Source organism: Acinetobacter sp. SK-43 (assembly GCF_015351505.1).
Lineage (GTDB): Bacteria > Pseudomonadota > Gammaproteobacteria > Pseudomonadales > Moraxellaceae > Acinetobacter > Acinetobacter junii.
In genome coordinates, this window is sequence record NZ_JADKPY010000032.1 from 1 (window position 1) to 57,671 (window position 57,671).

50 protein-coding genes and 2 pseudogenes (1 of these 52 running past the window's edge) are annotated in these 57,671 nt (G+C 38.4%); 29 read left to right on the plus strand and 23 right to left on the minus strand.

Features of this window, described 5'->3' with window-relative positions; genetic code table 11:
* Positions 1–202: 202 nt before the first annotated feature.
* The 3 genes from IRT38_RS07600 (at position 203) to rimI (ending at position 2,734) form a co-directional block, all read left to right on the plus strand.
* Positions 203–1,084: a metal-dependent hydrolase gene (locus IRT38_RS07600; RefSeq protein ID WP_004952673.1), complete on the plus strand. Its 882-nt coding sequence runs from the start codon at positions 203–205 to the stop codon at positions 1,082–1,084.
* A 205-nt stretch (positions 1,085–1,289) separates the two neighbouring features.
* A complete protein-coding gene (locus IRT38_RS07605) occupies positions 1,290–2,174 on the plus strand; it encodes a metal-dependent hydrolase (protein WP_194597356.1) in 885 nt (294 codons plus the stop codon).
* Between the two features lie 98 nt (positions 2,175–2,272).
* Positions 2,273–2,734 carry a ribosomal protein S18-alanine N-acetyltransferase gene (rimI, locus tag IRT38_RS07610; RefSeq protein WP_004913946.1) on the plus strand — a complete coding sequence of 154 codons (462 nt, stop codon included), beginning with the start codon at positions 2,273–2,275 and terminating at the stop codon, positions 2,732–2,734.
* A gap of 1 nt (position 2,735) precedes the next feature.
* Here the strand turns inward: rimI and IRT38_RS07615 are convergent, their stop codons facing one another.
* From IRT38_RS07615 to trxB, 4 genes are all read right to left on the minus strand, one after another.
* Positions 2,736–3,551, minus strand: a complete 816-nt coding sequence (locus tag IRT38_RS07615; RefSeq protein WP_194597357.1) for an arginyltransferase — start codon at positions 3,549–3,551, stop codon at positions 2,736–2,738.
* Positions 3,552–3,579: 28 nt separating this feature from the next.
* Complete coding sequence (gene aat, locus IRT38_RS07620; protein ID WP_004952680.1) at positions 3,580–4,311, minus strand: leucyl/phenylalanyl-tRNA--protein transferase; 732 nt, start codon at positions 4,309–4,311, stop codon at positions 3,580–3,582.
* Positions 4,312–4,401: 90 nt separating this feature from the next.
* Positions 4,402–5,958: a class I SAM-dependent methyltransferase gene (locus IRT38_RS07625; RefSeq protein ID WP_194597358.1), complete on the minus strand. Its 1,557-nt coding sequence runs from the start codon at positions 5,956–5,958 to the stop codon at positions 4,402–4,404.
* A 111-nt stretch (positions 5,959–6,069) separates the two neighbouring features.
* Positions 6,070–7,020 (minus strand): thioredoxin-disulfide reductase, encoded by a 951-nt coding sequence (gene trxB / locus IRT38_RS07630; RefSeq protein WP_004952686.1) that lies wholly within the window; start codon positions 7,018–7,020, stop codon positions 6,070–6,072.
* A 255-nt stretch (positions 7,021–7,275) separates the two neighbouring features.
* On the opposite strand from trxB, the gene IRT38_RS07635 reads away from it, so the two are divergent.
* On the plus strand, positions 7,276–10,362 hold the full coding sequence (locus tag IRT38_RS07635) for a DNA translocase FtsK 4TM domain-containing protein (protein WP_194597359.1): 3,087 nt from the start codon (positions 7,276–7,278) through the stop codon (positions 10,360–10,362).
* Between the two features lie 127 nt (positions 10,363–10,489).
* A complete protein-coding gene (rhtC, locus tag IRT38_RS07640) occupies positions 10,490–11,107 on the plus strand; it encodes a threonine export protein RhtC (RefSeq protein WP_194597360.1) in 618 nt (205 codons plus the stop codon).
* Positions 11,108–11,144: 37 nt separating this feature from the next.
* Here the strand turns inward: rhtC and IRT38_RS07645 are convergent, their stop codons facing one another.
* The 6 genes from IRT38_RS07645 to IRT38_RS07670 form a co-directional block, all read right to left on the minus strand.
* Complete coding sequence (locus IRT38_RS07645; RefSeq protein WP_004952694.1) at positions 11,145–11,432, minus strand: PA4642 family protein; 288 nt, start codon at positions 11,430–11,432, stop codon at positions 11,145–11,147.
* 181 nt (positions 11,433–11,613) lie between these two features.
* Positions 11,614–11,886, minus strand: a complete 273-nt coding sequence (gene minE / locus IRT38_RS07650; protein ID WP_004663449.1) for a cell division topological specificity factor MinE — start codon at positions 11,884–11,886, stop codon at positions 11,614–11,616.
* Between the two features lie 2 nt (positions 11,887–11,888).
* The gene (gene minD, locus IRT38_RS07655) at positions 11,889–12,701 is read right to left on the minus strand and encodes a septum site-determining protein MinD (protein WP_004913932.1); all 813 of its coding nucleotides are present in this window, start codon (positions 12,699–12,701) and stop codon (positions 11,889–11,891) included.
* A 65-nt stretch (positions 12,702–12,766) separates the two neighbouring features.
* A complete protein-coding gene (minC, locus tag IRT38_RS07660) occupies positions 12,767–13,486 on the minus strand; it encodes a septum site-determining protein MinC (RefSeq protein ID WP_004913931.1) in 720 nt (239 codons plus the stop codon).
* 117 nt (positions 13,487–13,603) lie between these two features.
* On the minus strand, positions 13,604–14,662 hold the full coding sequence (locus IRT38_RS07665; RefSeq protein WP_129262133.1) for a preprotein translocase subunit SecA: 1,059 nt from the start codon (positions 14,660–14,662) through the stop codon (positions 13,604–13,606).
* A gap of 24 nt (positions 14,663–14,686) precedes the next feature.
* Positions 14,687–15,604 carry an acyltransferase gene (locus IRT38_RS07670; protein WP_194597361.1) on the minus strand — a complete coding sequence of 306 codons (918 nt, stop codon included), beginning with the start codon at positions 15,602–15,604 and terminating at the stop codon, positions 14,687–14,689.
* A gap of 387 nt (positions 15,605–15,991) precedes the next feature.
* Here IRT38_RS07670 and IRT38_RS07675 point away from each other — a divergent pair, with 387 nt between their 5' ends.
* The 10 genes from IRT38_RS07675 to IRT38_RS07720 all read left to right on the plus strand — a co-directional run bounded on the left by IRT38_RS07675 (position 15,992) and on the right by IRT38_RS07720 (position 26,188).
* Positions 15,992–16,654 carry an OmpA family protein gene (locus IRT38_RS07675; protein ID WP_194597362.1) on the plus strand — a complete coding sequence of 221 codons (663 nt, stop codon included), beginning with the start codon at positions 15,992–15,994 and terminating at the stop codon, positions 16,652–16,654.
* A 183-nt stretch (positions 16,655–16,837) separates the two neighbouring features.
* Complete coding sequence (rep, locus tag IRT38_RS07680) at positions 16,838–18,877, plus strand: DNA helicase Rep (protein WP_004960037.1); 2,040 nt, start codon at positions 16,838–16,840, stop codon at positions 18,875–18,877.
* A gap of 22 nt (positions 18,878–18,899) precedes the next feature.
* A complete protein-coding gene (gene dut / locus IRT38_RS07685) occupies positions 18,900–19,352 on the plus strand; it encodes a dUTP diphosphatase (RefSeq protein WP_004913924.1) in 453 nt (150 codons plus the stop codon).
* A gap of 193 nt (positions 19,353–19,545) precedes the next feature.
* Positions 19,546–20,967 carry a phosphomannomutase/phosphoglucomutase gene (locus IRT38_RS07690; protein ID WP_194597363.1) on the plus strand — a complete coding sequence of 474 codons (1,422 nt, stop codon included), beginning with the start codon at positions 19,546–19,548 and terminating at the stop codon, positions 20,965–20,967.
* A 12-nt stretch (positions 20,968–20,979) separates the two neighbouring features.
* Positions 20,980–21,879 carry an acetylglutamate kinase gene (argB, locus tag IRT38_RS07695; protein ID WP_004913920.1) on the plus strand — a complete coding sequence of 300 codons (900 nt, stop codon included), beginning with the start codon at positions 20,980–20,982 and terminating at the stop codon, positions 21,877–21,879.
* A 203-nt stretch (positions 21,880–22,082) separates the two neighbouring features.
* A complete protein-coding gene (locus IRT38_RS07700) occupies positions 22,083–22,859 on the plus strand; it encodes a GNAT family N-acetyltransferase (RefSeq protein ID WP_004952716.1) in 777 nt (258 codons plus the stop codon).
* 101 nt (positions 22,860–22,960) lie between these two features.
* Complete coding sequence (locus IRT38_RS07705) at positions 22,961–23,809, plus strand: class II glutamine amidotransferase (RefSeq protein ID WP_194597364.1); 849 nt, start codon at positions 22,961–22,963, stop codon at positions 23,807–23,809.
* A 282-nt stretch (positions 23,810–24,091) separates the two neighbouring features.
* Positions 24,092–24,547: a bacteriohemerythrin gene (locus tag IRT38_RS07710; protein ID WP_004913914.1), complete on the plus strand. Its 456-nt coding sequence runs from the start codon at positions 24,092–24,094 to the stop codon at positions 24,545–24,547.
* A 238-nt stretch (positions 24,548–24,785) separates the two neighbouring features.
* Positions 24,786–25,865 carry a hypothetical protein gene (locus tag IRT38_RS07715; RefSeq protein ID WP_194597365.1) on the plus strand — a complete coding sequence of 360 codons (1,080 nt, stop codon included), beginning with the start codon at positions 24,786–24,788 and terminating at the stop codon, positions 25,863–25,865.
* Positions 25,865–26,188 carry an RnfH family protein gene (locus IRT38_RS07720; protein ID WP_126131884.1) on the plus strand — a complete coding sequence of 108 codons (324 nt, stop codon included), beginning with the start codon at positions 25,865–25,867 and terminating at the stop codon, positions 26,186–26,188. The genes IRT38_RS07715 and IRT38_RS07720 overlap by 1 nt, the downstream gene beginning before the upstream one ends.
* 55 nt (positions 26,189–26,243) lie before the next feature.
* On the opposite strand, the gene IRT38_RS07725 is transcribed toward IRT38_RS07720, so the two are convergent.
* Entirely contained in the window at positions 26,244–26,642 is a 399-nt protein-coding gene (locus IRT38_RS07725; RefSeq protein ID WP_004913908.1) for an outer membrane protein assembly factor BamE, read from the minus strand.
* A gap of 111 nt (positions 26,643–26,753) precedes the next feature.
* On the opposite strand from IRT38_RS07725, the gene fur reads away from it, so the two are divergent.
* The gene (gene fur, locus IRT38_RS07730) at positions 26,754–27,191 is read left to right on the plus strand and encodes a ferric iron uptake transcriptional regulator (protein WP_004952725.1); all 438 of its coding nucleotides are present in this window, start codon (positions 26,754–26,756) and stop codon (positions 27,189–27,191) included.
* Positions 27,192–27,287: 96 nt separating this feature from the next.
* Here the strand turns inward: fur and IRT38_RS07735 are convergent, their stop codons facing one another.
* Positions 27,288–28,406, minus strand: coding sequence for a PilT/PilU family type 4a pilus ATPase (locus IRT38_RS07735; protein WP_194597366.1), 1,119 nt, complete (start codon positions 28,404–28,406; stop codon positions 27,288–27,290).
* A 25-nt stretch (positions 28,407–28,431) separates the two neighbouring features.
* Positions 28,432–29,469: a type IV pilus twitching motility protein PilT gene (locus tag IRT38_RS07740; protein WP_004960020.1), complete on the minus strand. Its 1,038-nt coding sequence runs from the start codon at positions 29,467–29,469 to the stop codon at positions 28,432–28,434.
* A gap of 127 nt (positions 29,470–29,596) precedes the next feature.
* Here IRT38_RS07740 and IRT38_RS07745 point away from each other — a divergent pair, with 127 nt between their 5' ends.
* Positions 29,597–30,283: a YggS family pyridoxal phosphate-dependent enzyme gene (locus tag IRT38_RS07745; protein WP_194597367.1), complete on the plus strand. Its 687-nt coding sequence runs from the start codon at positions 29,597–29,599 to the stop codon at positions 30,281–30,283.
* Here the strand turns inward: IRT38_RS07745 and IRT38_RS07750 are convergent.
* A complete protein-coding gene (locus IRT38_RS07750) occupies positions 30,280–33,876 on the minus strand; it encodes an AAA family ATPase (protein WP_194597368.1) in 3,597 nt (1,198 codons plus the stop codon). The genes IRT38_RS07745 and IRT38_RS07750 overlap by 4 nt on opposite strands.
* Positions 33,877–33,885: 9 nt before the next feature.
* Positions 33,886–35,136 (minus strand): exonuclease SbcCD subunit D, encoded by a 1,251-nt coding sequence (locus IRT38_RS07755; protein ID WP_004960013.1) that lies wholly within the window; start codon positions 35,134–35,136, stop codon positions 33,886–33,888.
* 144 nt (positions 35,137–35,280) lie between these two features.
* Here IRT38_RS07755 and IRT38_RS07760 point away from each other — a divergent pair.
* The 6 genes and pseudogenes from IRT38_RS07760 (at position 35,281) to IRT38_RS07785 (ending at position 44,102) form a co-directional block, all read left to right on the plus strand.
* Positions 35,281–36,309, plus strand: a pseudogene (locus tag IRT38_RS07760) (transposase).
* Positions 36,310–36,453: 144 nt separating this feature from the next.
* Positions 36,454–37,920, plus strand: a complete 1,467-nt coding sequence (locus IRT38_RS07765) for a DUF3375 domain-containing protein (RefSeq protein ID WP_151814641.1) — start codon at positions 36,454–36,456, stop codon at positions 37,918–37,920.
* A 12-nt stretch (positions 37,921–37,932) separates the two neighbouring features.
* The gene (locus tag IRT38_RS07770) at positions 37,933–38,724 is read left to right on the plus strand and encodes a DUF4194 domain-containing protein (protein ID WP_004960007.1); all 792 of its coding nucleotides are present in this window, start codon (positions 37,933–37,935) and stop codon (positions 38,722–38,724) included.
* On the plus strand, positions 38,724–42,101 hold the full coding sequence (locus tag IRT38_RS07775) for an ATP-binding protein (protein ID WP_004960005.1): 3,378 nt from the start codon (positions 38,724–38,726) through the stop codon (positions 42,099–42,101). Before IRT38_RS07770 ends, IRT38_RS07775 begins: the two co-directional genes overlap by 1 nt.
* Entirely contained in the window at positions 42,094–43,308 is a 1,215-nt protein-coding gene (locus IRT38_RS07780; RefSeq protein ID WP_004799659.1) for a Wadjet anti-phage system protein JetD domain-containing protein, read from the plus strand. Before IRT38_RS07775 ends, IRT38_RS07780 begins: the two co-directional genes overlap by 8 nt.
* Before the next feature lie 11 nt (positions 43,309–43,319).
* A complete protein-coding gene (locus IRT38_RS07785; RefSeq protein WP_194597369.1) occupies positions 43,320–44,102 on the plus strand; it encodes a crotonase/enoyl-CoA hydratase family protein in 783 nt (260 codons plus the stop codon).
* 67 nt (positions 44,103–44,169) lie between these two features.
* On the opposite strand, the gene IRT38_RS07790 is transcribed toward IRT38_RS07785, so the two are convergent.
* From IRT38_RS07790 to IRT38_RS07800, 3 genes are read right to left on the minus strand one after another with little or no spacing between them, the layout of a single operon-like run.
* Positions 44,170–44,565 (minus strand): SMI1/KNR4 family protein, encoded by a 396-nt coding sequence (locus IRT38_RS07790; protein WP_194597370.1) that lies wholly within the window; start codon positions 44,563–44,565, stop codon positions 44,170–44,172.
* 3 nt (positions 44,566–44,568) lie between these two features.
* Positions 44,569–45,225 (minus strand): hypothetical protein, encoded by a 657-nt coding sequence (locus tag IRT38_RS07795; protein ID WP_004913876.1) that lies wholly within the window; start codon positions 45,223–45,225, stop codon positions 44,569–44,571.
* Between the two features lie 49 nt (positions 45,226–45,274).
* Positions 45,275–45,652: a VOC family protein gene (locus IRT38_RS07800; protein WP_042891303.1), complete on the minus strand. Its 378-nt coding sequence runs from the start codon at positions 45,650–45,652 to the stop codon at positions 45,275–45,277.
* A 307-nt stretch (positions 45,653–45,959) separates the two neighbouring features.
* Here IRT38_RS07800 and IRT38_RS07805 point away from each other — a divergent pair, with 307 nt between their 5' ends.
* Together IRT38_RS07805 and IRT38_RS07810 are read left to right on the plus strand one after the other, a co-directional pair.
* A complete protein-coding gene (locus IRT38_RS07805; protein ID WP_004913870.1) occupies positions 45,960–46,406 on the plus strand; it encodes an ABZJ_00895 family protein in 447 nt (148 codons plus the stop codon).
* A 76-nt stretch (positions 46,407–46,482) separates the two neighbouring features.
* Positions 46,483–47,391: pseudogene (locus IRT38_RS07810) on the plus strand (TIGR01777 family oxidoreductase).
* Here the strand turns inward: IRT38_RS07810 and IRT38_RS07815 are convergent.
* Positions 47,377–48,498: an NAD(P)/FAD-dependent oxidoreductase gene (locus IRT38_RS07815; protein WP_194597371.1), complete on the minus strand. Its 1,122-nt coding sequence runs from the start codon at positions 48,496–48,498 to the stop codon at positions 47,377–47,379. The pseudogene IRT38_RS07810 and the gene IRT38_RS07815 sit on opposite strands and share 15 nt — an antisense overlap.
* 72 nt (positions 48,499–48,570) lie before the next feature.
* The gene (gene hemB, locus IRT38_RS07820) at positions 48,571–49,584 is read right to left on the minus strand and encodes a porphobilinogen synthase (RefSeq protein WP_004913864.1); all 1,014 of its coding nucleotides are present in this window, start codon (positions 49,582–49,584) and stop codon (positions 48,571–48,573) included.
* Between the two features lie 257 nt (positions 49,585–49,841).
* Here hemB and IRT38_RS07825 point away from each other — a divergent pair, with 257 nt between their 5' ends.
* The 4 genes from IRT38_RS07825 (at position 49,842) to IRT38_RS07840 (ending at position 53,647) form a co-directional block, all read left to right on the plus strand.
* Positions 49,842–50,339 carry a thioesterase family protein gene (locus IRT38_RS07825; protein ID WP_112986371.1) on the plus strand — a complete coding sequence of 166 codons (498 nt, stop codon included), beginning with the start codon at positions 49,842–49,844 and terminating at the stop codon, positions 50,337–50,339.
* A 265-nt stretch (positions 50,340–50,604) separates the two neighbouring features.
* Entirely contained in the window at positions 50,605–51,753 is a 1,149-nt protein-coding gene (locus IRT38_RS07830; protein WP_194597372.1) for an HlyD family efflux transporter periplasmic adaptor subunit, read from the plus strand.
* A 6-nt stretch (positions 51,754–51,759) separates the two neighbouring features.
* Complete coding sequence (locus tag IRT38_RS07835; protein ID WP_194597373.1) at positions 51,760–53,286, plus strand: DHA2 family efflux MFS transporter permease subunit; 1,527 nt, start codon at positions 51,760–51,762, stop codon at positions 53,284–53,286.
* Between the two features lie 172 nt (positions 53,287–53,458).
* Positions 53,459–53,647 (plus strand): heavy-metal-associated domain-containing protein, encoded by a 189-nt coding sequence (locus IRT38_RS07840; RefSeq protein WP_039047325.1) that lies wholly within the window; start codon positions 53,459–53,461, stop codon positions 53,645–53,647.
* A 52-nt stretch (positions 53,648–53,699) separates the two neighbouring features.
* On the opposite strand, the gene cueR is transcribed toward IRT38_RS07840, so the two are convergent.
* From cueR to IRT38_RS07855, 3 genes are all read right to left on the minus strand, one after another.
* Complete coding sequence (gene cueR / locus IRT38_RS07845; protein WP_194597374.1) at positions 53,700–54,158, minus strand: Cu(I)-responsive transcriptional regulator; 459 nt, start codon at positions 54,156–54,158, stop codon at positions 53,700–53,702.
* Between the two features lie 10 nt (positions 54,159–54,168).
* Positions 54,169–56,640, minus strand: a complete 2,472-nt coding sequence (locus IRT38_RS07850; RefSeq protein ID WP_194597375.1) for a heavy metal translocating P-type ATPase — start codon at positions 56,638–56,640, stop codon at positions 54,169–54,171.
* Positions 56,641–57,607: 967 nt separating this feature from the next.
* Positions 57,608–57,671 carry the final stretch of a hypothetical protein gene (locus tag IRT38_RS07855; RefSeq protein WP_194597376.1) on the minus strand. Its footprint extends 431 nt past the window's final position, so only the last 64 of its 495 coding nucleotides appear in the window; its start codon lies beyond the right edge, outside the window — the gene reads right to left on this strand; it ends in the stop codon at positions 57,608–57,610.

Sequence of the window (57,671 nt, forward strand, 5' to 3'; positions counted from 1 at the left end):
TCGCCTAGAGTGATAAAAAAACACCCCTCAAGGGGTGTTTTTTTATATCAATTGTTTGACAATTTTATTGAATAGTGTCCCAAACTGATACTTTGCTGTCCCAAACTGCACTTAATTGATCCATATAAAAACGTAATATAAAACTCAAGAAAACGAACAAAAGTGCTCAGTGAAAAAAGTTCACTGAAAAGGAGTAGGCGGTATGAATGCTAAAGTAAATATTTCAAATCGTGCAGGTGCAAGTTTCCCAGTACGTCGTATGAATTTTGATTTTGATCAAGTACCTGAATACTGGATGAGTGGCTCAGCAGGTCTTACACATTTTATGACTGCATTATCTGCTTTATTTCCAGATGGTGAGAAATTATTTATTGATTCAGTTCGTGCTGTGCGTTATCACCCAGCGATTAAAGAGAATGAAGAGCTGCAAAAAGAGATTAGTGCGTTTATTGGTCAAGAAGCAATGCATACTCAAGAGCATGTTAATTTCAATGCTTCTGCTCAAAAATACGGTCATGATGTAAGAGCCTTAGAACAAATTACAGGTCGTTACATTCAATTTGCTTTAAATAATTTTTCGAAAATCGTAAAACCTTTTGGTATGACACGTGAGATGGTTGATCTCACCGCTACGACTGCCCTAGAGCATTTTACAGCGACGATTGCATCTGAATTATTGCGTAATAAGCATATCCAAGATTTGATGACAGATGACACAATGTCTTATATGTGGTTCTGGCATGCGGTTGAGGAGAATGAGCATAAAGCAGTTGCATATGATGTATATGAGTCTGTTTTTGGCACAGGAATTAAAGCATACGGCTTACGTACAACAGCGCTCGTATTTGCCATGACTTTAATTTTTATTCTTCAGTCATACTTCACTTTACGTTTGCTTAAGCAAGATAAAAAGCTAAATCTTAAAGAGTTGGGAATGATTTATAAGTATGGTTATAGTCCATCAAAAGGGATCATCGCAGGAATGGCAGGAGAAATGCTGGCGTACTTTAAACCACGGTTCCATCCGAATGATTTAGATACAGTTCAATTATTAAAAGATTGGAAAGCGAAATTAGGTTTGTAAGCCTTATTTTCTTCAATACTGTTTGTTTTTAAAGGGCATGAATTTGCCCTTTTTCTATTTTTAATATTTTCATAAAAACTTGAAGACATGTCCTAAGATGATGCTTTTATGACCTTATCTGCACTTAATTAAAGCATGATAAACAGCGTATAAAATAAGAATGGATAAAAACAAAGAATGGATTCATCATTAAGGAGAATAAGGTATGAATGCTAAAGTCAATATTTCAAATCGTGCTGGCGCTAGTTTCCCTGTACGTCGAATGGATTTTGAGTTTGGTGATGTGCCTCGATATTGGGCAAATGGTGATGCTGCACTCACGCATTTTATGACTGCTTTATCAGCGCTATTTCCTGAAGGTGAACAATTTTTTGTAAACAGTACTCGTGCGGTTAGAAACGATCCTAAATTAGCTGACCCTCGTTTGCAGAAAGAAATTAGTGCTTTTATTGGTCAAGAGGCGATGCATTCTAAAGAGCATTTAGCGTTCAATGCATCTGCTCAAGCCTATGGTTATGATGTTCGTAAGATGGAAGAGCAAACAGGCAAAGTGATCAATTATGGTGTTAATGTAATTACTACATTACTTAAACCTTTTGGTTTCAACAAAGAAATGATTGGATTAACTGGAACATGTGCTTTAGAGCATTTTACCTCTACAATTGCTGAGGAATTATTAAGTAATCCAGATATCCAATCGATGTTCATGGATGAGACCATGTATCATTTGTGGATGTGGCATGCTGTTGAAGAAAATGAACATAAAGCTGTTGTCTTTGATGTGTACGAGGCTATGTATGGTCAAGGTGCTAAAGCTTATTTTATGAGATCACTAGCACTTGTGATTGCAATGGGTCTGATTTTTATTACCCAATCTTATTTCACTGCAAAACTACTCAAAACTGATGGAAAACTAACATGGCGTGACACGAAATATATGCTGAAGTTTATGTATGGTTATAAAGGTTTTATGACCCGTCAAATACCAACTTTACTAGCGTTCTTAAGACCTAAATTCCATCCAAATGACTACGACACCACTGAATTATTAAATAAATGGCGTGCCGAGTTAGGTTTTAATCCTCACTAAATAAAATGGGCAATCAATCAGATTGCCCATTTTTTTTATTTAAATTTGGTTTTAAATTGTCGATAATCTGCCAATTAGGTTTTTGACAAGGTATTCACGTGATTCGATTGATGCAAGAAAAGGATTTGGATAAAGTTGCTGAGATTGAATGTTTAGTTCAAACACATCCGTGGTCTAAAAAACAATTTCAGGAGTCTTTGCTTTCTTACCAATGCACAGTCTATGAAACTAAAAATCAAATAGTAGGATTCTGTATTTTACAGCCTGTGTTAGATGAAGCTAATTTGTTACTGATGGCGATCCATCCAAGCCAGCAGGGCAAAGGCCTTGGATACGAGTTATTAGATTATTCAATTCAACTTTTAAAAAATAATCCTATCCAAATTTTTTTAGAAGTACGTCAAAGCAATCATGCTGCAATTCGTTTGTATGAAAAAATGGATTTTCATCAAATAGATTTACGCAAAAATTATTATCCCAATTTGGATGGTACAAAAGAGCATGCTGTGATTATGGTCAAAACATGCACTGATGATTTCGCGTCTTTATTTAAATCCTAAATTATTTAATGATTAGATCATTCCACTCTGAAGGTAGTGTACTCATGAGTGAGTTTCCGAGTTGATGAATTTCTTTCTCAGATAATGGGCGATTGAGTCTACGCCATTGACCATCTAGTAATAGTTCAAGTGGTGTGTATTGTGACTTGTAGTTCATTTTCGCTGAGTGTGGCACCCAATAACCAAGATACAAATAATCAAGATTTAGAGTTTTTACATATTCAATTTGTTTAAGAATGGCATAAACGCCCAAGGAGCGACGTTGTTCATCTGGGTCAAAGAATGTGTAAACCGCAGATAAACCATCATCCATCAAATCACAAGTAGAGACCGCAATTAGTTTTTGGTCTTTCCATAATTCGATAAAAAAACTTTCTGTGCAACTGTGTACGAGAAACTTCTCAAACTGATCATAATTGGCTGGATACATATCACCATCTGAATGTCGCTCGTTAATATATCTCTCATAAAGCTGATAATGTTGTTCTGTCGCTTGCGAGGTAGGCAAGATATTCATGCTTAAATCTTGATTGCGTTTCCATGCCTTTTTTTGGCTGCTATTCATTTGAAATTCTTGAATAGGGACTCTACACGACAAACATTGACGACATAAATGACATTCTGGGCGATAAACAAAGTCACCACTGCGACGAAAACCAACACGTGACAGTTCAGATAATGTCACCACATCAATGCGATGAATTGGATCTAAGAACACCATCCGAGCTGATTTGTTATCGAGGTAACTACAGTCATGTGGTGGAGTAATGTAATACTGTAAGTCATTTAAAAGGGACTTGGGTTGGTATGATTTCATTAATCTGTCCCTCCAAGGTGTTAATCCGTTAACCGTCTAATTTTGAAAAAAGAGCTATTGTTTTACTTGAAAATACACGTTCTTGATAACTTTTCCAATTGATAGAGGGGGTAATAATTACATCTTGTAACGATTTTAAATAGGCTTGGCGAGAAAGTGTACGTGCTCCAAGACTTAAAAGGTGATCGTTGACCAATTGGCAATCGATCCAAGGCAGTTGATTTTCCTGTCCAATTAACATCAGTGTATAAAATGCCATTTTAGAGACATCTGTTTCGGTGCTAAACATCGACTCACCAAAACATCCTTTACCAATAGTGACACCATACAAACCGCCTACAAGCTGTTCACTATTCCAGACTTCGACACTATAGGCATATCCTGCTTTAAATAGAGCTGAATATCCTTCAATTATATCTTCACTAATCCATGTCTCATTTGCATAACTTCGTGGTAACGAACAGGCACGAATGACTTGTTCAAATGCATGATTAATCGTAATTCGATAATCATGTTTTTTCATATTTCGTAGTAAGGATTTGCTAGGTTTATATGCCTGTGGTTCGATAATGCAACGTGGTTCAGGACTCCACCAACAGATAGGTTCATCTTCGTTGAACCATGGAAATAATCCATGTGTATAGGCTTCAAATAATGTAGACGGTGAAAGATCTGCACCAATACAGATGAAACCATGTCCCTCGGGATCTGCTTCAATAGGATCAGGAAAAATATATTGAGAGGGTGGAAGTTGATGCATAATAAAATGAATATGGAAAGGATTCAGATTAAACTAATCTAAGAAAGGTCGAATGGCAAATATAGTACTTCGCCATTTGATCATCAGTATTTAATTAAATAAACGCAATTGTTTCGCGATTTCCAACTTCTTACTTTCTAAAAATATTTGGGCTTTAGATTGGATAATTTCAATGCTTTTAACTTGATCTGAAACCGTTTGACCATCTTTATCTAAAACTAACCACCCAAGCTGTTGGATGACATCTTGCACATAGTAAGCAAAATCTGTTGCAGTCGTTAAACCCTCTATAAAATGAGCGCGATAAAATAATTGATGAAAATGTTCAGTCGGTATACCAATGCCTGTGATTGGACTAATTAAAACGCCATAGTTTTGATGAAAACTCGCTTGTTTTAAAATGTAGTGATTTAGATTGTGGCAATGCTCGAACATTTTTTGAGATGGTTCATTATTTTGACATGGTTGGGCTAGTCCAAGATGGCACAGGATAACGAGCGCATTTAAGATTTTTGCATAGTGAAGCTCGGGAAAACTAGCCTCTAAATCTGCAATAGTGAGCGGTTGATAATTAACTTCAGCAAATCGATTGCCAATAGGTTGATAAATTTCCTCTATCAAATTGAATGTCCCCAATAGGCCTGTAATGCTATTCGGTAATTGTTCTTTGGCTATTAGAAGTACAAATGCTGTTTTTCGGAGTTTTGCTTGGACTTGTAATGGGGTTAAATTATTTTTGCCTCGAATAAATAAATCTCGTCTAAATTGCGTGTTGGCAAAATAATCTCGGCACTGTTCTTTGAAAATCGGGTGTTCAATCGCATTTAGAAATTGCTGATGTTCTTCTGAAAAATTAATGTTATCTAAATGCGTTCCTAAGTCTGTAGACCCAGCATAAGATAATTTAATTTCATCTAGGATTCTGACTACTTGCTGAAATGAAAAGCATTGCCAATCTTGATTCAAATATTCATGAATTAAGTAATTTGGATTTTGTTGTTTGAGATCGATTACTTTTTGCAAAGCATTGGGATTTCTTTGAGCAAAGATTGGATTTTGTTTAAGTAGTTCTTCGCTAAAATTTAATGCTTCATTTACTTTTTGCAGTGGGTTTGTACTTTTGCTATTAAATTTAAAATGGCTATGAAATAACTCGCGTATAGGCATATTGGCAGCCCAACCTGTCACGCAGTTATAACTGATATAGACAATACCATTGGGTTTTAAATATTTACGAATGAATTTCAAAATGATGTGTTGGTTTTCATAGCTTATCCAGCTCCATATTCCATGTAGGCTAATTGAATCAAACATGGGTAAATCATTTCGATTTAATAATTCTTCAAAGCTATCATCAAAAAAATACGGCTTAGTTTGGCTATGTTGTGCTAATTGGTTGGCATGAGCTGCATGTGCAGGGTTAAAGTCAGTACCGTAGAAATTGGCATCAGTACTTGCTGCATGTATGTTGATGCTGACACCTTGCCCAAAGCCAAGTTCACAATGTGTTTGATTTGTCTGAATATCTGGACTATCTATCCCATTTAAAAGTAAGCAGAATTTTTGGAAGTTAGGGCTAAGATCACGATAATACCCATAGGTGTAATTGACTTCAGTTTGGTAGCCATTGGTCCATGTTGTTGTCATGCATTCATCCAAAATATAATTGTTGTTAAATAAAGCCATGTTTTTGATTGTATGTATCATTTAACAAAAAAAGCCACCATAAAAATGGTGGCTTTTTAAACTTAATGTAAATTAGTTTAAATTATCAAGATACTTCTCAGCATCTAATGCTGCCATACAGCCTGAACCTGCTGAGGTAATCGCTTGACGATAGATACTATCAGCTACGTCACCAGCAGCAAAGACGCCTTCAATTGATGCTGCTGTTGCATTACCAGAAGTGCCACTTTGAACTTGAATATAACCATCACGTAAGTTCAATTGACCTTCAAACATATCTGTATTTGGTTTGTGTCCAATCGCAACAAATAGACCTTGTACTTGAACATCTTGTGTACTTGAATCTTGGGTAGATTTGATACGTACAGATGTTACACCAGTATTATCACCCAATACTTCATCGACTTGATGGTTCCAAATGATGCTGATCTTACCTTCTTTTTCTTTCGCAAAAAGATGATCTTGTAGGATCTTTTCAGAGCGCAAGCTGTCACGACGGTGAACTAATGTGACATGAGCTGCGATATTTGAAAGATAAAGTGCTTCTTCAACTGCAGTGTTACCACCACCCACAACCATGACATTTTGGTTCTTATAGAAGAAACCATCACATGTAGCACAAGCGCTTACACCTTGTCCCATGAATGCTGCTTCTGATTCAAGACCTAAATACTGAGCGGTCGCACCAGTTGCAATAATGAGAGCATCACAGGTGTATTCTTCCATATCGCCTTTTAAAACAAACGGGCGTGTTTTTAAATCAACTTCATTGATATGGTCATATACGATTTCTGTACCAAAACGTTCAGCATGGGCTTGCATACGCTCCATAAGTACAGGACCAGTTAATCCTTCAGGGTCACCAGGCCAGTTATCAACTTCAGTCGTCGTTGTTAATTGACCGCCGAGTTGTAAGCCAGCAATGAGTGTTGGTTTAAGGTTTGCACGCGCTGCATAAACTGCTGCACTGTAACCCGCAGGACCAGAACCCAAAATAATTAACCGTGAGTGACGAGCGCTCATTAAAGAACATCCTTTTTATATTGAAAATGCTAAAATTATACGTGAATCCGTAGGGGAGTGGGCTAAATCGATGATGATAATATTGATTAACTCAATCGAATTGCGCTATATCCGATCAGGATGTTAACAACAACAGTAAACAATCGTGCATCTTTTTTGTAAGAACACGTGCATAATATTAGACTTATTGATTAGGGTTGTTCAGACCTTAAATAATAGACAAACAAATAACGAAATTGGGTTACAGGACTGTATATGACTGCGGTGTCAAGTGTTTATGCACAACGCTTTTTAATGACATTATTTTTGATTTCTTTTGGCATTTATCTATTTCTTGCCACAGTAACCTATACTCCATTTGACCCAGGTTGGATGCATATATCTAGTGATACCCAACAGGTTTCCAATGCGAGCGGTGTTGCAGGTGCTTGGATCGCAGATTTGTTATTTGGATTCTTAGGATGGGCGAGTTTGCTGCTCCCGATTTTTTTGTTTATTGAAGCAATCCAAGTATGGTGGCCAAGAAGTTTCCTTAATCGTCCGTTTCGTTATGCGGCACAATTCTTTCTCGTGTTATCTGTGGCGAGTTTGTTCTATCTGCACTGGAATACTCCTGCGGACACTCTAGATAATGCAGCTGGTGGAATTATTGGTTATGAGTTGGGACAAAGTCTGACTGGCTTGCTGACAATATATGGTGCAACGTTATTTTTACTTGCATTCAGTATTTTATTATTAACTTTAGCCTTTGGAATCCAGTGGGATAAAACATGGATTACTCTAAAGAAAACACCCGCATATTTGCAGGATCTATTTTATAAGAATGTACCTCAACAAGAGTCAGCGTATGATCGTACTGAACAAATTACGATGACTGAAACGCCGTTAAAAACCAATGCTCAGACTTCTGCTACTGTAGGTGCAGAACCAGTACTAGCCAATCATTCTACTCACGATATTATAAACCAAGAGACTCAAACTAAATTTGATGATTCTCATCATCAGGTATTGGCTGAGCGATTATTTGCCGATGTGGCCGCAAAAGAACAACAACGCATGAATGCCCAAGAATCAAAACCAGAGGACGATTTCGAGCAAACATTAAAACGTGCGCACCAATTCGAGGCTGAAAGTCAAAGACTCATACAAACTGGTGAGGTTTGGCGTGCACTGCAACATGATGAACAAAGCCATAAACAAGAAATAGATGCTTTACTGAAAGCTGCAGATGATCGTAACGAGCTTGATGATCATCAGATGTTAAATACATCATCACATTCTAATGTTGTTCAGAAAACTAATCATCGTGATTTAGATTGGAATGATGATGAAATTTTTGATGAATTACTCGCTGCTGTTCCAAATAGCAAAACAGCGACAGATGTTCATACACCATTCAATCAAGAGTTGCAGACTTCTTCATTGCAACAAAAACAACAGTTTGAGGTGGATGAAGATATTGATGAATTTGAATTCGCTGTAAAGCCAGAGAATACTGTAGTCGTTGAAGAAAATATTCATTCCCCGATCAGTGCTCATGATGAGGTGAAACAAACTCAGAAATCTGAATTTGATGACTTCGATGATTTATTGATAGACGAAGATGAGTTTAAGACACCTTCGACAAGCACAAGTTATGCCCAGTCATCTGCTTTCGTAAAAGCACCAATTGAAGTTGAAGTACCAAAAGAAAAATTATCTAAGGAAGCATTCATCGAGGCATGGCAGGAAACAGCTGGTAAAGCAGAACCAGAATTAGAAATCGATTTGGATGATGATTTTGATCTAGATGCTCCTTTAACTGATGCTTTCGGACGACCAATGTCACGAGCAATGCAAGTTGCCCAAAAGCGACGCGACTTACCTACCTTGCCTGGTTTGGAGTTATTAGATCGTGTTGATCCAAATAAGAAAGTGAATTTTACAGCTGATCAATTGGCTAGATTATCTGAATTGCTTGAGATCAAACTGCAAGAATTTAATGTCAAAGCACAAGTGGTGGAAGCACAGCCTGGACCAGTAGTGACACGTTTTGAACTTGATCTTGCACCAGGTGTTAAAGCATCAAAAGTTACTAATATTTCACGCGATCTAGCGCGCTCAATGTCGATGGCTTCCGTACGTGTTGTTGAGGTTATTCCTGGTAAACCATATATCGGGATTGAAGTACCTAATAGTTCTCGTGAAATGGTGCGCTTGATCGAATTATTGGAAACCCCAACTTATCGTGATCCAAATAACTTGATCAGTATGGCGATGGGTAAAGATATTTCAGGCAATCCCGTACTGACTGATTTAGCCAAAGCACCACATATGCTAGTAGCGGGAACAACAGGCTCAGGTAAATCGGTTGCAGTAAACTCGATGATTCTATCGATGTTATTAAAGTATACCCCTGATCAATTGCGCTTAATTTTGATCGATCCAAAACAACTTGAGTTGGCAAACTATAGTGATATTCCTCACTTATTGACACCTGTAGTAACAGACATGAAGGACGCTGTTAGTGCCTTAAATTGGTGTGTAAATGAGATGGAGCGTCGTTATAAGTTGATGTCATTCTTGAAGATTCGTAAATTAAGTGACTATAACCGTAAAGTTGAAGAAGCGATTGCAAATGGTGAGGATTTGATTGATCCGACGTGGAAACCTAGTGATTCAGCGACTCAAGAAAGAGCACCTCGATTAACACCATTACCTTCGATTGTTATTGTTGCCGATGAATTTGCAGACATGATCATGCAGGTGGGTAAAAAAGCTGAAGAAATGATTACGCGTTTAGCGCAGAAATCACGTGCCGCTGGGATTCATCTTTTACTTGCGACACAACGTCCATCTGTCGATGTTATTACAGGTCTCATCAAAGCCAATATTCCAACGCGTGTGGCTTTACGTGTGAACAGTAAGATCGATTCACGTACCATTCTTGATGCGGGTGGTGCAGAGGACTTACTTGGACATGGTGATATGTTATTCCTTGGACCGGGTAAAATCGAGCCTGAGCGTGTTCACGGTGCATTTATCAGTGATGATGAAGTGAACCGTATATGTGATGCTTGGCGTGAACGTGGTGAGCCAAATTATGTGGATGAAATCTTGACGCCGTTCGATGAAGAACCTACATCACGTGGTTTTGAAGATGGCGATGGTGATCCTAGTCGGGATGCTCTATATGACCAATGTGTTTCTTTTGTTTTGGAAACCCGAAAAGCTTCAACTTCATCACTTCAACGTAAATTTAGTTTAGGTTATAACCGAGCTGCACGAATTATCGATCAGATGGAAGAGAATGGAATTGTGAGCTCAATGGGGGCAAACGGGAAACGAGATATTTTGGTTTAAACTAAATGATCATTTAAAAAGCCTCAATTTCGAGGCTTTTTTATTTTCATTTTTATAGATTAAATATGGTAAAAATCACGTTTTTTAATTAAGCTGATAGACCATCGTCTCAGCATCGAGATCAGTTATGTTCATCGCTTTAAGTACACTCATTTTCATTCATTTTTGTGCATTGATTACACCTGGTCCAGATTTTTTCCTTGTGTCGCAAACAGCAGTAAGTCGTTCACGTAAAGATGCTGTATTAGTTGCAGTTGGAATATGCATGGGCGCGATGCTGTGGTCTTTGTTGGCATTAATGGGACTGAATATCATTTTTGAGAAAATGGCTTGGCTTAAACAAGGACTTTTGATTGCTGGTGGTTTATATCTGTGTTGGCTCGGTTATCAGATGCTGCGTTCAGCATTTTCTAAACAAAAGCAGGAAATCAAACAAATTACCTTACCTCAATCAGCATGGTTGTTTTTTATAAAAGGTTTGCTCACTAATTTATCCAATCCTAAAGCAGTCATTTATTTTGGTAGTGTGTTCTCGCTCTTTCTTGCTAATCCACTTTTTGATCAACATCATTTCTTATTGTTTATCATAATAGCTGTTGAAACATTGGTATGGTTTTTACTTGTGGCTTTTGTATTTTCGCTACCTACATTCAGAAATGCTTACCCGAACTTTGCTAAATGGATTGATGGTATTTCTGGAGGGCTCTTTACTTTGCTCGGTGTTTATTTGATTGGTAGCCGATAACAGAGAAATCAAAGCCTGCTTGAAGCAGGCTTTTTTATTATGCAAATTTCGCTAGGACTTCTAAGAATCCATCTTTTTGACGAGGAAATTGTGCAATTACATCGTGAATGCGTTGCCCTTCAGGGTTGGTTGCATTTAAGTCACGACCATCTGCTAAAAATTTAGTAATTAATCGTTCGTAATCATTTGGGCGCATATGTTTAAACGCATGATATAGAACGTGAAAGTCAGCGTTTACGCCTGCTGGAGGAAGTTGGTTGAGGTAGGCAAAAACACGCTCATCTGACCATTCTTCATTGAAAGTTGCTGGCTGTGATAATGCCATGACAATCTCCTGAATTTAAAAATAATAAAGGCAAAATACGATGCAGGATCAGAAAAGCGTTAATTCTCTCAATTTATTCGAAAAAAGTATTTCAAAACAATTGTGAAAATAAAACTCAAACTTTTCAAATTCTGTTGTGTATTTTGCCTTTATTTACAAAAAATCGCTAATTGAAAAACTTCTATCGATCTTCAGGTAAATTGATATTCATTTCCAACATTTCGATGTTAGCTTCTGAACGAACTTGCATTTGGATATGTTGTTCGTCTACACCACGAACATAACGACTTACCACTTGCATGATCTCTTTTTTCATTTGATCAATTTTGTCTTGGCTTAAACGACGACCAAGACCTTGTTCAGACGCAACAATAACTTTTAAGCGATCTTTGGCAGTTTGTGCACTTGATGGTTTTTCATCACTGCTAAAAAGTTTACTCCAGAATCCTGCCATAATTACGCTCCAAATAGTCTAGCTAACCAACCTTTTGGCTGTACTGTGATGTGTCGATATGGACGATCCTCACCAAGGAAACGAGCAACTAAATCATCATACGCTTGTCCTGCTTTTGCTTCAGAGTACAAAATAACAGGTTTACCTTCGTTTGATGCTTGAAGTACGCTTGGACATTCAGGTACAACACCTAGTGTTGGTACACGTAAAATGTCTTTTGAAATATCGTCAATCGTGAGCATTTCTTGTTTATCCGCTCGTTCAGGATTGAAGCGAGTAATACAAAGATGCTTACGAATACGTCCTTCGTTTTGCTCAACTTTTTTAGTTTTGCTGTCTAACATTCCGATGATACGGTCAGAGTCACGAACAGATGAAATTTCAGGGTTTGTTACGATGATTGCTTCATCAGCATGATACATCGCAAGGATAGCGCCACGCTCAATACCTGCTGGAGAATCACAAATGATGTAGTCAAACTCTTGAGAAAGTTCATCAATAACTCGTGCAACACCTTCATCACTCAATGCATCTTTATCACGTGTTTGTGATGCAGGAAGAATATATAAGTTTTCAATATCTTTATCACGGATCAGTGCTTGCTGTAAGCGAGCTTCATTATTAATGACATTTACAAAGTCATAGACTACACGGCGTTCACAACCCATAATCAAGTCAAGATTACGCAAACCCACATCGAAATCAATCACAACAGTTTTATGACCACGTAGGGCTAAACCTGTTGCAAAAGATGCACTTGTTGTAGTTTTACCTACACCACCTTTGCCTGACGTTACGACAACAATTTTGGCCACCGAATCCACTCCTATTTATGGTCATACGCCCCTAAAAGGGCTTTTTTGGTGTTTAATGTGATAACTTAAAACTGCAAGGCTTCAAATTCAAGCTCTTGCTTGTTATTTAAATAAATATGTACAGGCTTTTTGATCATATCTTTAGGAATATCATCTGCTACACAATAAGTGCCCGCAATAGAAATTAATTCTGCTTCAAGCGAATTGCAAAAAATTCGTGCGGACATATGTCCACCCACACCAGCAATGACTCTACCACGAGCATTCCCGTAGATGTGAATATTTCCAGATGCAATTACTTCAGAACCACTATTCATGCCAGCATTCAAGATAATATCACCCTGATCTTGCACTAAACATTGTCCAGTTCGCAAAATTTCATCATGATATGAGGTGATATGCGGACTTGATGTAGCTTTTTGTGGTATTTCTTTTGCAGCCTGATCTGCTGGTTTTTCGACAACATGTTCGATGACTTGTTCTTTAGATGCTTTGATCCGCTGTAAAGGTTGATCTGCGGGCAATACAGGGAATTGGATTGCACGTGCTTCATCACCTAAGATTCCATCGATTACAGCCATAGGTTGTAAACCAATATCGATCAGTAGCTGTATAAGAGCAATCAATTCTTGTTCAACGGTACTGTCTAGAATGACTAAAGTTCCTAAATAGGAACCTTCGTTTAGTGTGCTAGTAAGTTGCTGTCGGATTGCATCGTGGTCATTTGTGTCGAACGTGAGTCGACTAAAATTCACCATTCTGCCCGTAATCCGTATGTCAGCCATAATTTATCCTTCAGGGCTTTTTAAGCACTCTATTGTGTTTAAGCATGTTGTAAATAAAAGCAAATGCTAGAACAAATTACACGAATTCTCTAGCTTGATTAGTAAATTTTCTTGTAATCACACTGCTTTTTTATCCAATTGATCATATTCATTTAATGTTTGTTGCCATTGTTTAACTTTGACTTGTTTTCGAATCGCTTCGAGGCTTTCATAGACTACTGATTCTACGAGTTCTTCTAAGTATTGGTTATCAATATTTAACTGACTGACTTTTTCTGCGATCAGCAAATAGTTTTCATTTGGACGTTCAAATGAGCCAGCAGTGAACGGTTCAATCAAACCCGCGGTAATGTTTTCACCCAAACGTTGTCCGATACTTTGAATTTGTTGTTCTATGCGACTGCCAACAATAGGAATCAGACGTAATAGTTGAGTGAGTTCAGGTGTATCTTCGATTGCCTGATTAACAATATGACCTACTTTTTGAGTAATGATTGGTTGTTGCTGTTGTAAAGCTTTAGCGAGCGATTCTTGCAACATTGAAGATAGTGTCACAGTAAATAATTGACGATGATGATCGACTAGATCATGAATAATTTTTTTATGACTTGAGCTAGTATCCAGTTCGTGTTTAATGCCATCGATTACAGTGATCACAACCCGATCAGAAAGTTCTTCCATGACAACACGATAATAAAAAATTGCTTTTAAGCGGATGCTATCGGGTACAACTTTATATCCAAGCTCATGTAAACGATACGCGATAATCCCCGCACGGAATAAACGCAGAAAGCGAAAGTGGGGGATAATTGCAACAATTTCATACCAGTGAATAAATGGAAAGAACCACCAACGCGCGTGATGCTTTTGTATGATTGATAGTAGCCAACGAATCGCAAGCTCCACAATCAGGAAGATAATAAACCAAGCTTCGGTTGTGATAACCCATGGATGTAGATAGCTACGATAAAACTCTAAAACGCTATAGAGGTGAATGGTGTTAAAAAACCATTCACCAATATTACTCATCAGGAAAAAGTTCATTCCAAGACAGAACAAATTGAAAACAATAATAAAAACCATGAAAATGTCATAAATAAGAAACAGCTTGAAGAACTTACTGTTCGGATTAACATAGTTATATTTAGAGTTTTTATCGGTGTCCTGCTGGGTCATCTTTCTGCTCAATCCTTGAAGAGATTATGAATTATATCTTGATTTGAGTTGACTAATAAGTTGATCTTTTTCAGTCCAGATTTGATCTACCCATTTCTGAAAGCGTTCACGATAAACTGCATCATCTTCGTAATTTCCACCCAAAACCCAATCAGGAATTTCAATTTTGCGTAAATCAACAGCAATGCTTGAAACGTCACCTAACCAAAAGTCCCCATAACCCGGTGCACCTTCAGGATAGACAATCGTCATATCCACTAATGCATCAATCTTGTCACCAAGTATGTTTAATGCTAGGGCTAAGCCACCCGCTTTGGGTTTAAGTAGATTCTTATAAGGTGATTGTTGTTGTGCATGTTTTTCAGGCGTAAATCGAGTACCTTCTAAATAATTGAGAAGGGTGAATGGGTGACTTAATAGTTGTTCACATGCCTTACGTGCTTCTAGCAAATCACGATGTTTGAGTTCAGGATTTTTAGCGATTTGTTCTTTGGTATGGCGTTTCATCATTGGGAAACCCAAGATTTTAAAAGCCTGACCTACAAAAGGAATAAAGATCAGCTCCCACTTCGTAAAAAAGCGAGTAAGAGGCATTCTATTCAGACCAAAATATTGATTAACCGTTGTATCCACCCAGCTTTGATGATTACAAATCATCATATAGCGACCTTGTAGATTGAGATCTAATTTTTCATCAATGGTGATGTCCCATTTTAGATTTGGTAAAACTTTCTCAATCAGTTGGTTGTTTACCCCAATCCAGCTATTGGCTAGTTGAATATTGGTTTCGTCTACTTTGGCAGATTTTTTGAATAATTTAGTGAGACCTAAAGCCAGAACAGGAGGTCCATGTAGAAATGTACTTCCTGTGATCACAGAACTAACAGTAAGACCTTTACTGACCTTTCGCAATAATGATGTTTTCTTATTCGCGGTAGACATAAATCGAACCTTGAGGCAGATGTTTTGAAAAGATGGATTAACTATAAACAACAGTGGTTTAAATACAACTGTATATTTATTGATATTGACATTTTTTTATATATTTAAACCATTTGAATTAATTTTTCTGTGCAGAAAACGTGAATCTGTCGCATATGTACAAATTTTAGTTTGTTTGCGAAGCTTATTCTAACTTATAAATTTCCTTGATTTCTTCACAATTGGATAAACATGAAGAAACTATGATTAAGTGGAAATGTAAAGTGCATCAAAATATTACAAAAATACAAATAAACTGTTTATTATTAACAAAATATCAATGGTCTAGCTGAATTTTCTCATTCATTATCTGTTCAGACAACAAAATACATAGACAGGAGCTACGCGATGCGTGCATTATTTATTTCAACACTCGTAGGGGCTGGATTGGTACTTTCTGGTTGCCAAACAATGAGCGGACAAGGTAATGATATCGGCGGTGTTTCATACGACAAAGCTGCTTTAGGTACATTAATTGGTGCAGCTGCAGGTTATGGTATCTCTAAAGGTAATGCTAACTCTTCTTCACAAAACAACCGCGCAGCTGCGATTGGTGCAATCCTTGGTGGTGCGAGTGGTTTATATCTCGATAATAAAGAGAAAAAATTACGTGCTCAAATGGCAGGTACTGGTGTAGAAGTTGGTCGTAACCCAGATGGTTCTGTTCAGTTGATCATGCCTGGTAGCATCACGTTTGATACTAATAAATCAAACATCAAACCAAACTTCTACGGCACTTTAAACAAAGTGGCGCAAACTTTAGCTGAAGATAACAAGAGCGCAATCTTAGTTACTGGCTACACAGACAATACTGGTAATGATTCAATCAATATCCCATTGTCTCAAGCACGTGCTCAATCAGTTAAAAACTATTTAGCAAGCCAAGGTGTTTCAAGCAGCCGTATTGATGCACAAGGTTTAGGTTCTTCTAATCCTATCGCTTCAAACGCAACTGCGGCAGGTAAAGAACAAAACCGCCGTGTTGAAATCAGCATTTATGCTAAACAGTAATTAATACTGCTGTGAAAAGACCACCTTCGGGTGGTTTTTTTATTGCTAAGTTTTAGTGCGACAAATAGTGACGCCATCTTGGAGCAAGACATCATAATTTATACATATCCTCAGATTTATTATTGGGATTCTAAAAAATAGATGTCTATAATCATGCTCGAAAACGTGAGAGGTATTACAACGATGTCATCTGCCAGTCAACTCAATGACAAGCAACTTGAAGCCATGAAATATGTTCAGGGGCCATTGTTGGTGCTTGCAGGTGCAGGCTCGGGTAAGACTTCTGTAATCACTCGAAAGATCGCTTTTCTGGTTCAACAATGTGGTATTCCTGCGCATCGTATTACTGCGATGACTTTTACCAATAAAGCTGCACGTGAAATGAAAGAGCGTGTCGGTAAGTTGCTTTCACGTGAAGAAGCCAAAGGGCTTTCAGTCTCTACGTTCCACACATTTGGTTTGAATTTGCTTCGAATAGAGTTAAAACATTTACCTTTAAAAGCGAATTTTTCGATTTTGGATGCAGATGATTGCAAAAGAATCCTGATGGATCTAATGCAGCGTGACAACCTATCTGGAGCAGAAAGTAAAGAACTGATCGCGAAAGCCATGAAGAAAATTTCGGATTGGAAAAATGATCTGGTCATACCTGAGCAAGCTCATTCAACATGTGAAACACCTGAAGACGTTCAGCTTGCTCATTTGTATCAACTTTATGAACGTAATTTGAGAGCTTATAACGCTGTAGATTTTGATGACTTGATCGTAATGCCGACACGATTGCTTCAGGAAAATGCTGAGGTTCGTGATAAATGGCAAAATCGTGTTCGTTACTTACTCGTAGATGAATATCAAGATACCAATACAGCACAATATACCTTAGTAAAATTGCTCGTTGGGGTGATGGGACAGTTTACTGCGGTAGGTGACGACGATCAGTCGATTTACGCGTGGCGTGGTGCGAAGCCTGAAAACATGGCTTTATTAAAAGATGATTTCCATAATCTTAAAGTAATAAAGCTTGAGCAAAACTATCGTTCTACCAGTCGAATTTTAAAAGCGGCGAATGCTGTTATTGAAAATAACCCTCATATCTTTGATAAAAAGTTATGGAGTGATAAAGGGCACGGTGAAACCATCCGTGTAATCACGTGTTTAAATGATGATGATGAAGCTGAACGCGTAGTTAAAGATTTAATCACGCATAAATTGATGAATGGAAAAAATTGGAAAGATTACGCGATTCTGTATCGTGGTAATTTCCAAGCACGTGTTCTTGAAACACAACTGCGTCAGATGCAAATTCCATATAAATTGTCAGGTGGTCAATCATTCTTCGCCCGCGCTGAGATTAAAGACGTAATGAGTTACTTACGTCTCATTATCAATCCCGAAGATGACAGTGCTTTTTTACGTATTATCAATACGCCGAAACGTGCAATTGGTCCTGTCACTTTAGAAAAGTTAGGTCTATTTGCTCAAGAAAATACCCTATCTTTATTGACGGCTTCTTCTGATCAACGTCTTGCAATGGTTTTACCAAAAAAAGCGGCTACTCAATTACATGAGTTTGCAGACTTTATTGCGACTTTTACACGTGAACTGTTAGATGATGACGAACCAGTACCCAAAGTACGTCAAATGATCAACGAAGCAGGCTACATTGATTATGTTCGTGAGCAAGCTGCAACGCCAGCTCAAGAAAAAACGAAGATCGATAATATTGAAAGTCTGTACACAAGTATCCAAAACTTAATTAATCGTACAGACGATGTCGATGAAAAAAATATTGAAAGTGTCATTCGTAAATTGGTTCTTCTAGACATGTTGGAGCAGCAACAGGAAGAAGAAGATACAGATAAAGTCAATTTGTTGACATTGCATGCTGCGAAAGGTTTGGAATTTCCATACGTCTACATGATTGGTTTAGAAGAAGAGTTATTGCCACATAAGAACTCGATTGCGTCTGAAACCATTGAAGAAGAACGCCGTTTGATGTACGTAGGGATTACCCGTGCGCGTCAAGGTCTAACATTAACGCTTGCAGAGCAACGTAAGAATGGCGGTCAAATGCGACAAATGACTCCGAGTCGTTTTTTAGATGAATTACCACAAGATGATTTAGAGTGGCATGGTCGTAAAAAGAAACTAGCACCAAATGTTGACCCTAAAGAACAGGCTCAACAGTATCTTGCCAATTTAAAAGCATTATTGAAACGTTAAAGATTATGTGTAGGAAGTTGTAATGAAAGTTCAAGTTAAAGTATTAGATGCACGTTTAGGTCAAGAATGGGCATTGCCATCGTACGCAACAACAGGTTCAGCTGGCTTGGATTTGCGTGCTTGTTTAGATGAAGCAATTGAAATTGCTGCGGGTGAAACTGTTTTAGTTAAAACAGGCTTGGCAATTTACATCGAAGACCCAAACTTTGCGGGATTAATTTTACCGCGTTCGGGTCTTGGGCATAAACATGGTATTGTATTGGGTAATTTAGTTGGTTTGATTGATTCAGACTACCAAGGCGAACTGATGGTTTCAGTTTGGAACCGTGGAAAAAATACATTCCGCCTAGAGCCAGGCGAGCGTTTGGCGCAATATGTACTCGTTCCTGTCGTTCAAGCAGAGTTCGAACAAGTGAATGAATTTGTTGCTACAGAGCGCGGAGCAGGTGGTTTTGGACATACTGGTCAACAGTAATTCCTAAGCCTTATTATTTTAAATGCAATGTTTAACTGAAAAACATTGCATTTTTCATATTGATTGTTATTTGAATTTATATTAAAAAGCAGCTGATTAATTATTTTAATTTTTCTGAACAAGGGTTAATTAATTTCTTAATAGTTTAAGTTTTTTTTTAATAATCGAATGATTATAAGAATAGGGGCTTGCTGTGAATATAAAACATACGTTTCCTCTGAATATTTTTCGCGCCTATGACATCCGTGGAAAGCTTTCTAACCTTACGCCCACGATAATTCGTTCAATTGCGCATGCATTAGCATTTCAATATAAAAAATATGGCCAACATCAAATTGTTATTGGATATGATGCAAGATTAACTAGTCCAACGTATGCTGATATTCTACAGCATATATTGGAAAAACAAGGTTTTGAAGTTATTAATATCGGGTGCTGCTCATCACCAATGATGTATTACATTGCTCGTGATTTTGGTGGTAACGGTATTATGGTGACGGCAAGTCACAATCCTAAGTCTGATAATGGAATTAAATGGATTTTAAAAGGTGAGCCACCTAGTCCAGAAGTGATTCAAGAAGTTGGGCTGTTTGCTCAAAATATACCTATTAAGGTAGATTATCAAATTCGAGATGAGACAATTACTCATCAAGTAATTCCTCATTATTGTTTACAATATCAACAATCTTTGCTCGATGATATTCAACTTGCGAGACCATTGAAGGTTGTTTTGGATGGCTTACATGGCTCAGCTGGGCGATGTGCTAAAGTTGTACTGGAAAAGCTTGGTTGCGACGTGATTGCATTACGTTGTGACGCAAATGGTCATTTTCCTGATCATGCACCTGACCCATCGCATGCTGAACACTTGAGACGTCTACAACAATTGATTATTGAACATCAAGCAGATATTGGAATTGCGTTAGATGGTGATGGCGATCGAGTCGTTTTGCTAGATGAAAATGCCACGATTATTAGTCCCGATCGTTTGCTTTCTTTATTTGCACAAATGTGCTTAGAAAATCATCCCCAAAAAGAAATTGTATTTGATGTCAAATGCTCACAAATGGTTGCCAATACAGTGCAACAATTAGGTGGGCAAGCCAAAATGATTCGCACGGGAAGTAGTTTTTTACGAACTTATTTAACGCAATCAAATGGTGCTGCTGTATTTGGTGGTGAATATGCTGGGCATTATGTTTTCAATGATGGTCGTGGTTTTGGTTATGATGATGGTCTATATGCTGCACTACGTGTTATGGAATATCTCACCCATTCAAGTTCAGCAAATTTATCTGCATTGCTAAAACAATATCCTGAGCGTTGCTGTACCGAAGATACTTATATTAGTACCCATGATATTAATCCATTAAGTGTTTTAAATGAAATTGAAACTCTAAGTCAGGATTTAGGTGCACAGTTAAGTAAAATTGATGGTGTAAGACTTGATTTTAATGATGGTTTTGGCATTATTCGAGCATCCAATACAGGTGAGTATTTTACTGTCCGTTTTGATGCAGATCATCCAGATCGGTTAGTTGAAATTCGCGATAAATTTGTTTCTATGTTGCAAACTCGATATCCACAAATTGCACAAGAACTAGCACAGGCTTAAAAGGAGAGGCATATGCCACATGAGCATATCGGCATTGATAAAGCTAAAATTTTAATTGAAGCTTTGCCGTATATCCAACGTTTTGCAGGTAAAACGTTGGTTGTTAAATATGGTGGTAATGCAATGACAGATCCTGAGTTGGAAAGCTCATTTGCTCGTGACATCGTGTTATTAAAAACTGTAGGACTTAATCCAATTGTTGTACATGGAGGTGGTCCACAAGTTGACTCTTTGCTTAAACGTCTTGGGCAAGAATCTGATCGTATTGATGGCATGCGTGTAACTGACCAAGCAACGATGGAAGTTGTTGAAATGGTTTTAGGCGGTAGTGTAAACAAATCAATCGTGAATTTGATCAATCAACATGGCGGACGTGCAATTGGTTTAACCGGTAAAGATGGTAATTTACTTCGTGCGCGTAAACTGCTCATGGAAAAACAAGAAGCTGATGGTTCGGTTTCACAAATTGATTTAGGTATGGTGGGTGAAGTCACTGGCGTTAAAACAGACGTTCTAGAGATGTTTACACAAGGTGATTTTATTCCTGTGATTGCACCATTAGGTGTCGATGAAGAAGGTAATACTTATAACATTAATGCCGATTTGGTTGCTGGTAAGGTCGCTGAAGCTTTGGGTGCGGAGAAGCTAATTTTATTAACAAACATCACTGGTGTTTTAGACGAAAATAAAAACTTATTGACAGGTTTGACCACTCAAGAAGTTGATCGTCTCATTGAAACAGGTGTGATCTATGGCGGTATGATTCCGAAAGTAGGTTGTGCACTAGATGCAGTAAAAGGTGGTGTGGTTAGTGCGCATATTGTTGATGGTCGTGTACCGCATGCAACTTTGTTAGAAATTTTTACTGATCATGGTGTAGGTACATTAATTACCAATCGTGCGAAGCATTAAGTTTTAAATCTTTCTTATCCTCCCTTTTATTCGTATAGAAGGGAGGATTTTATTTATAGTTCTTCAATTCAAATTTTGTTCTGCATCTCAAAGACTCTTTTAAAAAAGTCAGCGTAAATGACCGTCATCATCTCTTCATTTTTCATTCACTAAAATGTCATTAATAGGATTTAAGGTGATTCTAGTCATAAGGAGCTTTCATTATGCTAGAAAAATTAAATCAGTATCGTCAAAATTTGACCTTACCTTTACGTCAAAAACCAGCTCAAAATCAGTATCGCTTTGAATGGGTTGACACTTTAAAAGAATTACAAGACGTACAACGTTTTAGAGCAAAACAATTTTCACATCAATTTGGCTTAACTTTTGAAGATGATCTTGATCAAGATCTTTATGATTTTGGTTGTGAACATGCGGTATTGAGAGATAAATGGTCGGGTGAAATTGTTGCCTATACACGACTTAAATTATTTCAAGGATATGAGATTGGACAGAGTTATAGTGCTCAAGAGTTCGAGATCGTTCCTCATTTATCACATTTACCGAGTATTGTTGAAATCGGTCGTACTTGCGTGCATCCACAATTCCGCTCTGGTAAAGCTTTGTCGATGCTTTGGCTAAACATGGCTCCAAAAATTCTTTGGTCAATGCGTGCAAAATATTTGATGGGTTGCGTAAGTATTCATCTCGAAGATAACTTAGCCCGTACTTATTACACGCACCGTCAGATTCAACAGCTCGCAGATCATCAAACTATCGATATTCGCTCAAAGCGAGCGTTTGAACCTGAGCGTCCTGATTATAGTTTTCCGCAGGATGAACGTATGCCGAAATTATTTCAGACTTATTTAGGCATGCAATCAAAGTTGTCAAAAGAAGCATTTTTTGATGAGGAATTTAAGTGCTTAGATTACTTTGTTTTTCTTGAAGTAAATAAGATCGCAACCTCATTTGTCATGAATAAAATGGTTCAGCGCTAACTAGATTTAGCATTCATCTTCGAATAGTGAGCACATATTGAGATTTACAATACATCCGTACCTCATGCACAATAGGCATAGATGTTAAATAGTTCAAAGATATGTGCCAGCTATTAGGAATGAATTGCGCTACACCCACTGATATCACTTTCTCTTTTCGTGGTTTTTCCCAACGAGCAGGTGTGACATCAGACCATTGTGATGGTTTTGGTATTGCTTTTTTTGAAGATAAAGCTTGTCGTTTATTCGTCGATAATCAGTCGGCAGTTGAGTCACCTATCGCAGATCTTGTTCGTAATTATCCAATCAAATCTCGAAATGTGATTGCGCACATTCGCAAAGCCACCCAAGGTAAAATTACGTTAGAGAACTCTCATCCTTTTTTAAGAGAGCTGTGGGGCAGACATTGGATTTTTGCCCACAATGGTGATTTGCATGATTTTTCCCCTAGATTAAGTGGACGCTTTGAACCTGTTGGAAATACGGATAGTGAAAGAGCTTTTTGTTATTTGCTCGATCAAATGGTAGAGACATTTGGATATGTTGAACCTTCACTTGATAATTTGTTTGCATTATTAGAACGCTTATCTCCTCAAATCGCTGAACACGGTACATTTAACTTCTGTTTGTCTAATGGACAGGCGTTATATACTTATGCTACGACAAAGTTACATTGGTTAGTTCGAGAATATCCTTTCCAACATGCTCATCTGATTGATTTGGATGTAGAAGTTGATTTTAGTCAAGTCACTACACCAGAAGATCGTGTTGCGGTAATTACTACTGAACCATTAACACATAATGAAACATGGACGGCGTATCAAGCAGGGGAAATGGTTTTATTTAAAGAAGGTAAGCCAATTAAACATGCTTTGACTCGCGTAGATCGTCTAATCCGTGAAGCGAATGATCCGAGCTTAAAAAGAATAACCAAGGCAGATCAATATTAGAATAATATGCTTATAATAAATAGTAATATTTAATTTATTTATATAATATTTAAGGCTTTTAAAGTCTATAATTTTAATCAGGTTTTTAGCTAATTTATATACTTTGGTTAAAAAATACTTGAGTGTTTTAATAGGTGAAAATATTAAATTAAATGTAAAACAATAAGTTAAGTTATTTGTATGAAAAAAAACAAAATCTGACAAAAATGCTGTGTTTTTATTTAATTTTTTTACCGATATTATGTCCTTATTCAATAAATATGTTTGAGTTTGGGGTTCGATATGGGTTTGAAATGGTCTGTCGAATATAATACAGGAATAGATGTTATTGATGATCAGCATCGCCGTATTCTAGATTATATTAATGAAATAGCTGATTTAAAACACTCTCATGATCGAGTGAAAATGAAAGAAGTATTGGACAATATTATTGACTATACGCAATCTCATTTTACATTTGAAGAAAGTTTACAAGAAGAAGCAAACTACAAATATCGTGTACCGCATAAAAGAGTTCATGATTTATTTATCAAAAAAATAGAAACTTATCGTGAACGTTTTGAATTAGGGCATGAAATTGATAAAGAATTACATGAGGCTTTGTCAAAATGGTTAATTAATCATATTCGTCATGATGATGCGGATTATGTGGGTGCTGTCAAAGAAAATATGATGGGAATTATTAAGGAAAATGAAAAGAAAAAGGGGAAAAACTGGTTTTCTAGATTTTTCTCATAATAATAAAAAACGACTCTCTAGATGATAAAAACAATAAGGCAAATATGAGTGAAAATAGAGAGTCTTATAAAAACAATAACAACTCGTGCGCGGCAAATCATCTGAGATGGTGATTTGCCTTTTTATTTCGACATCTTTTGTTTTGATTTTCAGACAGGAGAAAGGCAAAATAGATTGAATATTTCATTGCAAACTCCATAAAACGCAATGAGTTCAAAGATTTTTCAAGGAATGCATTATGCAGGACACAACTCTGTCACGCTGGTTTGCACCAGTGATGGCGTTTTGCTTATCTTTTGTCATGATCACAACACTAGCACCAACTCTAGGTATTCAAATTGAGCGTCAATTTGATTTTTGGTTGCTTTGGTTGGGAACGATGATTTTATTGGCACTACCGATTGGTTATCTTGAAATTGCTTTAGCAAAACGTTCTAAAGTTACCGCTTTGCAGGCTTTATCAAATCTAACACGTGAGGCTGATGCATCTCCAAAATGGCGTGTAGTTGGTTGGTTGGCTGTAGTATTAGTGCCATTTTTTGCTGGTAGTATTTTATTTTCAGCATCTGATATTTTAGTCCAAAAACAATTTGGCGTATCTAATCAGATCATTTTCGCTGTGCTTGCCGTGACTGCACTCGGGTTATCTTTTATTCCACGTCAGTTTCTAATTGCTTTAACGACTTTGGGTGTAATTGGATCTCTAGTGTTGGCAAATGTATTTGGCACTCAATTACAAGCGTGGCATTGGACTGGTATTGAATTTAAAGAGTGGGGCAATGCAACTGTTCTTGCGCTTGTGGCGAGTGGATTAGGGTTAGGATTGTATTGGCAAAACAGCCTTGCCACAGTTCGTCAACAAGAAGCCGCGACTTCAGTTGTATTACCGATCTGGTTAGCTCAATTACTTGCAGTTGTAGCGTTTGGATTCTTTTCTCTTCAAGTTGAAATCCCCGCTTTTGCATGGTTATTTGCTGCATCGGTATCTGCTGCTTTATTAATTCAACTTGCAAAAGAACAACTGGCTCAACGTCAACTGGCTCCAGCAATTCAATGGGTGATCATCGTTGCTGCAATTGCAGTTTGGGCTGCACCTCAGCTAAGTTCGATTTTCAATATTCTATTGATTGTTTGGGGATTAATTGTTTGTTTGGTTTATGCAATTTTTGCTGGTTGGATTATGAAAATCAGCCATTTGCGTAAATCTATGGGTTTCAGTAATGAGCTATTCTATAACTTATGGCGTATCGCCGTTCGTTTAGTTCTACCAATGTCGATTGTAATTGCTATTGTTGCTGTAATTGGACAATTGATCTAATGAAATCTAATGCATGTGTATGGGTCGCTTATGCGACACCTGAGCAACAATTTCATTTAGAAGTTGATTTCCTAGAAGGAATGACGGCTGAACAAGCGATTATTGCTAGCGGATTAGCCGAGCAGGTGACTTTACCTGAGAAACTTCATTTGGGCGTGTTTGGTATCAAAATACAGCCAGACACTCAGCTTCAGATCGGAGATCGGGTTGAAATCTATCGTTCTTTAACAATTAATCCTAAAGACATCCGTCGCAAACGCGCTGCAAAGAATCCAGTTGGGCGTTTTGCGAAAGGTAATCGATTTAGACCATCAAGTTCATAAATAAAACCCCTCAAGGATCAATCCATGAGGGGTTTATTTTTATAACCTAAAGCCGTTATAGTGGCGGCGCTGTTAAGATCGCTTCTTTAGATGCTGGTAAACCAGGTTGTGACTCTGGAATTGTATCTAAACCTTCAATGCGTTCAACATTACCATTTGCATCAAAGTAAATTTTTAAATGTTGTCCATGTGCTGCAGGTATTTTTGCCTTTTTGGCATATGTACCAGGGATATAGTTGTAAATATAGTCCCAACGTAATGGATTCAGTGGATCAGTAACCGTTGGACTACCCAACAAGAAGCGAACTTGCTGAAAGCTCATGCCTACTTGTACTTGAGATGCTTGTGCTTTGGTTAACGGTGTTCCTTGTGGAATATCAACTTTATAAACACCAAAGACTGAACAACCGCTAAGTACTGAAGTGACGAATAACGCCAGCATGATTTTTTGCATTTTGCTACACTATCCTGATAAATGATGATGCATTTGATTCAAGGATAGATCATACTGCATCTAAACTCTATTGCCTATTCCAACTTAAGATTTGTTGAGAGACCTTTTTTCATGCCTATTTCCAACCAAGACTTACGCAAAGCTGGACTTAAAGTTACCCTTCCTCGTATTAAGATTTTGGAATTATTAGAAAATTCGAAACAACATCATTTAAGTGCAGAAGATATTTATAAAACTTTGCTTGAACAAGGTGAAGATGTTGGTTTAGCGACAGTTTACCGTGTATTAACACAATTTGAAGCTGCAGGAATTATCCAACGTCATCATTTTGAAAATAATCATTCAGTTTTTGAAATCATGCAAGAAGATCATCATGATCACTTAGTATGTTTAAATTGTAACAAAGTTATTGAATTTACTAATGATGTTATTGAAAAAGAACAACATTCTGTAGCTGATCAGCATGGTTTTACTTTGACAGGACACTCATTAAATTTATATGGGTATTGTAGTAATCAAGAATGCAAAGATGCTTATCGTAAGAAATAAGTGTTGTTTCAGTAAAGATAGAAATTTTCACTGAAATAAAACAAATAAAAAAAGGAAGGTTACAAAAACCTTCCTTTTTTAATGATTTAAGATAGCTTATTGACCATCAAATGTAATGTTGCGACTTGCACTTAACAATTGATCTGCACCTTCTTCAGAAAGTTTAATGGTGAGACGTAAATCGTTTGGTGAGTCTGCATGTTTAAGCGCATCTTTATATGTGATTTCACCAGCTTTATATAAATCATAAAGCGCTTGGTCGAATGTTTGCATGCCCAATTCGCGCGAGCGTTTCATGAGGTCTTTAATCTCATGAATTTCACCTTTACGGATATAATCTGATAGTAACGGTGTATTAATTAGAATTTCAATCGCAGCACGACGTGAATTTCCATCAGGCGTTGGAATTAACTGTTGAGCGACCATTGCTCTTAGATTGAGCGATAAATCCATATGCAGCTGAGCATGACGGTCAGCTTCAAAGAAGTGAATAATACGGTCTAATGCTTGGTTAGCGTTATTCGCGTGAAGTGTGGCAAGTACTAAGTGACCTGTTTCTGCGAAAGCAATCGCATAGTCCATTGTTTCACGAGAACGAATCTCACCAATCAAGATCACATCGGGTGCTTGACGAAGTGTATTTTTCAAAGCTACTTCAAAAGAGTCTGTATCAATACCGACTTCTCGTTGAGTCACAATACAACCCGCGTGTTGGTGTACAAACTCGATCGGGTCTTCAATGGTGATGATATGACCTTTAGAGTTTTGATTACGATATCCGATCATTGACGCGAGCGAGGTTGATTTACCTGTACCTGTTGCACCAACAAAGATAATGATGCCACGTTTGGTCATCGCTAAATCTTTGAGGACTGCAGGTAGTTTTAGTTCATCCATCGTTGGAATAACCGTTTCGATACGACGTAATACCATGCCTGGCATATCACGTTGTTGGAATGCACTCACACGAAAACGTGCTGTTTTCTCACGGTTCATAATTGCGAAGTTACACTCGCGAGTATCTTCAAATTCTTTACGTTGTTTATCACTCATGATTGAGTGTAATAACTGACCTACAATCTCGCCTGAAAGTTTTGCTTTAGCCACAGGAACAATCTGACCGTTGATTTTCATTGAAGGTTCAACATCAGCGGTAACAAATAAATCCGAAGCACTTTGTTCAATCATTAGATTGAGTAAATCATTAAAATCCATATACTTTCCCCATTAATTTTAGTTTTTATAGGAATGATTCAGGTTGTTTAGCAACAGTACGAGCTGTTTGAGGGCTAATGATGCCTCTCGAAACTAAGTTTTTAAGACTTTGATCGAGTGTGGTCATGCCGTAGTTAGCTCCTGTCTGAATCGCAGAGTACATCTGTGCAACTTTGTTTTCACGAACAAGGTTACGAATCGCAGGAATACCGATCATGATCTCATGCGCTGCAACACGACCACCACCATTCTTTTTCAACAATGTTTGTGAAATTACTGCTTGTAATGATTCGGATAACATCGCACGAACCATATCTTTTTCTTCGGCAGGGAATACGTCGATCACACGGTCAATGGTTTTTGCTGCTGAGGTGGTATGCAGAGTACCAAATACTAAGTGACCTGTTTCTGCTGCGGTTAGAGCAAGACGAATTGTCTCTAGGTCACGCATCTCACCGACTAGGATAATATCAGGGTCTTCACGAAGGGCTGAACGAAGTGCTTCGTTAAAGCCATGTGTATCACGATGCACTTCACGCTGGTTAATCAAACATTTCTTTGATTGATGTACAAATTCGATTGGGTCTTCAACCGTTAAAATATGGTCATAACGATGCTCATTAATATAATCAATCATTGCAGCCAATGTCGTTGATTTACCTGAACCCGTTGGACCAGTGACCAGAACAATACCACGCGGGTAGTCACAAATATCTTTGAAAATTGTTCCTAAACCCAAGTCTTCCATGGTTAAGACTTTAGATGGAATGGTACGGAATACAGCACCCGCACCACGGTTTTGGTTAAATGCGTTTACACGGAAACGGGCAATGTTTGGTACTTCAAATGAAAAGTCCGTTTCTAGATCTTCTTCGTAATCTCGACGTTGTTTGTCATTCATAATGTCGTACACTAAACGGTGTACATCTTTATGTTCTAATGCTGGTAAATTGATACGGCGAACTTCACCATCCACGCGAATCATTGGTGGCATACCCGCTGAAAGGTGTAAGTCCGAAGCACCGTTTTTTACTGAAAACGCGAGTAATTCTGTAATATCCATAATTTCCCCGAAACAATCAAAAAATGTCTCATTATTTTGTAGAATAATATACGGCTTTCACTCTGTGTTACCAACACATTATAGAATGTGAAAGCAAAAAAACATTTCGTAAATGAGAACTGTGTCAATGAATCAATCAGAACAATCACGTATACAAGTATTAAGTCAAATTAAGCAGGCGTGTCTGCGTGTACAACGCGATCCTAATACTGTGCAATTGTTGGCTGTATCGAAGACACATCCTAGTTTAAGCTTGCGCGAAATGTATGCGGTTGGTCAACGGAGTTTTGGTGAAAACTATTTACAAGAAGCGTTGGCAAAAATTGAAGAGTTACAAGATTTAGAAATTGAATGGCATTTTATTGGTCATGTACAACGTAATAAAACCAAACATTTAGCTGAAAAGTTTGATTGGGTACATGGTGTTGATCGCTTAATTATCGCAGAGCGCCTATCTAGCCAACGTTTAGAAACTCAAAAGCTATTAAATATATGTTTACAAGTCAATATTGACGGACAAGACTCTAAAGATGGTTGTGAACCCAATGAGGTCGCAGAATTAGTAGAGCAAATCAGCCGACTACCTAATTTACGTTTACGTGGTTTGATGGTGATTCCAGCGCCTAATAATGTTGCTGCGTTTGCTGATGCTAAAAATTTATTTGATCAAGTGAAATCATTACATGCACAGCCTCAAGATTGGGATACTTTGAGTATGGGTATGTCTGCTGATTTGGATGCAGCAATTACTGCGGGTTCAACCATGGTTAGAGTTGGGACTGCATTGTTTGGGGCAAGGGATTATTCACTTTAACCCACTACTTCAATTCGACTCGAACCTGATCCCATCGGTTGTACCTGAATCTGCACAGGAATGCGTTCATGCATTTCCTGAATGTGTGAAATTAAAATGACTTTACGCCCTTGGCTCTGTAACTGATCCAGCGCATTCATCACCATATGCAGAGAAGATGCATCCAAGGTGCCAAAGCCCTCATCAATAAACAGCGATTCGATTTTCATTGAACCTGATGCCATATTGGCTATCGCCAATGAAATGGCGAGGGCAGTGAGGAATGATTCCCCACCAGACAGTGAAGCAACTGAACGGGTTTCGCCATCCATATCATGGTCAATAATCGCAAGACTGAGTGAATTATCTAAACGTTTTAAGGTATAGCGCTGTGACAGCATCGCCAGTTGTTGATTAGCATATTCAAGTAAAATATCGAGATTGTACTGTTGGGCTAAATCACGGAATTCTTTACCTTTTGAATCACCAATTAAACTAGAAATCTTATTCCAGCGGTGCTCTTGTTGTAGGATCTCTTGAATCTGATCAGCAAATTGCTTTTGTTTGGCTAAATTTTGCTGATGCACTTCCAATTGCAGTTTAAGTTGATCTCGTTGATCTGTTGTCTGTTGCAAAATTTCTTGATTGGCATTTATCAATTCAGTCAGTTGTTCAACCTGAATGTTGGGTTCTGATTGAAGATGTACATTCAACTGTTCTTGCATAGTTTTCAGTGCAGAATTTGCTTCACTCAAAGCACGGTCCGCTTGTTGTATTGTACTTCGAATCTGCTGCTCCTGAGTTGATGAAATCGCAAGTAATTCGCTGAGTTGATCTTCTGCAAAATTTTGCTGCTGAGCTAACCAATTAGTGATTTCAGTTTTACATTGTTCAAGAGAACCATGATTCTGTTGTTGCTGTGCTTTGAGTTGTTCAAGTGTATTTTTCTGCTGCTCATAATTCTGACGAGCTTGTTCAAAACTTTGCTTTAACTGCTGATACTGGTTCTGTAATTGCTGGCGTTGATGATCATGCTGTTGCAACCATTCATTGGCTTTGATTTCAGCTGAACCTGTCATGGTGATAATCAGTTGATTAGCAGCATCCGTATTTTGTTTGCCTTTAATTTCGATGTCTTTTAATTGTTGCGCACATTCTGTTTGTTGCGTAGTGAGTCCCGTCAAATTGGTCTTTAATACATTCAACTGCTGATTAATTTGTTCTTTCTGTTTGATGAGCGATTCTGCATGCTCTAGTTGTTGGCTACGTTGTTGCAATGCTTGCAATATGTGTTGTGAGATTGACATGTCATGTTTAGACCAAGCCATTTTATCGTCTGCATTGAGACAATCCACGATATGCTGAATCTGTTGTTGTAAGTGCTCTACGGTTTCTAGTTGATGACGTGTATTTTGAATGTTTTGATGAAGCACATGCTGATCTTTATTGGCTTGATTAAGTTGTAATAATTCCTTTTCAAGCTGCTGTTGAGTTTGTGACGCTTCTAAAATGAATGTTTGCATCTTAGTTGTGATGTCATACTCAGTGAGACTGAAATCGAGTTGAATATTCGTCTGTGATACATGCTGTTGTAACACATGATCATGTGTTTTTACTTTTTCATTCAATTGCTGCAATTGTTGTTGCAATTGATTTTGTTCGGTATGGCTTTGAGTGAATTGTTGTTGTGCTTTTTGCCAAAGTTGGAAAAGCTGTTGTTCCTGTTGAATCGCTTGCTGTTCTTGTTGTTGTTGCAAGGCATATAGAGCTTTAGAGATTTGGCTCTCGTCATCACGATAAGGATGCTCGGTACTGCCACAGACTAGACAGGCTTCACCGTGCTTGAGTTCAGCTCTTAGATGTTCAATATTTTCAGCATGCAACAGACGTTGTTGTTGCAAAACCTGTTGTAGTTTCTCACGTTCAGTTTTGGCAGCCTGATAATCTTGCTCAGCTTTTTTGCGATATTGTTCTAGCTGTTGAGCTTGCTTTTGTACAGTTTCAAATTTGTTTTGCTGCGTAAGGACTTCATTTTTTAATTCAAAATAATGCTGAAGTTTTTGTTGAATTGCATCCAATTGATTAAGGTGAAGCTGTTGAGCTTCTTTTAATTTCGATTGTTGCTCAATACGCTGTTCAATTTGTTGGGTCGTGCCAAATTGCGTGATTAAACTGTTGAATGTGTTTTGATCTTGTTTAAGTTGGGTCTGTGCTTGTTGAATAGAGCCTAGTGTGTTTTCTACTTTTTGATATTGCTGAATAAATTGCTTGAGTTGTTGAATATGGGCATGTAAGCCGTTATCCAAAGGAGCATATTGAGCACTGTGTTTTAACTGTTCTAAGCAAGCCGTATGTTGTGCACTCAAGTTTTGAATGCTTTGTTCTAGCTGTTGTTGTTGCTCGATGAGTGGTTGCTGTTGACTTTCCAATTGAGTCAGTCGAATTTTGGTTTTCTTATATTCTTCAGCAATATAGTCACGTTCTTGCACAAACTTGCGTACTTGTGTCAGTTCATTTTGATGCTTTTGCTCGAAATCTTGAAATTGATTGAGTGTTGTTTCTACTTGTGTATAAAGCGTTTTTTGTTGCTCAAATTGAGTGGTTAAAGTGCTAAATTCATTGTGCTTTTGGTGAATTTGTGGCGCGAGTTGTTGCAATGTTTTTTGCAACTGTTGTTGTTGAAAAACAATAGGACGTATCTCAGCGAATATCTCTAATTGACTCAGTAAGTACCGATCTTTGGCAATGTTTTCTTGGGCTTTAAGTTGCAAATCATAGTCTTGTTTTTTTAACGCTATGTCTTTATTAATTTTATCGCGTTGTTCAAACCACTGTTGTTGTTGTCTGAATTGATTTTTTTCATTTTCAAGTTGTTGCACGTGTTGCTGTAGCTGTTGGAATCGCTGTTGTAACTCAGCGATTTCTTCATCAGAGCGAATTTCAATGTGTCCTAAAACACTTTCTAATTTTTCACGTTGTAAGCGAACTTCTTTGGTTTTTTCAAAAGCCAACTGTCCAATCTTGGCAAAAATACTGGAGTTGGTCAGATATTCCAATAATTCACCACGTTCATTATCCCGTGCTTTTAAAAAGGCGGTGACTTCGGATTGTGCCAGTAACACGGCACGCGTGAATTGTTCAAAACTGAGCTGTGTAATTTGTTGAATATGAGTTTCGACGGCTTTGGTTTTATCTGCGACAACCACGCCATCGGTGAGGCATTTCAATGAGCGTTGTACACTTTGCAGTTTGCCACTGGCATTTTCACGTGCACGTTTAATTTCCCAACGCGCTAAATAATGTTTTTGATCCTGTGCGACAAAACACAGCTCGGCAAAACCGTGTCCAGTACCACGACGTAATACAGTGAGAGGAGAGTTTGTCAGCAATTCTGATCCATCTACATCGATTAGTTTGCCATCACTGCCTTTTAGTCGTGGGATTTGATTAAATAGGGCAAGGCACATCGCATCTAAAATCGTGGATTTACCTGCACCTGTTTTTCCTATAATCGCAATCAATCCAGCATGTGCTAAAGGTTCACTTTCAAAATCAATAAAATGCTCACCTGCAAGAGATGCCAGATTTTTTAGTCGAATGGATAAAATTTTCATGGCAAATCCTTAAACTGTTTGATCATCTTCAAGTTTTTTCTGTGCTTCAGCAACTAAGCTTAAAAAGTCTTTGGTGACTTCATCATCAGCGCTATAGCCTTTTTTCTCCCAAATTTGTTGAAACAGTTTTTCGGGTGTTGGTGGCTCTAAATTAATTTTTGATTCAATTTCTGCATTGGTTTGATTGGATAAATATTGTCGTGAAATCCGCACTAAACGGTAACGATCTTTAGGCAGGGCATCTTCAAATTGTTGTCTGAGATTCGGTTGAGGAGGCGTGGCTGTGTGATATTCAATATCAACATATTCACGATGATCTATACATTCAATGACACCCTGTGGCAGATTTTTGAGTCGCTGTATGACGTCATTGAGTTCACCTTTAATTTTGTGTAATTGAATCGCTCGTGGAATGGCAATTGCTTCAAACTCAACTTGATTTCCAGTTTCAATAGGATCGATCGTGACTTCAAGCACTTGGTGTTTATAGTTAATTTCACTAAATGACAAAGGAATTGGAGAGCCACTATAACGGATGTGATCTTGCCCAACTTTCTGTGGCTTATGCAGATGACCTAAAGCCACATAGTCAATCTCATCGTCAAACAGCGTGGTTGAAAGTGCTTCTTCATTACCAATAATAATTGGTCGTTCAGAATCTGAAGTTTCACCACCTTGCATATGTGCATGTGACATCAGAATTAAAGCTTGATCATCGGTTTTACGGCGTTTTGCTTCTGCGATTAAATGTTGATGTAAATAAGCAATCGCATTTTGACTGTTTGTGGTGTTTTCATTGAAACCTGTGATTTCGGCTGAACGTAAGAAAGGCAGGGCAATGCACCATGCGACAATCTGTTTTTGTTCATCATAAATCGGCAAAATTAAACGATCTAAATCTAAGCTTTTATCTTCATTCCAGCGAATTACTCCGACTGTTTTGGCATTATATTTTTCAAGTAAGGGTTCAACTTGTTCAATCCGATAGCCTGAATCATGATTTCCCGCAATCATCAATGTTTGCATCTGTGGTGCAAGATCATGGGCATCGGCAAGGAATTGATAAAGCTGTTTTTGTGCCTGTGAACTTGGATTGATCACATCAAAAATATCGCCTGCAATCAGCAAGGCATGCGGTTGTTTCTGTTTGATTTGTTCAAGTAACCATGTCAGAAATTGTTCATGTTCATAATGGCGGGAATGATTATAAAAGAATTGCCCCAAATGCCAGTCAGACGTATGAAAAAAACGCACGGTCATGAAATAGAAAATCCCTATTTTTGTATGGGAATAAGGTAGCATAAATTTGTACATGACAATTTGCAAAAGAATGGTTAAAGATAAAAGTTAGGACTTACGCATTGACGAATTCAAAAAAATACTAAAATAGTTTATAAAGTATCTGTGATCAGACGAACTAAACATGCTTCTACAGCAACATGTACATTACCCATTTATATGGGCTTTCTCATGACAGAACCGAACTCTATTAGCTGCGCACAACTTGCCGAGACTTATAATATCTCGCATGATAGTGTAAATCGCTTTCTAGAGCGTGAAGACTACACACCTCACGACCTATATTAAGAAGCAATTCAACATATTGATAATAATAAACTTATAGTCAGTATTGATGATACTGTTTTAGATAAACCATATAGTCAGCATATGGACTTAGTTAGCTATTTTTGGTCAGGCAAACACCACCGATCCGTCAAGGGGATTAATCTCATTACCCTGTATGCGACAGATCAGAATGGTCAAAATATTCCAATTAATTTCCGAATTTATGACAAATCTGAGGGTAAAACCAAGAATGATTACTTTATGGATATGTTAAGTGAAGTACTCAGTTGGGGTGCAAAGATTCAATTTATTACAGGTGATAGTTGGTATTCATCGACTGGAAATCTAAAAACCATAAGAAAACATGGTATTCGATTTATGTTTGGTATCGACTGTAACCGTAAGGTTTCCCCAGAAAAAGGACAATGGTTTCAACTGCGTTTATTGCCGAATTTCCATCAGGGTCAAGTGGTCTGGCTCAAAGATTTTGGCTTTGTACAATTATTTAAGACTCAGTTAAAAGAACAGCAGAGGTTTTATATTGTGTATCAAGATGAAGATGATTTATTGTCCTTTGAGGGTTTTCATGAATTACATTCAAGTCATTGGAAAATAGAACAATATCACCGAGTGATTAAACAGGTTTGTCATATTGAAAAGTTTCAAGTAAGACGGTCTAAACTGATTTTGAATCATATTTTTTCAGCCTTGATGGCCTACGTGGAGATACAAAAGAACCAGTTTGAGCGGATCTTTGAAAATATATATCGTTGGCAGAAGAAATTATTTAGACCAATGATCAAAAACTTCATTGATGACTTTATTCTCGATAAAAATCATCTGCTACCACAGAGAATCTATAAATAATAGTGCGTAAGTCCTAAAAGTGATGCTTAAAAATGTATTTTTTATAACTACGACATCTTGAGTCGTTGAGTTTATTCAGTCAACTATAGAGTTGACTGAATTATTGATATGATAAGTTTTTATATTCATGATGTATGAGAAAATATGAATATTCAGGGGATACAGGCAACTTACCGCCGTTTATATCATGAAAGTCCAGTCTGGAAATTATTAAGAGCAGAAAATGCACCACACATTTTAGCATTTATTGCCGATTTATTTGTCGAAGAAACCGAAGTTCCCTATGGTCGTGCCCGAAGCTTACTGGATGAATTTATTAAATATAGTCGCGAACAGGGATTGTGGCAAACCGAAAATAATGCAGCCTATTATTTAAATAGCTGGATTAAGGCAGGCTGGTTGCGTGAAATGGACGACATGCTCAGCAAGACTGATGCCAGTGAAACAGTATTGCGTTTTTGTCGCAATCTGGACGAGCGTCATAGCAGTACTACTGCATCACATTTGAGAATTGTACAGGATGCAGTACGGGATTTCGTGGTTGCCATTAGCGACAGTATTGATGATCGTGTCAACTTATTAGAACAAAAGAAAGCCCAGATTCAACAAGAAATTGATGACTTGCATGCAGGGGTGGTTACGCAGCTCAATGAAACGGAGCAACGAGAACGGATTCGGGAAATTTATCAACTGGCTTCTATTTTAACAGGTGATTTTAGGCGAGTCGAAGATGAAATTCGTCAGTTAGATAAAGAGTTAAGAATTGATATGATTGAGGGCAACGCTTCACGAGGTGAAGTGTTACTGGCATTGATGCAAAAAGAGCAATTACTTGCCAAGAGCGATGCTGGCAGTGCTTTTGATGGTTTCTGTCAATTATTACAGGATCAGGATCGTTCCACTGAGTTTCGGGAACAACTACGCAGTATTCTCAATCACCCTGTAGCACAGCAACTTAGTGAAGCACAAAAGAAATATCTAGGACAGCTCATGCGTGAACTGGCGCGGGAAAGTGGTCGGGTATTTCAGGTGCGTCGCCGTACTGAAGAGGGATTGCGGGCATATATTGAAAGTGGAGCTGCACTGGAAAATCGTATGATCGAGCGTTTGCTATCGCAACTGGAAAAACAGGCAGTGAATTTAACACTGGAACAGCAGTGTGATTTAAAAACCGAAATGCAGGTGGATTTGGCAGTCGGTTCGGTTCAGATCAGCTCACCTGAAAATTTTGCTTTGAAAAGTCCGAATGAACACATGGATACACGTGGCGTACAGCAACAACAAAATCGTAAAGAACCGAGTAATCAAATGCTGCACTATCTGGACAGTGTGCAGGTACGAGAGGTTGCTGAGAAAGCACGCCATACATTGCTGAAAAAAGGGATTATGAGTATTGCACATTTAACCCAAGAACATCCATTACAGGCAGGTCTGGAGGAATTGGTGGCATACTTACGAATTGCCAAAGCCATTAAAGCGCCGCAATTAACAGAACAAAATGAGCAGATTCAATTTCAGGATCAACATGGCGTGAATCTACAAGCCCGTATCCCGACCTATTATTTAAGTGCAGAATTATTCCCTGAAAATTTAGATGAATTGGCATTATAAGAGTGTAGAGACATGCAACCACAAGAGAGCAGTTTTTTTGATAGGGTGCGTCGCCCAACATCAGACGAAAATCATGATATTCAACCGCAGCGCATCGTCGAAGTCGAAGTCGAAGAAGAACTGATAGAAGTTGAAGCAGATCAAGAGGTGGAGAGCGATTTACAGTTAAGTGATGAACTATCTAGTATGCCGCATGAAGCCAGACGGGTTTTGGTCTATTTGATGCGACAGGGAACGATTCTGGCAGCTGAAAATCTAAAACTGTTTGATGTGTTATGTCGTTATGAAACAGTGATTCGCCAGCATCTTGCCGAAGTATATATTCAACTGGTTTTAGATGCCAAACAGGGCGTGGCGTATATTATTAATACTGAAAACATCAATGATGAAAATGACGATACAGCATTATCAGATGATTTCCCTACGCTGATTCGAAAGCGTACCTTAACCTTATATGACACTTTGGTATTACTCATTTTACGGAAATATTATCAGGAGCGGGAAACCGCAGGTGAGCAAAAAATTATTATTGATCTGGAACGAATTCAGGCAAGTTTGATTCCTTTTATTCCGATTACCAATCATGACAGTAAAGACCGTAAAAAACTAAGTGGCACACTAGATAAATTCAGTGAAAAGAAAATTCTCAGTGTAATACGAGGTGAGGATGGACGTTATGAAATTACACCGATTATCCGTTATGTGGTCAATGCTGAATTTCTACAAAGTTTATTGACCGAATATGAGCAACTGGCAGATAAAGCAGCTATGCATCAATGCGAGCAGAATAAAGGAAAGGTATAATGCAAGAAATGACTTTGGATACTTTATTTGCTCAGGGACAAATTCGTCTGGCTGAGATTTCCGTGTTTAACTGGGGCTCATTCCATAATTTACATACAGCCCGAATTGATCCTGAAGGGACGTTGATTACAGGTGACAATGGTGCTGGTAAATCTACCTTTATTGATGGACTGATGGCATTGTTACAACCTGCCAGCAAAGCCAGTTTTAACGTAGCAGCCGCACAGGGTGACCGTTCAGATCGTTCTTTAGTGACCTATATGCGCGGCAGTTACGGCTCTGAACATGATGGTTCCAGTACCAAAGTCAAAAGTAAACGAGAAAAAGCTGTAACCACGGCACTACGAGCCTTGTATATTGCAGAGGATGGTTCTCAGATTACACTGATTGGCTTGTTTTGGCTTGGACAAGGCAAAAATTCACTCAGTGATGTCAATCGTTTATATATGATAGCCAGTCGCAATGTCTTACTGACTGAAGTATTAGAGATTTTTGCCGATGGTAATACACGCCAACTGAAACAGCATTTTAATCCCAAGACAGATCAGCGTATTCATTATTTTGAAAGTGATTTTAAAAGCTATCAGGATATGTACCGTAAATATTTATTTATGGACAATCAGAATGCACCTGCATTACTTTCCCGAGCATTGGGTTTAAAGAAAATTGATGATTTAACCAAGCTGATTCGGGAATTGGTATTAGAGCCGAGTAATTTACGAGAAACTGCACAAACGGCGGTGAATGAATTTGCTGATTTAGAAGCCAATTATAAGCATCTGGTGGATACGCGTGAACAGGTGGAGCATTTAGAGCGTTTGCCACAATGTGCTGAACAAATTGCCGAATTGACGCAGCGTTTAGCGCAGCTTCATTTGGAAAAACAATCGATTGCTGCTTATTTTGGTGAATTATTTGCCGCATTATGGACTGAAAAGTTACAGCAGCTTGAACAGGAATTGCTACAACTCAAACAACAATTTCAGCAGATTGAACAACTGGAACAGGATGCAGAGACACGGCAGGAACGTCGTCATGAGGAATATTTACAGTTGGGTGGTCATCAGATTGAAAATCTGCACAAAGAACTGGGTTTTATTACAGATAAACTCAAAAGTCTGGTTATAGAAGCATCTCGTTATCAGGACGATGCCCGACAGTTACAACTTGCGGATGATTTAACCGAGCATGCTTTGCTGGAAAATCAGGGCATTGCGACTGAAAAATTGGTCAATACTGAACAGGATACCAAGCAACGTCAGGATGAATTTGCTGAAATCAGTGGAAAATACGCACAAACCCAACAACAGCTCAAAGATATTCAGGAAGATATTCAGGAAATTGAAGCCAGACCCGATAGTAATATTCATGATGTGCATTTATTGCGTTTACGTGATGAATTAAAACAGCATTTATCTTTTGATGAACATGAACTGATGTTTATTGGGGAATTGATTGATGTTAAAGAGCACGAAAAAGCATGGCAAGGCGCGATTGAGCGAGCATTAGGTGGACTCAAAACTGCATTACTTGTGCCACAGGATCGTTATTCGATGGTGACCAAATGGGTCAATGCGCGTAATAATAAAACCCATGTGCGTTTACAGGTGGTTAATCTAGAACAAGTGGAGCATGTCCATTTTAAGGACAATGGTTTTCTTGGGAAGTTGCTTTGGCGAGAACACGCCTATCGTGACTGGTTAAAACAGCATTTACAGCGTTTTGATTTAAATTGCGTGAGTGATACCCAAATACTGGATCATATGCCATTTTCCATGACTCAACAGGGCTTAATTCATTTAGAACGAGGACGCTTTGAGAAAAAAGACCAACAACGTGTTGATGATCGTAAAGCATGGTGTCTGGGCTTTTCCAATACCTCTCGTCTGAGCTTGCTTAAGCATGAATATAGTCAGTTAGAACAACAGCTTAAACAGCTATACCAACAGATTGAACAGGCTCGGCAGTTACTTAATAATGTGAATCAGCAAAAAGGCTTGTGGGAAAGATTGCAGCGTTATCAATGGGATACTATTAATTTACCGTATTGGCAACAACGTCAGCAACAAACCCAACAGGACTTGCAGCGTTTACAGCAGGCAGATTCTGATGCTGAACAGGCTCGCCAGCGTTGGGAAGATGCAAAAAATGAGCTCAAACAGATTCGCTTACAAAAAGGTGAGTCACAAAAAATCCGAGGTCAGTTAGAACAGCAACATCGTGATACCCAGTTAAAACAGCAAAAAGCACAACAAGCAGCCGAGCACGGAATCAGTGATGATGCTCGACAGTTATTGAAACAACGGATAGGCGAAGTCAAACAACTAGATGATGCGTTGCAGGCAGAAGCCGAACGAAAACTTGAGCGTTTAATTGAGCAGGCAAATGACCAAAAAACGACGCTTAGCAATACAGCCAATGGCATTATGGTGTCATTCCGCAGTAAAGATAAATGGGCACATATTCCTTTACAAAGAGAATGGGCGACAGGGCTGGCTGCTTTAGAAGATTATGTTGCCTATTTGCAGGAATTACAGCAGGAGGGTTTGCCGAATCTGGTTGAGCAATTCCAGCAACGTTTGCATAAACACACCGCTCAGTCTTTAAGTGTGATTCAGGATAAATTGAATGCAAATCGGGAAGAAATCATTGACCGAATTGACATGATTAATCAGGTATTACAACGCACGGAATTTAAGCTCGGCAGCTATTTAAGACTGGGCTATAAGAAAGAAAAATATCCACATGTACACGATTTCGAACAACGTTTAAAACAGGTTTTATCTGGCGTGAATAGTGAAGAATATGAACGTCGTTTTAAACACTTGGCGGAGTTAATGGCGATTTTGGACAGAGCCAGTAGCTCGGCAACTGCCAATAATCAGGAAAGTTTACGTTTGCTTGATCCTCGTTATCAAATGTCATTCCATGCCGAAGAAGTGGATGCGCAAACAAGTGAAATAAGGGATGTGTTGGAATCCTCTAGTGGAAAATCAGGCGGTGAAAAAGAATCCTTTGCAGGTACCATTGTCGCAGCAAGTTTAGCTTATGTATTGACACCTGATGGTTATGATTACCCGATTTATAGCACTGTATTTTTAGATGAAGCTTTTTCCAATACCGCTGAAGCAGTTAGTCGTCGTGTGCTAAAAGTATTTAAGGCACTGAAAATACATGTCAATCTGATTACACCCTATAAAAACCTGAATCTGGCACGTGAATCTGCCCGATCATTACTGATTGCTGAACGTGATATTGACCAACATGAAAGTCATTTATGTGAAGTCACATGGCAAGAGATTGATGAACGGATGCAGCAACGCAAACAGACCATAGCCACCGAGGCGCAGCAACTTGGAATTGAGCTTCATGGCTAAAACAGTAGCATGGGGAATTTTGCCTGATGATGCCATCGCTCAGTTACGCAAGAAAGAATGGGATCATCCACGGCATTTAAAACAACGTTTGCGCCATCAACGTCCATTCCCGATTGTACTTTCACTCAAAGCCCCGACAGGTCAGCAGGCATTTGCAGATATAGATCATTTCCATACATTTTTTAAGACATGGAAAAATTTTGCCTATCCTGATCTGGTGGAATGGCAACAACGTCAATTTAAACAGTTGGCAACACAGCATGTCCCTGTCAAACTGGTCATTCCTACATTAGATGTCATGGTGGAGTTGTTAGGACAGCAACAGAGACTTAAAAAAATTTCAGACAAAATTTCCTTTCTGTTGCAACAGCTATTTGTAGAGCCACATATAGAATATGCACTATTTTCTACATTAATTGAATATTTAGAACAGATTGAACAATACCCTGAACATGATTGGCAATTACTGATCCACTTGATTGCCCAGCTTAAAGCAAATATGGGCGCAGGGCATTATTTAAGAGCATTGCCTTTACAGCATGTCGATACCAAATTTTTAGAAAAAAATCTGATTTTTGTGGAAGCTATTTGTGATGTCTTGCATCAAGGCGAAATACAAGCAACAGGTGGATTACTCAGTTGGCTTAATTGTCTGGATCATCCTAAAGGCTGGCTAATGATCAAACCCTTATGTGCCAAAGTGCAACAATCATTGGGTGGATTTCCAGTCTTTCAGCTTTCGACTGATGTATTGACAGAATTTGAATTGCCTGCCCAACATATTATTGTGGTTGAAAATATTCAGTCAGGTTTAGCCTTACCTATGTTGGAAAACAGTATCGTGGTCTGTGGCGGCGGTAAAAATATCAAATGGCTCAATGCGGCTTGGCTACAACATAAAAAAGTTTATTACTGGGGTGATCTGGATTCAGAGGGTTTAAATATCCTGAGCATGGTACGCCAAAAAATTCCGGATGTTATTCCTTTAATGATGGATGAAGCCACAGTACTGCAATTTCAGGATAAAATGGTCGATGAACCTGATTCTGTCTTTAGCGAACCGCAATATTTAACAGCAGAAGAGTTGAGTTTGTTTCATGCTTTAAGAAAGAATTGCTATAAAAATAAGCGACTGGAACAGGAACGAATCAGCAATGACTGGATAAATTTATATTTGACAGTAGAGTCGAAGTTATTAAAAAAATGAGGAAATAGAAAATGAGCTTAGGAAAAGTAAGCCGTGAAATGATTGATCATATTATGTTGATCGGTTTAGATCGTGTGGCAAAACGCAATGCCTTTGATAGCCATATGATTGATGATTTATCTTTAGCATTAACAGAATATGAAAATAATCCTGAATTACGTTGTGCTGTCATTTTTGCGCATGGTGATCATTTTACCGCTGGTCTAGACCTAGTGGAATTACAAGCGAAAATTCCGCATGGGATTTTTAATTTTGCCGATGCTCAAATTAATCCTTGGGGCGTTGGAGGAAGACATAGAACTAAACCTGTTGTGGTTGCAGTGCAGGGTATTTGTTATACCGCTGGAGTGGAACTCATGCTCAATGCAGATGTGGTAATAGCTAGTGAAGATACTGTGTTTGGGCAACTCGAAGTACTACGAGGGATTATGCCTTTTGGCGGTGCAACGGTTCGTTTTGTACAGGCAGCAGGTTGGCAAAAAGCGATGCCTTATTTGCTTACAGGTAAAACCTTTGATACTCAAAAAGCCAATGAGTTGAATCTTGTTTCTGAGGTTATAGAAAAAGGTAAGCAACTTGAGCGTGCGATCGAAGTTGCTAAAGAGATTTGTATTGCTGCGCCACTTGCTGTGCAGGCTCTATTAGCTTCTGCAACCGATGGAGTGACTTTAGGGCATACAGTTGCCTTTGATAAAATGGATAACTACCTTAAACCACTATTTGAATCTGAGGATGCTCAAGAGGGTGTTCGAGCCATGCTGGAAAGACGTTTGCCACAGTTTCAGGGTAAATAATTCCAAATTTTTATTTTAATCATCAAATACCGATGCGATAAGTTGATTTAGCATTTTAACATAGGCTCTATATCAACGTTTTAAAATCTAAATCAACTGCTTGAATTTCATTGGTGCCGTGAAACCAAATATGGACTAGATCTGAAAGCGTATGTGGGGCGTGTTTCTGCGGAAGAAAAATTAAATAATCTCCGCATCCATTACGGGCGATCGCAATGGCATGTAATGGAAAGCCAGTCCATTGTTTCGCAATTTTTGTTTCATGCAAGATATGGTTGCATGTACGTATTTTTCTTTTTTGATTGGATTGATCGAAAAATGGGAAAATTTGCCAATTATCATTTTCAACAAAAACATCGCCACCATTTTCGATCATCATTTTATTTTTAAAAGATGATGGAAATACAAGGTTGAGTTCTTTTTCAGCGTCTAAAATATATTGTTCCTCAATTGGAAAAGCCATGAATTATCTTCTTTCAGGTTTATACTGCATTTGTATTCGTTTTAATGCATGAAATATATAATGTTGACGTTCTGGAGATAAGCCCAAACCAAAGCGAATGGGTTGCGCGGCATCTATAAAAATTTGTCCTTGTTGTTTGTTGGAAGCATTTTGAATATGATTTTCTCTGATTCGACTCACTTCATTCCACATAAAAGATTTGGATTTACCTAATTTCCCAATGCCTGTAAAAACCTTTCCACCTTGACGATCTATGGTGAGTTCAACTTTTCCAAACAGGACGAGTAAAGTAAAAAAACCAAAGATTAATGTGCCGATGATAAATGGGATACCAAATAAACTTTGTAAAAGACTAAATTCTTGGTTTGCTATTTGGGTACCATAAATCCCACCCAATGAACCGCCTGACCATATCAGCATAAATGGAACCAAGAAAAAGGCGATTGGACTTCTTAAGGTTGCACCAAGTTTAATTTCTTGCATGTCATTTTTATACCAAGCACCTTTGGGTGGTTGATTAATATCAAAAGCGAATTGGGGTGATGAATCAAAATTTTCAGATACTCTGAATAGATGATTGCAGTTTTGACATTTCCCCATATCCGTTTGGATATTGATATTCTCATTCACAACTTCGTTTTGACAGTTTGGACATTTCATTTTTATTTGAATTAACTATCTTAATTTTATGAAATTTAGTATAACACTGTCATTTTGCATTCTCATCTATTTCGCATATACCAAAGACATTATTGTCTAGGTCGAGAAAATAGCCTTGCCAACAACGATGAGGAATCGCAAATTTATCCATCGCTATAAGACCGCCCAAGCTTAAAATTTTGGCTGCGGTTTCATCAAAATTGTCTACTTCAATCGTACAGGTAAAAGCATTGGTACCACATTCAGTTGAGGGGATTGCGACTGGACGTTGAAGTAATCCACCATGAATCCCTTCCGTTTCGATACGATAATATTCGATGGGTAAGCCATCAACATGCTTGAAATGCCAACCAAAGACACCTTGATAAAATTGAGTATCGCGTTTGGGATTGGAGGATTGAATTTCAAAATAGATAATCGAGTTCATGGCTAATCCTATATTTTTATTTTTGTATCATTAGAAAAATAAAAACCGACGATTCGAGTGATGATAAATCGTCGGTCAAAATCTTTATCAAAAGTTTTGGCTGCTAACAAAACAAATGCTAAAGATGGAGAGTCATAATGAAAGGTCACCGAAAATCGTTGCGGATGCCGTGCAATTTAGATTCGGTTGCTGCGACCTTGTACCCTATATAACGCTATAGAATGTTGATCGGTTGACATAAAAATGAAAAAAAAGTGAAAAAAATTTATAATTAATTAATGAAACCACTCAAATTGGGTTTAACTACATGATTTCACTTCGTTTATATTATTTATGGTTTTTTATTATTTGTTTGGTTTCAACTTTGGTAGCAGGCGTGCTGGCTGCTATTTTACCAAATAATATTGCAGGTGTACTCACAGCAATTCCGTATTTGATTGCTATTATTTTTGTTTTATTCAAATTTTTAAAACAGCAACGCCGTGCCCCAACTGCAACTGAAAAAAAGAAACTCACTTTGATGTTTAGTTTAATTTTTTGGGGGTACAACTTATTTGGATTATTACTCGGGTTATTCATTTTTAGTCGCAATGATCCTGAAGTTTGGCAGAACTTTATTGCGTATTTACAGCAGCCAAATTTTCTTGTGATCGTTGTAGTAATGTGGTTGATGCTTGCAATACCTCTATATTTGATCACATTGTGGTTCTATGGCGCACAAGCACAACGAATGGCGAACAAGATGTTTAACTAGGTTAATAAAGTTCACTTGTAATTCACCCTTGTTCTGTTAAGACTATCTATACACATGATTTTTGATAGGTAGTGCGATGCAAAAATTGACTGTATTGGTAACAGGGGCGAGTGGATTTATTGGTTCTCATCTTTTACCTTTTTTGTTGAAAAGACAGTACAAGGTCATTGCGCTAACACGATAAACGAATAAATCTTCACAACACCCTGATCTGCAATGGGTGACTTCATTTGAGCAGATTCAAACCCAACAAATTGATTATGTCATCAATCTTGCGGGCGAAAATATTGGTCAGAAACGCTGGAGTAGTGAGCGTAAACAGCAATTAATTAATAGTCGTGTCAATACCACCCAACGACTTTATGAGTGGTTGCAACAGCAACATATTTTTCCTAAATGCATTATTTCTGGCTCAGCGATTGGCTACTATGGTATTGATCCACAAGAGCAGTGGAATACCAGTTGTGATGAAAACACCCCAGCACAGGCAATTTTTATGTCTGAGCTTTGCCAAGCTTGGGAACAAACGGCTTTAAAGTTTTCCCAACAGAATACGAAAATTATTCGTTTAGGGGTTGTATTTGGTCAAGGTGGTGGAATTTTGCCGCAAATGTTGTTGCCGATTCGATTAAATGCCGCGGGTAAGATTGGTTCAGGGCAACAGCCAGTAGTGTGGATTCATATCCAAGATGTGTTAAGTGCAATAGTGTTTTTACTTGACTCCAATAGTGCGCAGAAGGTTTACAATCTCGTTGCACCTGAGCAAACAAATCAACAGCAATTCGTTAAGATTGCTAGCAAAATCTTAAAGCGGAAACCCTTTATCTCATTGCCAAAGTTCGTATTTGAGCTTGCTCTAGGCGAACAATCACAATTGATTTTAAATGGTCAATATGTACAGCCTAAAGCCTTACAAGCTCTTGGTTTTGAGTTTCAATATCCAACTTTAGATATGGCATTAGGTGAAATTTTACTCGACGACTAAGAGTTTCTTTCGTAGTTGGGTTGGAGAGTACGCGTTTGGTTCAACACATGTCGGTTGCTCTAGAATGAGCTGACGCAGCAGTTGTGCTGAACCTGCTCCCATACATAATCCATTGCGGAAATGTCCAAAGTTTGCCCACAAATTTTCAACCTCTGGAATGGCCCCTATGTATGGGATGCCATGTGGTGAGCTAGGGCGCAAGCCTGCCCAACGTTTTACGATTGGAAATTGAGCTAGCTCAGGAACCATTTCTAGGCACGCTGTCAAAATGTCTTGCTGAGTTTGATCATCTACAGTGGTATTAAAACCGCAGTCCGCCATACTTGAACCACAGACGATATGACCATCCTGACGTGGAATCAGATACATCACTTGATTCATGCACATCGTTGGAAGCCAATTTTCAGGTGTTTTGAATAACAACATTTGACCTTGGATAGGACGAACAGGAATATTCAGTTGTAACTGTTCTTCCCAATGCTTTGTCCACGCACCTGAAGTTAAAACTACATGATCAGCAAAGTGTTGGTGACCATCTTCGCTCTGCAAGCCCTTAATTTTATGTTTTTGAATGATTAATTTTTCGATTGGACTATGTTCAAAAAAACGAACCAAAGGATGTTGTTTCAAATAACTAATCAGCGATTGAAGTAGGCGAGGATTCCGCACATTGGATAGATGAGGAAAATAAATGGCTTCTTCGAATTTTGCTGAAACACGAGGATTAATCTGATTGAGCTGATTCTGACTTAAATATTCTGATTGTTGCATCGGTTCATTGAACTTAGCTGCATAGCTCAACCCAATATCAAAATCGTCCTGATCGAAAATTAGCATTCCTGTATCGTGAATCTGAAAATCAATCCCAGTGATTGGGTAGAGTTTTTCATTCCACATTTGATAGAGCGGTTTTCCAAACTGAGCTAATTGGTTAACTTCGGGTGCATATCGCCACGGATACATAGGCGATAAAATACCACCACCAGCCCAAGATGCAGCTTGACCTGCTTGCTGTTGATCAAAAATATCAACAAAACAGCCTTGTTCAGCAAGTTCCAGAGCTGTCATTAAGCCGCTGATCCCTGCACCAATGATGGCAATATGCATATTAACGTCAAACCAATTTAAAGATTCCTCCCTCCTTGTTAAAGAGGTGAGGAGTGTTGTAGCTTCGGAGAGTTATTTCATCTCTTTGAGTTTACGTGCGGCTTCTTCAGCAAAATAAGTCCAGATACCGTCTGCACCTGCACGACGACAGCACATTAATGATTCTAAGATAACGCTGTCCGATAACCAGCCATTTTGGATAGCTCCTGCAAGCATCGCGTATTCACCGCTAACTTGATAGACAAAGGTTGGTACGCCAAAAGTATCTTTTACTTCGCGAACAACGTCTAGATATGGCATTCCTGGTTTAACGATGACCATATCCGCACCTTCTTGGATGTCTAAAGCAATCTCATGTAATGCTTCTGCACGGTTGCCGATATCCATTTGATAATTATATTTATTGCCACCTTTTAGATTGCTAGCAGAGCCAACTGCATCACGGAATGGACCATAGAAACTTGATGCATATTTAGCAGAGTACGCCATGATATTGGTATAAATAAAACCGTTTTGTTCAAGTGCTTGACGGATTGCTCCGATACGACCATCCATCATGTCACTTGGAGCAACAACATCTGCACCTGCCGCAGCATGACTCAATGCTTGTTTAATTAAGCATTCAACAGTTTCATCGTTCAACACATAGCCTGTTTCATCGATAATGCCATCTTGACCATGAGTGGTATAAGGATCAAGTGCACCATCAGTGATGAGTACCATTTCAGGTAATTCTTTTTTTAGTAATTGGCAAGTGGTTTGTACTAATCCATCTTCATGCCATGCTGCTTCAGCAGTTAAACTTTTGTCTTCTTGTGGGGTAACGGGAAATAATGCAAGCTTTGAAACACCTAACTCAAGAAGTTGTTCTGCTTTTTTGAGCAATAAATCAGCAGATAAACGCTGTATATTTGGCATGCTCGGAATGTCTTGAACTTGCTGTTGTCCTGGTAGTACAAAAACTGGATAAATCAAGTGATTAGCTGTCAATTGTGTTTCGCTTACCATCGCTCGTAATTGGTCATTTTTACGGATACGGCGCATGCGAGTCGCAGGGAAAGCAGGACGATTGAACGTATAAGTCATAACAATCTCGATGTTCAGTATTACACTATAGGAATAATTGAATCATTTAAGTCATGCTAGGGGAGAACTTAGCGGCTTAGGTCAATTCGATGTCCTCACTATTGTAGCCCTATAATTTTGGTTTTGTAAAAATTATGGGATGTTTCAAAAGGGCTGTTGAAATTTTGATCATGTGATGCAGTGTTCATGATAAGTCATGGGCTTTTGCAGGCATTTATCAACGCTCATCAGCTTCGATCTATGGATTCAGGCAGCGTATGAATGATGTAAAGAAAAACTGGACAGGTAATATTCAGTTAGGTGCTAAAGCCGATCATGGCGTGGTATTAAAACAGCTTTGTAAAGCATTTAATTCTTCACCATTTTTTAAGCACTGTGGCATGGTCATGCGTGTAGTTGATGATCAAATTGAAGGCTACATTGAGATGCAACCAGAGTTGATTGGTAATGTTGCGTTCCAGATTTTGCATGGTGGTGTTGCTGCAACGATGTTGGATAGTATTGGTGGAGTGGTTGCAATGGAACAGCTATATCGCCGTGCAACGCCTGAGGATTTACCCGATACTATTAAAAAAGTTTCTCGTTTGGCTACTGTTGATATACGTGTAGATTATCTTGCACCTGGTCGTGGTAAATATTTTATCGCTCGTGCAGAAACTTTACGTTTAGGGCGTAAGGGATGCACGATGCGCATGACGATGGTCAATGATGACGATAAGCCAATAGCGACTGCAATCGCATCATATGCTTTCTAATTTTTTGAAAAATTTCAAAAAAGCGCCATTCGGCGCTTTTTTTTATTTCTGAAAACAAATAGTTTTGATTATTATCAAAATGCTAGAACTGAACGCATCAGTTATTTTTTTTATTCTCGTAATATGATTATTTGTCGGTAGAATGCACTGAAATTTTTGTTCATATTTATCTTTTGTTTTTAACTTTCGGTTAAGTTTCGATACATAGACTGATCGGCTGATTAAAACAGAAGTAAATGATCTATTTAATTTTCAGGAATAATTTATGACTGACTCCCAAACCAACGAACAGCAAGCTTTATCTGAAGCTATTTCTGATGATGCAATGAAAGCAAAGCGTAAAAAGTTTTTAGGACTATTTGCCCTGATTCTTATCATAGCTGCAATTTTGTATGGGATTTGGGCATTATTTTTTCATCATTCTGTAAGCACTGATAATGCCTATGTTGGTGCTGAAACAGCACAAGTGACCTCTATGATCGGTGGACAAGTTGCTGAAGTTTTAGTGAAGGATACACAGCAGGTTAAACGTGGCGATATCTTAGTTAAAATCGACCAACGAGATGCACAAATTCAACTTGCACAGGCTCAAGCGGAGCTAGCAAAAGCACAACGTCAATACAAACAAAGCCAAGCAAATAGCAGTTCTCTGAATTCACAAGTGATCGTAACTAAAGATGAAATCACAAGTGCTCAAGCTCAAGTCAATAAAGCCCAAGCTGAATATGATCGAGTGAGTTTAGAGTTAAAACGTCGTAACGACCTAGCTGCTTCAGGTGCAATTTCTAAAGAAGAATTAAGTAAATCACAAAGTGCTGTTTCGACTGCAAAAGCTAGTTTAGAGCTTGCTCAAGCAGGACTTGCTCAAGCTATGTCGAGTCGTAATGCTGCGGTAAGTACTTTGGCTGCAAACGATGCTTTGATTCAAGGTGTCAATGAGGCTTCAACCCCAGATGTTTTAGTGGCAAAAGCACATGTTGATCAAGCATTATTAGATTTGGAAAGAACGGTTATACGTGCCCCTGTAGATGGTGTTGTAACACGTAAGAATATTCAAATTGGACAGCGTGTTGCACCTGGAACAGTCATGATGTCTGTCGTACCAGTTTCAGCGTTATATGTAGATGCCAACTTCAAAGAAAGCCAATTGGCAAAAGTGAAAGCAGGTCAAACTGTGACATTAACATCTGATTTATATGGGGATGAAGTCGTTTATCACGGCAAAGTTCAAGGTTTCTCAGGTGGAACAGGTGCTGCTTTTGCATTGATTCCTGCACAAAATGCGACTGGAAATTGGATTAAAGTGGTTCAGCGCTTACCTGTGCGCATCACCTTAGATCCTAAAGAGTTGGCTGAGCATCCTCTGCGAGTAGGTCTTTCAATGCAAGTAGATATTGATCTCGCATCGAAGTAATTCATTATGAAGACTCAGAATCCTTTTGCAGAACTTAGTGGTGGGCGATTATTGCTTGCAGCTTTTGTAATTGCACTTTCTAACTTTATGGTGGTGTTAGACACGACGATTGCTAACGTTTCTGTTCCTCATATCACTGGTAACCTCGCCGTTTCAAGTTCTCAAGGAACTTGGGTGATTACGTCTTACGCAGTGGCTGAAGCCATCTGTGTTCCTTTAACTGGATGGTTGGCAGGGCGATTTGGCACGGTTCGTGTCTTTGTCTTTGGTTTGATTGGCTTTACGGTCTTTTCATTTTTATGTGGTCTAGCGACTTCATTAGAAATGTTGGTCTTTTTCCGGATCGGACAAGGACTCTGTGGTGGACCGTTAATGCCACTGAGTCAAACATTATTGATGCGTATTTTCCCACCTGAAAAACATGCTCAAGCGATGGGGCTATGGGCAATGACAACGGTGATTGGACCTATTCTCGGTCCTATTTTAGGTGGTTTGATTAGCGATAATTTATCATGGCATTGGATATTTTTTATCAATATACCTGTCGGAATATTTTGTGTTCTCGCTGCGATGCGTTTGTTGTCAGTAGTTGAAACCAAAACAGAAAAATTACGCATAGATGCGATTGGGTTAGGATTGCTGGTACTTTGGATTGGTGCGTTACAACTCATGCTTGATCTTGGGCATGAAAAGGACTGGTTCAACAGTAGTAGTATTATCGTTTTAGCTTTAATTGCCGTGATTGGTTTTATTGTTTTTATGATTTGGGAGTTAACCGAAAAACACCCTGTTGTAAATTTATATGTTTTTAGGCATCGAGGTTTTGCAGTTTCTGTCACTGCCTTAGCATTTGGGTTTGGGGCATTTTTTGGCAGTATTGTATTGATCCCACAGTGGTTGCAAATCAATCTAGGATATACCGCAACATGGGCTGGTTATCTAACGGCAACTATGGGCTTTGGTAGTTTGACGATGTCTCCAATTGTAGCCAAATTATCAACCAAATATGATCCACGTGCTTTAGCGAGTTTTGGTTTAGCTTTGCTGGGTGTTGTAACCTTAATGCGTGCATTTTGGGTAACTGATGCAGATTTTATGGCATTGGCTTGGCCTCAGATATTGCAGGGTTTTGCTGTCCCATTTTTCTTTATTCCGTTGTCTAATATTGCAATGGGCTCGGTTCTTCCCCAAGAAATGGCATCTGCTGCAGGTTTGATGAATTTTCTAAGAACCATGGCAGGGGCAATCGGTGCTTCGATTGCAGTTACGATTTGGGATGATCACACCAAAGTGGCGCGTAGTGAAATGGTTAATTCATTGCATCCACAAGAGGTTCAAAATACATTGCTGCAAAATGGGTTTTCTTCTGATGCTACTTTGGCAACGATCGCCAATCTTGTCGATAAAGAAGCAATTACGATTTCAGCAAATCATGTCTTTATGATTTTGGCTTTGGTGTTTGTGTTTGCGAGTCTATTAATTTGGTTAAGTCCTAAACCTAAGCCGATAGTAGGTGGCCCTGCACCACATTAACCGCATGATTTAGGTGGAAATCATTGAATTAAACTTGGAGTTGTTCTCCGAGTTTTTTCTTGTAGCTAAGGTGTAACCTAACTCTAAAGAGGATCAAGTAAAAAATCGCTTGACCTTACAATGATGGGAAGGAATATATTCTATTAACTATCTATTTTATTGGAGAGATATCATGGAATTCCATGTAGAGAATATGACGTGTGGTGGTTGTGCTCGCGGTGTTACTCGAGCAATTCAAGCTTTGGATGCAAATGCTAAAGTGATTACTGATCCACCAAGTCGTAAAGTGACAGTTGAAACAACAGCAACACAAGAGCAGGTTGCTGAAGCATTGACTGAAGCAGGTTTCCCACCGCGCTAAAATCATTTAGACAAAGTTTAAGGGCTACATTTTCGTAGCCCTTTTTAATACCTTATTTTTTCTTCGCTAATGGTGAAATTGACAGCAGGTCATTATGGTGATGCTGTTCCTTATTTTCATTGCTCGGTTCTTTGAGACCCTCAAGAATCGGACATTCAGGTCGATCATCACCTGCGCAGCAATTGATTAAATCTTTCAGCGTATTCGCCATTTGCTGTAAGTCGTTTATGCGTTGTTCTAATTTCTCAATATGTCCGAGTGCTAAGCGTTTTACATCAGCACTTTGTCTATTGCGATCATTCCACAGATCAAGCAAATCTGAGATTTCCACAACTGAAAATCCCAATTCTCGACTTCGCTTGATAAACTTTAAACGTTCAATATCAGTCGCTGAGTAGGAGCGATAACCTGCATTATTACGCCCCGCAGTCGGGATCAAACCAATCTGTTCATAGTATCGAATCATTTTGGTTGAGACCCCTGAAGCTTGAGATACTTTACCAATATTCATCTTATTCTCCTCAACCTAGATGTATTGAGAGTGGTTGAAAACGACGTAGACGTAGTGCATTTCCTAATACAAAGACGCTAGATAATGCCATAGCTCCTGCAGCAAAGATGGGTGACATTAAAATTCCATAGTTTGGATATAATATTCCAGCGGCAACAGGAATTAGCATGGTGTTGTAAGCAAAAGCCCAAAACAGGTTTTGATGAATGTTGCCGATTGTGGCTTTGGATAAGGCGATTGCATTTGTTACACCTTGCATATTGCCAGACATGAGCACGACATCTGCCGATTCAATTGCAACATCTGTACCTGTACCTATCGCTACACCTACATCGGCTTCAGCTAATGCAGGGGCATCATTAATGCCATCACCAACAAAGACAATATGACCATATTGGGATTTTAGCTCTTTGACTGCATTAACTTTTCCTTCAGGTAAGACTTCAGCGATCACCTCATCAATTCCTAATTGTTTTGCAATCGCCTGAGCAGTACGTGCATTATCTCCAGTGATCATTGCGACTTTCAGCCCTAATTGGTGTAAAGCATGAATCGCTGCGGGAGTCGTGGATTTAATTGGATCTGCAACCGCTATAATTCCTGCTAGTTGACCATTCATCGCAACATAAAGTGGTGATTTACCTTCATCACCTAAACGTAAAGCAGTTGTTGCGAAGGGCTGTACTTCAATACCAAGCTGCTGCATATAACGATCAGCACCGATATTAATTTGAATATCATCATTGATCACTGCAGATACACCCATACCCGTAACCGAATTAAAGTGATTAACTTTAGGAAGAACTAAGTTCTCTAGTTTGGCCTGATCAACAATCGCTTTTGCGATAGGATGTTCTGATCGGGATTCAACAGCAGCTACAGCAGCCAAAACTTGATCTCGTTCAAACTGAGATGTGACTTCAAAATCAGTTAATTCTGGATGTCCCTCAGTTAAAGTACCTGTTTTATCAACAGCTACAATTTTTGCATCTTTTAATAGCTGTAAAGCTTCGCCTTTACGGAACAACACGCCTAATTCTGCACCACGACCTGTACCCACCATGATCGATGTAGGTGTTGCCAAACCCATAGCACATGGACAAGCGATAATCAGTACTGCGACTGCATTTACTAAGGCAAAAGTTAGGGCAGGAGATGGGCCGAAAATTAACCAAACTAAGAATGTCAGCACTGCTGCAATCATTACTGCTGGTACGAACCATAAGGTGATTTTATCGACTACCGCTTGAATCGGCATTTTAGAGCCTTGTGCTTGCTCAACTAAGCGAATTATTTGCGCCAGCATGGTTTCACCACCAACGGCTAATGCTGTAAAAGTGAGTGTTCCATTTTGATTAATCGTACCACCTACCACATCGCTACCAATCACTTTCTCAACAGGTATCGGTTCACCTGTAATCATGGATTCATCGACAAAACTATTTCCATCAGTCACTTTTCCATCAACAGGTATTCTTTCACCCGGTTTTACAATCACCGTGTCACCAGCAATAACTTGATCAATTGCAATCTCAAGCATTTGTCCATCACGGTGAACATGAGCTGTTTTAGCTTGTAAACTGACTAAACGTTGAATCGCTTCTGAAGTACGTCCTTTTGCTTTTGCTTCAAGAAAACGACCAAGTAAGATTAAAGCAACAATAACCGCAGCAGCTTCATAATAAACATTGACTGTTCCCGAAGGGAGTGTGTCTGGAATGAAGGTAGCCACTATAGAAAATAGATATGCAGCTAATGTTCCAACGGCTACCAAAGAATTCATATCTGGTGCTAGACGAACTAAAGCGGGGATGCCTTTTAAATAAAATCTTCTACCTGGAATCATTAAAACAAGGGTAGTCAGTACGAATTGTATGTACCAACTATTTTGCATCCCAATGGTTTGAGCAATCAGATGATGAAAGCTTGGAATTAGATGAGAGCCCATTTCAAGAATAAACACAGGCAAAGCAAAAAGCGTGGCAAGAATTAAATCCCGTTTAAGTTCAGCGCGTTCTTGATCTTTTTTCTGAAGCTGCTCAGATGGATCAGCAATTGAAGCTTGAATTTCTACAGCATCATATCCAGCTTTATCTATTGCTGCGATCAATGCCTCTACACTTGCCGAACCACTTACTGTTGCTCGTTCAGTTGCAAGATTGACATTTGCTTCAGTTACACCAGAGATGGCTTTGAGTGCTTTCTCGACACGACCAACACATGAGGCACAGGTCATACCTTTTATAGATAATTCAATTCTGTCTTTGGGAACATCATAGCCTGCTTGTTCAATTGCATGAATTAATAATTGACGATCTAAAGGCTTATTAAGTGTAATGTCTGCACGCTCAGTGGCTAAATTTACTGAGGCTGATCGTACACCATCAACTTTTTTAATAGCATTTTCAACACGACTTACACAGCTTGCACAAGTCATACCTTCAATTTGTAAGCTTAATCTTTGATTTATTTCGGTTCCCATGGGATTTACCTATAAATATTCTTTGATTGCTTAAAGCATAGACCTTACCATTATAGGAAGGTCAAGTACTCACTATGTAAATATCGAAGTGAAATCTATTTTTAAAATAAACATGATGAAATTGATATTTAAATCAGTTGCTTGAGGGTTTTATTCTATATTTACTCAAATAATGAATCTTTTTTTGTTTTGTACATTATTGATATTCTTGAGAATTTAAAAAATATAAAAATCTTGTCAATAAAAAAGCCACTTATGTAAGTGGCTTTTTTATTAAAGGTATTTGGGGTGGCGTCAATTGAACTAAATTAATAAATTATTGTTTATAAATAATAAAAATATTATTAAAAAGTTAGGGATACAAACTGGGATACAAATTATGTGCTGCTAGGCTGTTTTTTTGTCGGGTTTGGTGGAGAAAAGGGGAGTCCAACTCAGGATTTAAACTCGCTCGCACGCGCGCGTTTTTCTTGATTCTCTAGCACTTCAACAATTGTTTGCTGTGTTTTTCGCTTCCTCTTTTTGGTGGAATGAAAACCTAAATATTTAAGCTGCTCACTTTACTGGTGGCTCAGGTATGGTCATCTTGACCAATGGGGGGTAGTCCAATGTTCAGGCTATTTGTAGCAGTAAACCGCCCGAATAATCACACTGTAACTCTATTGGGATTTTAAGCATTAAAACCACGTTTTACTCTCTCCCTCGCGCGCGCGCGTTTTGTTGACTGAGTTACTTTAAGTTACTCACTTGGTCGCGTTTGAAGTGTGGTCAAGTTTTCGTCCAGTGAATGCCGATGCTCAATTTTGAGCTTTGCTTTTAAAACATAGATTTAGCCAACGCAATTTTACGTCATCATAATGTTAGTAAATGTTAGTTTTTCGGACTGCTTTAAAAAAAGTAAACCTGATAAAACATGAGATTCAGAACGGCGTAAATCCTAAGTAATCCTAAGGTCACAACCTGACATTCACCTAATGCCCATCCGATTTAAATAGACAATAAACATTTGCAGCCGTTCCTGCTCTCTTTTT

Bases quoted from the DNA above. Each gene is read 5' to 3' on its own strand.
- IRT38_RS07600 (WP_004952673.1), top strand. From the start codon at position 203: ATGAATGCTAAAGTAAATATTTCAAATCGTGCAGGTGCAAGTTTCCCA.
- IRT38_RS07605 (WP_194597356.1), top strand. From the start codon at position 1,290: ATGAATGCTAAAGTCAATATTTCAAATCGTGCTGGCGCTAGTTTCCCT.
- IRT38_RS07615 (WP_194597357.1), bottom strand. From the start codon at position 3,551: ATGAAATCATACCAACCCAAGTCCCTTTTAAATGACTTACAGTATTAC.
- aat (WP_004952680.1), bottom strand. From the start codon at position 4,311: ATGCATCAACTTCCACCCTCTCAATATATTTTTCCTGATCCTATTGAA.
- IRT38_RS07625 (WP_194597358.1), bottom strand. From the start codon at position 5,958: ATGACAACAACATGGACCAATGGCTACCAAACTGAAGTCAATTACACC.
- trxB (WP_004952686.1), bottom strand. From the start codon at position 7,020: ATGAGCGCTCGTCACTCACGGTTAATTATTTTGGGTTCTGGTCCTGCG.
- IRT38_RS07635 (WP_194597359.1), top strand. From the start codon at position 7,276: ATGACTGCGGTGTCAAGTGTTTATGCACAACGCTTTTTAATGACATTA.
- rhtC (WP_194597360.1), top strand. From the start codon at position 10,490: ATGTTCATCGCTTTAAGTACACTCATTTTCATTCATTTTTGTGCATTG.
- IRT38_RS07645 (WP_004952694.1), bottom strand. From the start codon at position 11,432: ATGGCATTATCACAGCCAGCAACTTTCAATGAAGAATGGTCAGATGAG.
- minE (WP_004663449.1), bottom strand. From the start codon at position 11,886: ATGGCAGGATTCTGGAGTAAACTTTTTAGCAGTGATGAAAAACCATCA.
- minC (WP_004913931.1), bottom strand. From the start codon at position 13,486: ATGGCTGACATACGGATTACGGGCAGAATGGTGAATTTTAGTCGACTC.
- IRT38_RS07665 (WP_129262133.1), bottom strand. From the start codon at position 14,662: ATGACCCAGCAGGACACCGATAAAAACTCTAAATATAACTATGTTAAT.
- IRT38_RS07670 (WP_194597361.1), bottom strand. From the start codon at position 15,604: ATGTCTACCGCGAATAAGAAAACATCATTATTGCGAAAGGTCAGTAAA.
- IRT38_RS07675 (WP_194597362.1), top strand. From the start codon at position 15,992: ATGCGTGCATTATTTATTTCAACACTCGTAGGGGCTGGATTGGTACTT.
- rep (WP_004960037.1), top strand. From the start codon at position 16,838: ATGTCATCTGCCAGTCAACTCAATGACAAGCAACTTGAAGCCATGAAA.
- dut (WP_004913924.1), top strand. From the start codon at position 18,900: ATGAAAGTTCAAGTTAAAGTATTAGATGCACGTTTAGGTCAAGAATGG.
- argB (WP_004913920.1), top strand. From the start codon at position 20,980: ATGCCACATGAGCATATCGGCATTGATAAAGCTAAAATTTTAATTGAA.
- IRT38_RS07700 (WP_004952716.1), top strand. From the start codon at position 22,083: ATGCTAGAAAAATTAAATCAGTATCGTCAAAATTTGACCTTACCTTTA.
- IRT38_RS07705 (WP_194597364.1), top strand. From the start codon at position 22,961: ATGTGCCAGCTATTAGGAATGAATTGCGCTACACCCACTGATATCACT.
- IRT38_RS07710 (WP_004913914.1), top strand. From the start codon at position 24,092: ATGGGTTTGAAATGGTCTGTCGAATATAATACAGGAATAGATGTTATT.
- IRT38_RS07715 (WP_194597365.1), top strand. From the start codon at position 24,786: ATGCAGGACACAACTCTGTCACGCTGGTTTGCACCAGTGATGGCGTTT.
- IRT38_RS07720 (WP_126131884.1), top strand. From the start codon at position 25,865: ATGAAATCTAATGCATGTGTATGGGTCGCTTATGCGACACCTGAGCAA.
- IRT38_RS07725 (WP_004913908.1), bottom strand. From the start codon at position 26,642: ATGCAAAAAATCATGCTGGCGTTATTCGTCACTTCAGTACTTAGCGGT.
- fur (WP_004952725.1), top strand. From the start codon at position 26,754: ATGCCTATTTCCAACCAAGACTTACGCAAAGCTGGACTTAAAGTTACC.
- IRT38_RS07735 (WP_194597366.1), bottom strand. From the start codon at position 28,406: ATGGATTTTAATGATTTACTCAATCTAATGATTGAACAAAGTGCTTCG.
- IRT38_RS07740 (WP_004960020.1), bottom strand. From the start codon at position 29,469: ATGGATATTACAGAATTACTCGCGTTTTCAGTAAAAAACGGTGCTTCG.
- IRT38_RS07745 (WP_194597367.1), top strand. From the start codon at position 29,597: ATGAATCAATCAGAACAATCACGTATACAAGTATTAAGTCAAATTAAG.
- IRT38_RS07750 (WP_194597368.1), bottom strand. From the start codon at position 33,876: ATGAAAATTTTATCCATTCGACTAAAAAATCTGGCATCTCTTGCAGGT.
- IRT38_RS07755 (WP_004960013.1), bottom strand. From the start codon at position 35,136: ATGACCGTGCGTTTTTTTCATACGTCTGACTGGCATTTGGGGCAATTC.
- IRT38_RS07765 (WP_151814641.1), top strand. From the start codon at position 36,454: ATGAATATTCAGGGGATACAGGCAACTTACCGCCGTTTATATCATGAA.
- IRT38_RS07770 (WP_004960007.1), top strand. From the start codon at position 37,933: ATGCAACCACAAGAGAGCAGTTTTTTTGATAGGGTGCGTCGCCCAACA.
- IRT38_RS07775 (WP_004960005.1), top strand. From the start codon at position 38,724: ATGCAAGAAATGACTTTGGATACTTTATTTGCTCAGGGACAAATTCGT.
- IRT38_RS07780 (WP_004799659.1), top strand. From the start codon at position 42,094: ATGGCTAAAACAGTAGCATGGGGAATTTTGCCTGATGATGCCATCGCT.
- IRT38_RS07785 (WP_194597369.1), top strand. From the start codon at position 43,320: ATGAGCTTAGGAAAAGTAAGCCGTGAAATGATTGATCATATTATGTTG.
- IRT38_RS07790 (WP_194597370.1), bottom strand. From the start codon at position 44,565: ATGGCTTTTCCAATTGAGGAACAATATATTTTAGACGCTGAAAAAGAA.
- IRT38_RS07795 (WP_004913876.1), bottom strand. From the start codon at position 45,225: ATGAAATGTCCAAACTGTCAAAACGAAGTTGTGAATGAGAATATCAAT.
- IRT38_RS07800 (WP_042891303.1), bottom strand. From the start codon at position 45,652: ATGAACTCGATTATCTATTTTGAAATTCAATCCTCCAATCCCAAACGC.
- IRT38_RS07805 (WP_004913870.1), top strand. From the start codon at position 45,960: ATGATTTCACTTCGTTTATATTATTTATGGTTTTTTATTATTTGTTTG.
- IRT38_RS07815 (WP_194597371.1), bottom strand. From the start codon at position 48,498: ATGCATATTGCCATCATTGGTGCAGGGATCAGCGGCTTAATGACAGCT.
- hemB (WP_004913864.1), bottom strand. From the start codon at position 49,584: ATGACTTATACGTTCAATCGTCCTGCTTTCCCTGCGACTCGCATGCGC.
- IRT38_RS07825 (WP_112986371.1), top strand. From the start codon at position 49,842: ATGAATGATGTAAAGAAAAACTGGACAGGTAATATTCAGTTAGGTGCT.
- IRT38_RS07830 (WP_194597372.1), top strand. From the start codon at position 50,605: ATGACTGACTCCCAAACCAACGAACAGCAAGCTTTATCTGAAGCTATT.
- IRT38_RS07835 (WP_194597373.1), top strand. From the start codon at position 51,760: ATGAAGACTCAGAATCCTTTTGCAGAACTTAGTGGTGGGCGATTATTG.
- IRT38_RS07840 (WP_039047325.1), top strand. From the start codon at position 53,459: ATGGAATTCCATGTAGAGAATATGACGTGTGGTGGTTGTGCTCGCGGT.
- cueR (WP_194597374.1), bottom strand. From the start codon at position 54,158: ATGAATATTGGTAAAGTATCTCAAGCTTCAGGGGTCTCAACCAAAATG.
- IRT38_RS07850 (WP_194597375.1), bottom strand. From the start codon at position 56,640: ATGGGAACCGAAATAAATCAAAGATTAAGCTTACAAATTGAAGGTATG.